Annotated in this window: 57 protein-coding genes (2 of these 57 running past the window's edge); 24 read left to right on the top strand and 33 right to left on the bottom strand. The window is 72.8% G+C overall.

Going from position 1 to position 54,101, the window contains the following annotated elements:
• Positions 1-66, bottom strand: partial view of a Tim44/TimA family putative adaptor protein gene (locus tag AC0IWM_RS14730; RefSeq protein ID WP_471756146.1) — the 5' portion only. 666 nt of this gene lie to the left of the window's left edge; the window shows 66 of its 732 coding nt (coding positions 1-66); the start codon lies at positions 64-66; its stop codon lies off the left edge, out of view.
• Positions 67-567: 501 nt separating this feature from the next.
• Between AC0IWM_RS14730 and secB the strand changes: the two genes are divergently transcribed.
• The 4 genes from secB (at position 568) to hisS (ending at position 4,721) form a co-directional block, all read left to right on the top strand.
• On the top strand, positions 568-1,077 hold the full coding sequence (secB, locus tag AC0IWM_RS14725; RefSeq protein WP_056472304.1) for a protein-export chaperone SecB: 510 nt from the start codon (positions 568-570) through the stop codon (positions 1,075-1,077).
• A gap of 192 nt (positions 1,078-1,269) precedes the next feature.
• Positions 1,270-2,559, top strand: coding sequence for an MFS transporter (locus tag AC0IWM_RS14720; protein ID WP_471756144.1), 1,290 nt, complete (start codon positions 1,270-1,272; stop codon positions 2,557-2,559).
• A 79-nt stretch (positions 2,560-2,638) separates the two neighbouring features.
• Complete coding sequence (locus tag AC0IWM_RS14715) at positions 2,639-3,130, top strand: DUF3429 domain-containing protein (protein WP_471756142.1); 492 nt, start codon at positions 2,639-2,641, stop codon at positions 3,128-3,130.
• An 82-nt stretch (positions 3,131-3,212) separates the two neighbouring features.
• Positions 3,213-4,721, top strand: coding sequence for a histidine--tRNA ligase (gene hisS / locus AC0IWM_RS14710; RefSeq protein ID WP_471756140.1), 1,509 nt, complete (start codon positions 3,213-3,215; stop codon positions 4,719-4,721).
• Positions 4,722-4,774: 53 nt separating this feature from the next.
• Here the strand turns inward: hisS and AC0IWM_RS14705 are convergent, their stop codons facing one another.
• Entirely contained in the window at positions 4,775-5,197 is a 423-nt protein-coding gene (locus AC0IWM_RS14705; RefSeq protein ID WP_056472317.1) for an organic hydroperoxide resistance protein, read from the bottom strand.
• A gap of 189 nt (positions 5,198-5,386) precedes the next feature.
• Between AC0IWM_RS14705 and AC0IWM_RS14700 the strand changes: the two genes are divergently transcribed.
• Entirely contained in the window at positions 5,387-5,950 is a 564-nt protein-coding gene (locus tag AC0IWM_RS14700; RefSeq protein WP_471756138.1) for a MarR family winged helix-turn-helix transcriptional regulator, read from the top strand.
• A 91-nt stretch (positions 5,951-6,041) separates the two neighbouring features.
• Here the strand turns inward: AC0IWM_RS14700 and AC0IWM_RS14695 are convergent, their stop codons facing one another.
• The gene (locus tag AC0IWM_RS14695) at positions 6,042-6,404 is read right to left on the bottom strand and encodes a c-type cytochrome (protein ID WP_471756136.1); all 363 of its coding nucleotides are present in this window, start codon (positions 6,402-6,404) and stop codon (positions 6,042-6,044) included.
• Between the two features lie 307 nt (positions 6,405-6,711).
• On the opposite strand from AC0IWM_RS14695, the gene AC0IWM_RS14690 reads away from it, so the two are divergent.
• Positions 6,712-8,145, top strand: a complete 1,434-nt coding sequence (locus AC0IWM_RS14690; protein WP_471756134.1) for an FAD-linked oxidase C-terminal domain-containing protein — start codon at positions 6,712-6,714, stop codon at positions 8,143-8,145.
• A gap of 49 nt (positions 8,146-8,194) precedes the next feature.
• Here the strand turns inward: AC0IWM_RS14690 and AC0IWM_RS14685 are convergent, their stop codons facing one another.
• From AC0IWM_RS14685 to AC0IWM_RS14670, 4 genes are all read right to left on the bottom strand, one after another.
• Positions 8,195-9,040: a 23S rRNA (adenine(2030)-N(6))-methyltransferase RlmJ gene (locus tag AC0IWM_RS14685; protein ID WP_471756132.1), complete on the bottom strand. Its 846-nt coding sequence runs from the start codon at positions 9,038-9,040 to the stop codon at positions 8,195-8,197.
• Between the two features lie 64 nt (positions 9,041-9,104).
• Positions 9,105-9,785 carry a ribonuclease T2 family protein gene (locus AC0IWM_RS14680; RefSeq protein ID WP_471756130.1) on the bottom strand — a complete coding sequence of 227 codons (681 nt, stop codon included), beginning with the start codon at positions 9,783-9,785 and terminating at the stop codon, positions 9,105-9,107.
• Positions 9,782-10,249 carry a hypothetical protein gene (locus tag AC0IWM_RS14675; RefSeq protein ID WP_056472339.1) on the bottom strand — a complete coding sequence of 156 codons (468 nt, stop codon included), beginning with the start codon at positions 10,247-10,249 and terminating at the stop codon, positions 9,782-9,784. The genes AC0IWM_RS14680 and AC0IWM_RS14675 overlap by 4 nt, the downstream gene beginning before the upstream one ends.
• 151 nt (positions 10,250-10,400) lie before the next feature.
• On the bottom strand, positions 10,401-11,405 hold the full coding sequence (locus AC0IWM_RS14670) for an extensin-like domain-containing protein (RefSeq protein ID WP_471756128.1): 1,005 nt from the start codon (positions 11,403-11,405) through the stop codon (positions 10,401-10,403).
• Positions 11,406-11,514: 109 nt separating this feature from the next.
• On the opposite strand from AC0IWM_RS14670, the gene AC0IWM_RS14665 reads away from it, so the two are divergent.
• Together AC0IWM_RS14665 and AC0IWM_RS14660 are read left to right on the top strand one after the other, a co-directional pair.
• Positions 11,515-12,747: an amidase gene (locus AC0IWM_RS14665; protein ID WP_471756126.1), complete on the top strand. Its 1,233-nt coding sequence runs from the start codon at positions 11,515-11,517 to the stop codon at positions 12,745-12,747.
• A gap of 78 nt (positions 12,748-12,825) precedes the next feature.
• On the top strand, positions 12,826-13,593 hold the full coding sequence (locus AC0IWM_RS14660) for a methyltransferase domain-containing protein (RefSeq protein WP_471756124.1): 768 nt from the start codon (positions 12,826-12,828) through the stop codon (positions 13,591-13,593).
• 23 nt (positions 13,594-13,616) lie between these two features.
• Here AC0IWM_RS14660 and metW read toward each other — a convergent pair whose 3' ends face one another.
• Both metW and metX read right to left on the bottom strand, forming a co-directional pair.
• The gene (gene metW, locus AC0IWM_RS14655) at positions 13,617-14,303 is read right to left on the bottom strand and encodes a methionine biosynthesis protein MetW (RefSeq protein ID WP_471756122.1); all 687 of its coding nucleotides are present in this window, start codon (positions 14,301-14,303) and stop codon (positions 13,617-13,619) included.
• Between the two features lie 11 nt (positions 14,304-14,314).
• Positions 14,315-15,520 (bottom strand): homoserine O-acetyltransferase MetX, encoded by a 1,206-nt coding sequence (gene metX, locus AC0IWM_RS14650; protein WP_471756174.1) that lies wholly within the window; start codon positions 15,518-15,520, stop codon positions 14,315-14,317.
• Between the two features lie 317 nt (positions 15,521-15,837).
• Between metX and AC0IWM_RS14645 the strand changes: the two genes are divergently transcribed.
• From AC0IWM_RS14645 to AC0IWM_RS14635, 3 genes are all read left to right on the top strand, one after another.
• Positions 15,838-16,701, top strand: coding sequence for a chorismate mutase (locus AC0IWM_RS14645; RefSeq protein ID WP_471756120.1), 864 nt, complete (start codon positions 15,838-15,840; stop codon positions 16,699-16,701).
• A gap of 128 nt (positions 16,702-16,829) precedes the next feature.
• Positions 16,830-17,954, top strand: coding sequence for a pyridoxal phosphate-dependent aminotransferase (locus AC0IWM_RS14640; protein WP_471756118.1), 1,125 nt, complete (start codon positions 16,830-16,832; stop codon positions 17,952-17,954).
• A 1-nt stretch (position 17,955) separates the two neighbouring features.
• Positions 17,956-18,903: a prephenate/arogenate dehydrogenase family protein gene (locus tag AC0IWM_RS14635; protein WP_471756172.1), complete on the top strand. Its 948-nt coding sequence runs from the start codon at positions 17,956-17,958 to the stop codon at positions 18,901-18,903.
• A gap of 14 nt (positions 18,904-18,917) precedes the next feature.
• Here AC0IWM_RS14635 and AC0IWM_RS14630 read toward each other — a convergent pair whose 3' ends face one another.
• The 10 genes from AC0IWM_RS14630 to hemH form a co-directional block, all read right to left on the bottom strand.
• Positions 18,918-20,000, bottom strand: coding sequence for a DUF2125 domain-containing protein (locus AC0IWM_RS14630; RefSeq protein WP_471756116.1), 1,083 nt, complete (start codon positions 19,998-20,000; stop codon positions 18,918-18,920).
• A 160-nt stretch (positions 20,001-20,160) separates the two neighbouring features.
• Positions 20,161-20,532: a hypothetical protein gene (locus tag AC0IWM_RS14625; protein ID WP_471756114.1), complete on the bottom strand. Its 372-nt coding sequence runs from the start codon at positions 20,530-20,532 to the stop codon at positions 20,161-20,163.
• Between the two features lie 199 nt (positions 20,533-20,731).
• Positions 20,732-21,529 carry a lysophospholipid acyltransferase family protein gene (locus AC0IWM_RS14620; protein WP_471756112.1) on the bottom strand — a complete coding sequence of 266 codons (798 nt, stop codon included), beginning with the start codon at positions 21,527-21,529 and terminating at the stop codon, positions 20,732-20,734.
• Between the two features lie 100 nt (positions 21,530-21,629).
• Complete coding sequence (ggt, locus tag AC0IWM_RS14615; RefSeq protein WP_471756110.1) at positions 21,630-23,387, bottom strand: gamma-glutamyltransferase; 1,758 nt, start codon at positions 23,385-23,387, stop codon at positions 21,630-21,632.
• Between the two features lies 1 nt (position 23,388).
• Positions 23,389-23,901 (bottom strand): hypothetical protein, encoded by a 513-nt coding sequence (locus tag AC0IWM_RS14610; RefSeq protein WP_471756108.1) that lies wholly within the window; start codon positions 23,899-23,901, stop codon positions 23,389-23,391.
• A 3-nt stretch (positions 23,902-23,904) separates the two neighbouring features.
• Positions 23,905-25,206 (bottom strand): dual-specificity RNA methyltransferase RlmN, encoded by a 1,302-nt coding sequence (rlmN, locus tag AC0IWM_RS14605; RefSeq protein ID WP_471756106.1) that lies wholly within the window; start codon positions 25,204-25,206, stop codon positions 23,905-23,907.
• A gap of 172 nt (positions 25,207-25,378) precedes the next feature.
• Positions 25,379-25,825 carry a hypothetical protein gene (locus AC0IWM_RS14600; protein WP_471756104.1) on the bottom strand — a complete coding sequence of 149 codons (447 nt, stop codon included), beginning with the start codon at positions 25,823-25,825 and terminating at the stop codon, positions 25,379-25,381.
• An 86-nt stretch (positions 25,826-25,911) separates the two neighbouring features.
• On the bottom strand, positions 25,912-26,892 hold the full coding sequence (hisG, locus tag AC0IWM_RS14595; protein WP_471756102.1) for an ATP phosphoribosyltransferase: 981 nt from the start codon (positions 26,890-26,892) through the stop codon (positions 25,912-25,914).
• Positions 26,885-28,090 (bottom strand): ATP phosphoribosyltransferase regulatory subunit, encoded by a 1,206-nt coding sequence (locus AC0IWM_RS14590; protein ID WP_471756100.1) that lies wholly within the window; start codon positions 28,088-28,090, stop codon positions 26,885-26,887. The genes hisG and AC0IWM_RS14590 overlap by 8 nt, the downstream gene beginning before the upstream one ends.
• Positions 28,091-28,179: 89 nt before the next feature.
• Positions 28,180-29,268, bottom strand: a complete 1,089-nt coding sequence (gene hemH, locus AC0IWM_RS14585; protein ID WP_471756098.1) for a ferrochelatase — start codon at positions 29,266-29,268, stop codon at positions 28,180-28,182.
• Positions 29,269-29,393: 125 nt separating this feature from the next.
• Here hemH and AC0IWM_RS14580 point away from each other — a divergent pair, with 125 nt between their 5' ends.
• The 3 genes from AC0IWM_RS14580 to AC0IWM_RS14570 all read left to right on the top strand — a co-directional run bounded on the left by AC0IWM_RS14580 (position 29,394) and on the right by AC0IWM_RS14570 (position 32,745).
• A complete protein-coding gene (locus AC0IWM_RS14580; protein ID WP_471756096.1) occupies positions 29,394-30,347 on the top strand; it encodes a class I SAM-dependent methyltransferase in 954 nt (317 codons plus the stop codon).
• Between the two features lie 140 nt (positions 30,348-30,487).
• A complete protein-coding gene (locus AC0IWM_RS14575; RefSeq protein WP_471756094.1) occupies positions 30,488-32,041 on the top strand; it encodes a bifunctional metallophosphatase/5'-nucleotidase in 1,554 nt (517 codons plus the stop codon).
• Entirely contained in the window at positions 32,041-32,745 is a 705-nt protein-coding gene (locus tag AC0IWM_RS14570; RefSeq protein WP_471756092.1) for a uracil-DNA glycosylase, read from the top strand. Before AC0IWM_RS14575 ends, AC0IWM_RS14570 begins: the two co-directional genes overlap by 1 nt.
• Before the next feature lie 30 nt (positions 32,746-32,775).
• Here AC0IWM_RS14570 and AC0IWM_RS14565 read toward each other — a convergent pair whose 3' ends face one another.
• From AC0IWM_RS14565 to AC0IWM_RS14555, 3 genes are read right to left on the bottom strand one after another with little or no spacing between them, the layout of a single operon-like run.
• The gene (locus AC0IWM_RS14565) at positions 32,776-33,126 is read right to left on the bottom strand and encodes a lysozyme inhibitor LprI family protein (RefSeq protein ID WP_471756090.1); all 351 of its coding nucleotides are present in this window, start codon (positions 33,124-33,126) and stop codon (positions 32,776-32,778) included.
• A gap of 30 nt (positions 33,127-33,156) precedes the next feature.
• Positions 33,157-33,774 (bottom strand): Maf family protein, encoded by a 618-nt coding sequence (locus AC0IWM_RS14560; RefSeq protein WP_471756088.1) that lies wholly within the window; start codon positions 33,772-33,774, stop codon positions 33,157-33,159.
• A gap of 17 nt (positions 33,775-33,791) precedes the next feature.
• On the bottom strand, positions 33,792-34,622 hold the full coding sequence (locus tag AC0IWM_RS14555; protein ID WP_056472779.1) for a pyruvate, water dikinase regulatory protein: 831 nt from the start codon (positions 34,620-34,622) through the stop codon (positions 33,792-33,794).
• A 566-nt stretch (positions 34,623-35,188) separates the two neighbouring features.
• On the opposite strand from AC0IWM_RS14555, the gene AC0IWM_RS14550 reads away from it, so the two are divergent.
• From AC0IWM_RS14550 to AC0IWM_RS14515, 8 genes are all read left to right on the top strand, one after another.
• Positions 35,189-36,334: a uroporphyrinogen decarboxylase gene (locus AC0IWM_RS14550; protein WP_471756086.1), complete on the top strand. Its 1,146-nt coding sequence runs from the start codon at positions 35,189-35,191 to the stop codon at positions 36,332-36,334.
• Positions 36,335-36,341: 7 nt separating this feature from the next.
• Complete coding sequence (hemJ, locus tag AC0IWM_RS14545) at positions 36,342-36,788, top strand: protoporphyrinogen oxidase HemJ (RefSeq protein ID WP_471756084.1); 447 nt, start codon at positions 36,342-36,344, stop codon at positions 36,786-36,788.
• Between the two features lie 126 nt (positions 36,789-36,914).
• Entirely contained in the window at positions 36,915-37,901 is a 987-nt protein-coding gene (locus tag AC0IWM_RS14540; protein WP_471756082.1) for a cation diffusion facilitator family transporter, read from the top strand.
• The gene (locus AC0IWM_RS14535) at positions 37,898-38,737 is read left to right on the top strand and encodes a shikimate dehydrogenase (RefSeq protein ID WP_471756080.1); all 840 of its coding nucleotides are present in this window, start codon (positions 37,898-37,900) and stop codon (positions 38,735-38,737) included. Before AC0IWM_RS14540 ends, AC0IWM_RS14535 begins: the two co-directional genes overlap by 4 nt.
• Entirely contained in the window at positions 38,734-39,348 is a 615-nt protein-coding gene (gene coaE / locus AC0IWM_RS14530) for a dephospho-CoA kinase (protein WP_471756078.1), read from the top strand. The genes AC0IWM_RS14535 and coaE overlap by 4 nt, the downstream gene beginning before the upstream one ends.
• Before the next feature lie 58 nt (positions 39,349-39,406).
• Positions 39,407-40,129, top strand: coding sequence for a DNA polymerase III subunit epsilon (gene dnaQ, locus AC0IWM_RS14525; RefSeq protein ID WP_471756170.1), 723 nt, complete (start codon positions 39,407-39,409; stop codon positions 40,127-40,129).
• A 132-nt stretch (positions 40,130-40,261) separates the two neighbouring features.
• Positions 40,262-40,687 carry a hypothetical protein gene (locus AC0IWM_RS14520; RefSeq protein WP_056472427.1) on the top strand — a complete coding sequence of 142 codons (426 nt, stop codon included), beginning with the start codon at positions 40,262-40,264 and terminating at the stop codon, positions 40,685-40,687.
• Positions 40,688-40,755: 68 nt separating this feature from the next.
• Positions 40,756-42,228, top strand: coding sequence for an extracellular catalytic domain type 1 short-chain-length polyhydroxyalkanoate depolymerase (locus AC0IWM_RS14515; RefSeq protein ID WP_471756076.1), 1,473 nt, complete (start codon positions 40,756-40,758; stop codon positions 42,226-42,228).
• A 12-nt stretch (positions 42,229-42,240) separates the two neighbouring features.
• On the opposite strand, the gene panC is transcribed toward AC0IWM_RS14515, so the two are convergent.
• From panC to AC0IWM_RS14460, 11 genes are all read right to left on the bottom strand, one after another.
• Positions 42,241-43,098 (bottom strand): pantoate--beta-alanine ligase, encoded by an 858-nt coding sequence (gene panC / locus AC0IWM_RS14510; protein WP_471756074.1) that lies wholly within the window; start codon positions 43,096-43,098, stop codon positions 42,241-42,243.
• A gap of 87 nt (positions 43,099-43,185) precedes the next feature.
• On the bottom strand, positions 43,186-43,587 hold the full coding sequence (locus AC0IWM_RS14505) for a hypothetical protein (protein WP_471756072.1): 402 nt from the start codon (positions 43,585-43,587) through the stop codon (positions 43,186-43,188).
• A 50-nt stretch (positions 43,588-43,637) separates the two neighbouring features.
• A complete protein-coding gene (bla, locus tag AC0IWM_RS14500) occupies positions 43,638-44,552 on the bottom strand; it encodes a class A beta-lactamase (protein WP_471756070.1) in 915 nt (304 codons plus the stop codon).
• A gap of 25 nt (positions 44,553-44,577) precedes the next feature.
• Positions 44,578-45,885 carry a hypothetical protein gene (locus tag AC0IWM_RS14495; protein WP_471756168.1) on the bottom strand — a complete coding sequence of 436 codons (1,308 nt, stop codon included), beginning with the start codon at positions 45,883-45,885 and terminating at the stop codon, positions 44,578-44,580.
• Positions 45,886-45,890: 5 nt separating this feature from the next.
• Positions 45,891-46,799, bottom strand: a complete 909-nt coding sequence (locus AC0IWM_RS14490; RefSeq protein ID WP_471756068.1) for a tetratricopeptide repeat protein — start codon at positions 46,797-46,799, stop codon at positions 45,891-45,893.
• Positions 46,799-47,728, bottom strand: a complete 930-nt coding sequence (locus AC0IWM_RS14485; protein WP_471756066.1) for a vWA domain-containing protein — start codon at positions 47,726-47,728, stop codon at positions 46,799-46,801. Before AC0IWM_RS14485 ends, AC0IWM_RS14490 begins: the two co-directional genes overlap by 1 nt.
• Positions 47,725-48,762: a VWA domain-containing protein gene (locus AC0IWM_RS14480; protein WP_471756064.1), complete on the bottom strand. Its 1,038-nt coding sequence runs from the start codon at positions 48,760-48,762 to the stop codon at positions 47,725-47,727. The genes AC0IWM_RS14485 and AC0IWM_RS14480 overlap by 4 nt, the downstream gene beginning before the upstream one ends.
• Positions 48,763-48,765: 3 nt before the next feature.
• Positions 48,766-49,224, bottom strand: coding sequence for a DUF4381 family protein (locus tag AC0IWM_RS14475; RefSeq protein WP_471756062.1), 459 nt, complete (start codon positions 49,222-49,224; stop codon positions 48,766-48,768).
• Between the two features lie 57 nt (positions 49,225-49,281).
• The gene (locus tag AC0IWM_RS14470) at positions 49,282-50,139 is read right to left on the bottom strand and encodes a DUF58 domain-containing protein (protein ID WP_471756166.1); all 858 of its coding nucleotides are present in this window, start codon (positions 50,137-50,139) and stop codon (positions 49,282-49,284) included.
• 95 nt (positions 50,140-50,234) lie between these two features.
• Positions 50,235-51,245: an AAA family ATPase gene (locus AC0IWM_RS14465; protein WP_471756060.1), complete on the bottom strand. Its 1,011-nt coding sequence runs from the start codon at positions 51,243-51,245 to the stop codon at positions 50,235-50,237.
• Positions 51,246-51,520: 275 nt separating this feature from the next.
• Complete coding sequence (locus AC0IWM_RS14460) at positions 51,521-51,748, bottom strand: hypothetical protein (protein ID WP_471756058.1); 228 nt, start codon at positions 51,746-51,748, stop codon at positions 51,521-51,523.
• 142 nt (positions 51,749-51,890) lie between these two features.
• Between AC0IWM_RS14460 and AC0IWM_RS14455 the strand changes: the two genes are divergently transcribed.
• Positions 51,891-52,805: an alpha/beta fold hydrolase gene (locus AC0IWM_RS14455; RefSeq protein ID WP_471756056.1), complete on the top strand. Its 915-nt coding sequence runs from the start codon at positions 51,891-51,893 to the stop codon at positions 52,803-52,805.
• Between the two features lie 364 nt (positions 52,806-53,169).
• Positions 53,170-54,101 carry the 5' portion of a methyl-accepting chemotaxis protein gene (locus AC0IWM_RS14450; protein ID WP_471756054.1) on the top strand. 760 nt of this gene lie beyond the right edge of the window, so the window shows 932 of its 1,692 coding nt (coding positions 1-932); the start codon lies at positions 53,170-53,172; its stop codon lies off the right edge, out of view.

The following is a 54,101-nucleotide window of genomic DNA, read 5'->3' as shown; positions in this document are numbered from 1 at the left end:
ACGCCAGATGACGAACACCGCCAGCGCGAGGAAGATCAGGGTCGTCAAGTCGAAGGAGTCCTGCATCACTGATCCGATCGTGGCCTTGGCACGAATACGTTACTTCACGGGGCTCTGGAAACCCGGCCCGGGTCCTCGGCTGACAAGCGTGGCCGAGACACGCCCGGCCCGGACAAGCCCCGCCGAGCCGGTCCCGGCCGAAATGGTCCCGACCATGTCGCGCAGTTGCCGGCCCCTGCGCAAGGCGCGGGCCGGCTCCTCACGCGCGGAGTCTCGATCGGGGTCGAACCTCCGGGGTCGTGCGGAGATATGGATATCGCGGACGCCGATTCCAGGCGAGGGCGTGCGCCTGCGCCGCCTTGACCCGCCTCGCCTTGTCCCGTGCGGACGAGCGTGATAGCGCGCTATCGCGCTGACCGAGCGGTGACGGCGTGTCGGTGTGCGGGCCGGTCCGCCCGGCTCCGAGCGACCGGAACCGGCGCCTGTCATGGGCTCGCCCTCAGGATCCGAGCGCAGAAGACCCAGGCCTCACCGCGCCCCGACGACCCAGGAAGAGGACAGAACGCCATGGCCGATACTCCGGCACCGAACGGCAACGGTGGCGCCACGGCGCAGACCGACGACGCCACGCCGACGATCAACTCGCTCGCGCAGTACACCAAGGATCTCTCCTTCGAGAATCCGAATGCGCCGCGCTCGCTGCAGCCGCAGGAGAGCGGGCCGCAGATCAACATCCAGGTGAACGTCAACGCCAAGCAGATCGCCGAGTTCGATTTCGAGGTCGACCTGACCCTGGAAGGCGATGCCAAGATCGCCAACGAGGTGCTGTTCGCCTTCGAGCTGACCTATGCGGGCATCTTCCGCATGCGCAACATCCCGCAGGACCAGCTCCATCCGGCCGTGATGATCGAGTGCCCGCGCCTGCTCTTCCCCTTCGCGCGCCAGATCGTCGCCGAGGCCGTCCGCAACGGCGGCTTCCCGCCCCTCTACATCGACCCGATCGACTTCGTCGGCCTCTACCGCCAGAAGGCCATGGAGGCCCAGGCCCAGGGCGAGACCGGCCCGCTCGCCTCGTAAGGGCGCCCCGTCCCTCCAGGCCCGCCCCGCCGGCGCGCGCCCGCGCCCGGGGCGGGACCGAAGGCCGGGGAGACCCCGGGCCGGAGGATCGAAGGCCGGAGGATCGAAGGCCGGACTTGGCCGTTACTCGGAGCCCTTCCGGTCGCGGCCCGCGCGCCGCCGGTCGCCGGATCGCTCCAGCCCCTGGATCGCATGCTCGCTACGCATCACCTCGCCCTGATCAACGTCTTCACGGGCGACATCCAGGGCGGGCTCGGCCCGTTCCTCGGCACCTGGCTCGCCGAGGCCGCATCCTGGAGTCCCGCGCGGGTGGGCTTCGTCACCACCCTGGTGGGCATCGGCTCCCTCCTCCTCAGCGGCCCCTTCGGCGCTCTGGTCGACCGCCTCGGCCGGCCCCGGCTGCTGATCGCCCTGGCCTGCGGGGCGATCCTGTGCGGAACCCTGCTGCTGCTGCCGGCCCGGGGCGTGATCCCGGTCTTCGCCGCGCAGATGATGGCCGCCGCGGGCGGCACGCTGCTGCTGCCCGCGGTCACCGCGCTCACCCTCGGCATCGTCGGCAAGGACCGCTTTCCCCGGCAGCAGGGCCGCAACCAGGCCTTCAACCATCTCGGCATCCTGCTCGCGGCCGGCGGCATCGGCCTCGGCACCGGCTGGTTCGGCCCGGCCATCGCATTCTGGGTGCTCGGCGGCATGGCGGTCCTGGCCATCGTCGCCACCGTCACCACGCCGGGGCACTGCTACAGCGAGCGCCGGGCCGTGGGCTGGCAGGAGGATTCCGACGACGAGCCGGAGCGCGCCGGCCTGCGCAGCATCGTCGGCGACCGCCGGCTCCTCGTGCTGGCCGTGGCCCTGGCCCTGTTCAACCTCGGCAACGGCGGCATGCTCTCGCTGCTGGGCCAGAAGCTGGTGGCCACCGCCGTCGACGCGACGAGCTGGACCGCGCGCTACGTCATGGTGGCGCAGCTGGTGATGATCCCGGTGGCGCTGTTCGCCGGCTCGCTGGCCGACCGGCGCGGCCGGCGCCAGCTCCTCATCGCCGCCTGCGCGGTGCTGCCGGTGCGCGCCGCGCTCTCGGCCTTCATCGACGATCCCCTCTGGCTGATCTCGGCCGAGATTCTCGACGGCGTCGCCTCCGGCATCATCGGCGTCGCGGTGCCGGTGGTGGTGACCGACCTGACCTGGGGCTCCGGCCGCACCCAGACGGCTTTGGGCTCCCTCAACGCCATCCAGGGCATCGGCGGCGCGCTCTCGGCCTGGTACGGCGGCCTTGCCCAGGCGATGCTCGGCTGGACCGGCGCCTTCCTGGCGCTGGGTGCCCCCGCGCTCCTCGCCCTCGGCCTCGTCCTCTGGCTCGACACCACCAGCGAGGGCCGCGGCGGGCGCAAGCGCAAGGCCGCCCCGGAGCCGTCCCGGGGGAGCGCGACCGGACCCGGCCGGGAGGCCGGCCGGTCCCGGCGCGAGACGCGGGCGGAAACGGCCTGAGGGCCGATCGACGCTCCGCGGAACAGCGGGCGGCCGCCCCGGTTTGGCGAGAGAGCCTCACCGACCGGAGCCCCCGACGATGGACGAACGACCCGACGGACGGACCCTGCGGGTCACCGAACCGCGCGCCGTGCCCTGGCTCAGCATCGTGTTCGGCTACGGCCCCATGCTGCCCTTCGCGGTCGGTGCGCTCGTCGCCTGGGGCTGGCGCGGCGCCCCCCTCGGGCAGGCCGCGGCCGCGCTGACCGTCCTGTGGGGCTGCGCCATCCTGCTGTTCCTCTCCGGCGTGCGCCGGGGCGTCAGCTTCCGCACCGAGGGCGGGGCGACCATCGTCCAGATCACCACCATGATCGGGCTCTTCAGCCTCGGCTTCGCCGCCCTGGTGCTGGCGACCCTCGACCGGGCCGTGCCGGCCCTGGCCCTGCTCCTCCTCGGCTTCAGCGCGATCGCCGTCCTCGATCCGATCGCGGCCCGGCGGGGGGAGGCGCCGCTGTTCTTCGCGCGCCTGCGTCCGGTGCAGATCCCGATCGCCATCCTGAGCCTCGCGGGTCTCCTCACCTTGGCGCTCTGACGCCCGGCGCGCTTGCCGCCCCAGGCCACCCGCGATAGAGCCCCCGGGACCCAGAACAGCCCCGACGGACGCGAAGATCACCATGGCCAAGGCCGATTCAACGAAGGCCGACACCCTGAAGCCGCGCCTGCCGCGCGGTTTCGTCGACCGGCGCGCGGACGAGATCGCCGCCCAGCACCGCATGCTGGAGACGATCCGGCAGAGCTTCGAGCTCTACGGCTTCGAGGCGCTGGAGACTCCCTTCGTCGAATACACCGAGGCGCTGGGCAAATTCCTGCCCGATCTCGACCGGCCGAACGAGGGCGTGTTCTCGTTCCAAGACGACGACGAATCCTGGCTCTCGCTGCGCTACGACCTGACCGCGCCGCTCGCCCGGCACGTGGCCGAGCACTTCGACGCGATCCCCAAGCCCTACCGGAGCTTCCGCGCGGGCTACGTCTTCCGCAACGAGAAGCCGGGGCCGGGCCGCTTCCGCCAGTTCATGCAGTTCGACGCCGACATCGTCGGGGCCGGCTCGGTGGCGGCCGATGCCGAGATCTGCATGCTGATGGCCGAGACCCTGGAGAAGCTCGGGCTGACCGGGCAGTACGTGGTGAAGGTCAACAACCGGAAGGTCCTCGACGGCCTGATGGAGTCGATCGGGCTCAGCGGTCCCGACAAGGCCGGCCAGCGCCTGACCGTGCTGCGCGCCATCGACAAGCTCGACCGCCTCGGCGATGCGGGCGTGCGCGAGCTGCTCGGCGCCGGCCGCAGGGACGAGAGCGGCGACTTCACCAAGGGGGCCGGCCTGGCGGAGGAGGCGATCGGGCGCGTCCTGGCCTTCACCGGCTGGACCGGGAGCGGATCGGCCCCGGCCGACAACGCCACCACCCTGGCCAATTTCGAGACGTCGCTCGCGGGCAGCGCCATCGGCCTGGAGGGCGTGCGCGAACTCGCCGAGATGGCCGCCCTGTTCGCGGCGGCCGGCTACGACGCGCGCATCCGCATCGATCCCTCGGTGGTGCGCGGGCTCGAATACTACACCGGCCCGGTCTACGAGGCGGAGCTGACCTTCCCGGTCACCAACGAGGAGGGCCAGACCGTGCGCTTCGGCTCGGTGTCGGGGGGCGGGCGCTACGACGGCCTCGTCGGGCGCTTCCGCAGCGAGCCGGTGCCCGCGACCGGCTTCTCGATCGGCGTCTCGCGCCTGTTCTCGGCCCTGCAGCTCGTGAAGAGCCCGCTGCTGGAGGGCATCGCCAAGCCCGGGCCCGTGGTGGTGCTGGTGCTCGACCGGGACAACATCGCCGATTACCAGCGGCTGGTCTCGAGCCTGCGCGAGGCCGGCATCCGGGCCGAGCTCTATCTCGGCGGTTCGGGGATGAAGGCGCAAATGAAGTATGCCGACCGGCGCGGATCCCCCTGCGCCATCATCCAGGGCTCGAACGAGCGCGAGGCCGGCGAGGTCCAGATCAAGGACCTGATCGAGGGCGCCAAGGCGGCCGCCGCCATCACCAGCAACGCCGCGTGGAAAGCCGCGCGCCCGGCCCAGTTCTCGGTGCCGGTGGCCGAGATGGTCGAGCGGGTGCGCGAGGTCCTGGGACGCCACTTCTGACGTCCCAGGCGCGACTCAGGGCCGTGGAGGCAGGCTCCACGGCCGGCGCGGGATCAGGCGACCGAGATGTCGACCTGGATGTTGCCGCGGGTGGCGTGCGAGTAGGGGCACACCACGTCGGCGCGCTTCACGAGATCCTCGGCCACCGCCCGGTCGAGGCCCGGCAGGGTCGCCTTGAGGGCGACCACGAGGCCGAAGCCGGTGCCGTCGTCGCGGGGGCCGATGCCGACGCTCGACTCGATCTTCGAGTCCTCCGACACCTGGATCTTGTCCTTGCCGGCGACGAACTTGATCGCACCGAGGAAGCAGGCGGCGTAGCCGGCCGCGAAGAGCTGCTCCGGATTGGTGCCGGCGCCACCGCCGCCGCCGAGTTCCTTCGGAGTCGACAGCTTGACGTCCACCTTCGAATCGTCGGTCGCGGCGGAGCCCTCGCGGCCACCGGTGGCATGAGCATGAGCGGTGTAGAGTGCCTTCATGTCGATCTCTCCTGCTGGTCGAACGAACGGATCGGGCGCCATGGCCCGGCCCAGGACCGGATCATATCGATTGCGCGCAATCTAGTTCTTTACTCGCACAGAACTTGATTGTGCGCAATATGAAATCTGCATAAGATCGCGGCCGAAGCCCGCTGTCGGGCGTACGCGCATCGTGAAGGATAGCTCGATATGTCGGGACGGCGGACCCGCACGCCCCAGGAGCCGGTGGCTGCGTCGAACTCCTCCGACGCCCTGAGCCTGGACAGCCAGCTCTGCTTTGCCGTCTACGCCGCGGCGCACGCCTTCGGACGGACGTACCGCGCGCTCCTCGCCGCCCACGACCTGACCTACCCGCAATACCTCGTGCTCCTGGTCCTGTGGGAAGAGGAGGGGCTGGCGGTCAAGGAGATCGGCCAGCGCCTGTTCCTGGATTCCGGGACCCTGACGCCCCTGCTCAAGCGCCTCGAGGCGGCCGGCCATGTCAGGCGTGCCCGGGACCGGGCCGACGAGCGCCAGGTCAGCATCTTCCTGACCGAGAAGAGCCGGGCGCTGAAGGGCCAGATGGAATGCGTGCCCGACGAGGTCGGCGGCCTCACCGGCCTGGATCTCGACGGACGCCGGGCGCTCCTGGACATCCTGATGAACCTGCGCGGCGCGCTGCACGCGGGGACGGGCGAGGCCGGTCCGGAATCGCCCGACGCGGGGCGAACCACGAAAAAAGCCGTCCCCGCGCGGGCGGGAACGGCCTCCTGACCGAGTTGGTGTCGGCCCATCGGGGGACGGGCCGACCTTGGGTCCCGATGGAACGCGGGACCTGACGAGACTCAGGACTTGGTGACGAGACTCAGGACTTGGTCTTGAGGTAGGCGATGATGTCGTCGACCTTCTTGGGATCCTTGACGCCCGGGAACACCATCTTGGTGCCCGGGATCTTCTTCTTGGGGTCCGTCAGCCACTCGTGCAGGTTGGCCTCGTCCCAGGTGATGCCGGAGCTCTTCATGGCCGCCGAGAAGGCGTAGCCGTCGGCCCCTTCGCCGGCCTTCGCGCCGACGACACCCTTCAGGGTCGGGCCGACGCCGTTCTTCTCGAAGTTGTGACAGGCCTTGCAGGGCGCGAACGCCTTCTCGCCGGCGGCGGCATCGCCCTCGGCATGGGCGGACAGGGGCAGCAGCAGGGCCAGGGCGGCGCCGAACAGGACGTGACGCATCGTGTGTTTCCTCCTTGGAAGCGGTTTAGACCGCTAGCTTATGGCAGAGCTTACCCGTTTAGAACAGATTGAGACAGGAACGTGCGAGGCGCGCCGGGATGCGCTGCGGCCAAAGGAAGCTTCGGCGGACCCGATCGGTTCCGCCGCCAAGAACTCGCCGCCACGAACCGGATGCACCGCGCCGCGGTTTGTCCTAGGGTTCCCATCAAGGCGTCGCCCCGTTCGCCAGTCTCTCCCCGCCCATCACGCATAGGCGGTCGCGGCTGAGCGGATGCTGAAGGCGTCGCGCCGCCCGGAGGACACGCCCATGTCGATCGCCTTTCCCGTGCCCGATGCCGCCATCGTCGCCCGCCGCGACGCCATCATCGCGGGGCTCGCCCCCCTGGTCGCGCCGGAGGCCCTGGTGATCACCGAGGACGAGCGCCGCGCCTTCGAGACGGACGGGCTCACCGCCTATCGCAAGATGCCCCTCGCCGTGGTGCTGCCCTCCACCACCGCCGAGGTCTCGGCCGTGATGGCCTATTGCCACGCCAACGGCGTGCGCGTGGTGCCGCGGGGCGCCGGCACCTCGCTGGCGGGCGGCGCGATCGCGCAGGAGGACGCGGTGATTCTCGGAGTCGCCAAGATGAACCGCATCCTGCAGGTCGATTACGAGAACCGCACCGCGCGGGTCGAGGCCGGCATCACCAACCTCGCCATCTCGGGCGCGGTCAGCCACGAGGGCTTCTTCTACGCGCCCGACCCGTCGAGCCAGCTCGCCTGCACCATCGCGGGCAACATCGCGATGAATTCCGGCGGCGCGCATTGCCTCAAATACGGGGTGACCACCAACAATCTCCTGGGCGTCACCTTGGTGCTGAACGACGGCACCGTGGTGGAGATCGGGGGCGAGCACCTCGACGCGCCCGGCTACGACCTCCTCGGCCTCGTCTGCGGCTCCGAGGGACAGCTCGGCATCGTCACCGAGGCCACCGTGCGCATCCTGCGGGCGGCGGAGGGCGCGCGCCCGGCGCTCGTGGGCTTCGGCTCGGTGGAGGATGCGGGCGCCTGCACGGCGGCGATCATCGGCGCCGGCATCATCCCGGTGGCGATCGAGTACATGGACCGCGAGGCGATCCTGATCACCGAGGACTTCGCCCAGGCCGGCTACCCGCGCGACGCCGAGGCCATGCTGATCATCGAGGTCGAAGGGTCGGACGCCGAGTGCACGGCGATGCTGGCCCGCATCGAGGCCATCGCCAGCGACTTCAACCCGACGAGCATCCGGGTCTCGAAATCGGAAGGTGAGAGCGCCGCGATCTGGAAGGGCCGCAAGTCCGCCTTCGGCGCCACCGGCCGGATCTCGGACTACATCTGCATGGACGGCACCATCCCTACCGGCCAGCTCCCCGGGGTGCTGGAGCGCATCGGCGCGATCTGCGCCGAGAAGGGCCTGCGCGTCGCCAACGTGTTCCATGCCGGCGACGGCAACCTGCACCCGCTGATCCTGTTCGACATCAACAAGCCCGGCGAGATGGAGAAGGCCGAGGCGGCCGGCGACGAGATCCTCAAGCTCTGCGTCGAGGTCGGAGGCTGCCTCACGGGCGAGCACGGCGTCGGCATCGAGAAGCGCGAACTCATGCGCTTCCAGTACGCCCAGGCCGATCTCGAGCAGCAGATGCGCGTGAAGAACGTCTTCGACCCGAACTGGCTGATGAACCCCGCCAAGGTGTTCCCCCTGGAGGGGCGCCTGGTCGCCTGAGCCCTCGGGCTTTCGGATCTCGGGATTCCAGACCTCGGGATTCCGGGCCTCAGGCCTCGGCGCCGAAGGCCTCGCAGCGGAACGCGCCGTAATCGGTGCGGGCCAGGCGCTCGGCCAGCGCCGGCAGGAACAGCATCGCCTCCTCGCCGAGGCGCCAGGGCGGGTTGATGACCACGAGGCCGGTGCCGTTGAGGCGCGTCGGGTCGGGCTCGGAGACCATCAGGTCGAGGCGCAGGGCCGGGCGGGCGAGGTCCCGGTCGAGCTGGGCCACCATGTGGTCGACCTTGGCGACGTCCTTGATCGGGTACCAGCCGAGATAGATTCCCGTCGGCCACTTGCGCACCGCCCTGGCCAAGGCCGCCCCGAGGCGGTCGATCTCACCGAGCTCCTCGTAGGGCGGGTCGATCAGCACCAGGCCGCGGCGCTCCGGCGGCGGGATCATCGCGTTGAGCGCCGTCCAGCCGTCGAGATGCATCACCTTCGAGAGGGAATCCTGGTTGAAGCGCGCCCGCAGGGTCTCGGCATCGGCCGGGTGCAGCTCCACGAACACGCCCTGGTCGCTGGGGCGCAGGAACTCGCGGATGATCGCGGGCGAGCCCGGATAGGTCTCGGCCCCGTGCCGGTCCTGCACCGCCGCCACCGCCGCCCGGAAGGGGGCGAGCAGGGCCTCGACCGCTTCGGGAAACGGCGTCGCGAGACGGCCCCAGCCCTCGTGCCACTCGCCGGTGCGCCCGGCCTCGTCGGCGGTGAGGTCGTAGAATCCGAGGCCCGCATGCGTGTCGATCGCCCGGAACCCCGTGGGCTTCAGGCAGAGATGGGCCAGCACGCGGCTGAGCACGAGGTGCTTCAGGACATCGGCGAAATTGCCGGCGTGGAAGGCGTGGCGGTAATTCATGACGTCCGGGCCTGTCTCACCGCGGACCCCGGCGATCGGGCCCGGGGTCGGAGCGCGGCATCATCTACCGCGCGGCGTCGATGGCAACTTCGCCGGCGCGGCAATTCTGGCGCGCCATTTCGGGGCAGGGGGTGAAGCCGCGCAGGTCCTTGGCGAAGCAGATCCGTACCTCCTGGAGCTGGCCGCCCCGGCAGGTCACCGACATCATGTCGGGGCGCAGGCCCCGGTTGGCCGCCACGAACTGCCGGGCCACCTCGATCGGGGCCATCCGGGTGTCGCGCTCCAGTCCCTTGAAGGCATCCGGGATGGTCACCGCCGCGCGGGCGTCCCGGGCCGCCTGGAAGTACGAGACCGGGTCGAGGCCCGAGCAGGTGCCGTGGCTGCGCCACTCGTGCCGGGCCAGTCCCTCGCTCGGATAGACCTGGCCCGCCACCTCGATCGCCTGCCGGGTCGGCGCGCGCACGACGGAGGAGCAGTTCGAAGGGTAGCCGCGGCTGTATTGCGGCCAGAGCCCGTGCACGACGAAGCCGAGGCCGCGCCCCGGCCGACACTGGCCCTCCGCCTCGCGCCGCGCCCCTGGGCCGTCGCAGTAGGTCGGCGACCAGGACAGGGCCAGGACGTAGAAGTCGAACGATCCCGGCGTGCCGCCGCGCTCGAAGCCCTGAGCCAGGGCGCCCGGCGCCGTCAGCGCGAGGGCGAGACCCGCACCGGCGAGGCGCCGAGCGCGCCGGGAGGCGCGGCTCACGGACGGGCTTCGCGGCAGGCCGAGGAATAGGCGTAGGCGAGGTTGCGGTCGAGGCCGTGGACGCAGAACTCGATGCCCCAATCGGCCCCGATGATCCCGAGCCCGTCGCGCACCGAGTAGTCCACCTTGCGGCGGATGCCGTCCGAGGTGGTGGCCACGGCGCTGCAGAAGCGGCGCGGCACGTAGTCGAGGCCCCAGGGGCGCCAGGCCGTACGCTCGATATGCTCGTAGCGCAGGATGGTGAGGGAGGAGTTCCAGAACTTCGCCTCCTTCTCGGCGAAGTGCGTCGAGAGCCGCTCCAGCACCTCGGGGGCTTGGCAGCCCGGGATGTTGGCGTCGTAGTTGAACTCGCGCTCCTCGGCGGGCGTGATCTCCTCGCGGCCGGAGCGGGCGAGCGCCGGCTGGAGGGCGCCCGCCAGGACGAGGCCGAGGGCGAAGGCGGTGGAGAGAGGATTCGGGCGCATGCCGGCGTCTTTGTTCCGCTGGAGTCCGTGAAGCGTGCCGGAACGATGGCGCCTCGGACCGCCCTGTCAAGCATGGGACCGGGGGCGGCGTCGCTTTCCGGGCTCCCTGGGGTGCGCCGGGCACACCCAGGATGCGGGATTCGGCGCGGCCTCAGTAGATCGGTTCGTCGAGACCGGGCGCGGTGAGCGAGAGCGGTTCGGCGGCGAAGTCCTCCGGGGGCAGGGCGGCCGCGACCCGAGGCGCCGGTGATCGGGCGACGGGTGCGCGCGGGGCGGCGGCATAGGCCACCGGCGGCGCGGACCGGCCAACGGGAGCCGGTCCGTGCGCGAGCTGCGCGGCGGGCGGCCGGGCGGGCTGGCGCGCCGACATCGGGGTGACGCCGTAGGGATCGTCCTCCTCGACGTCGATCGGGGCCTGCGGCGGGGCGGGCGGACGCGGGCGGGCCGTGGCGCGCGGAACGCCGTCGGCACCGAGCTGCGGCGTGAACTTGATCAGCGGCTGGCAGATGCGGCGCAGGCCGCGCGGGTCGTGGCGGGCGAGGTCGACGTGGATGTGGTCGTAATGGAACACGTTCGAGCCCGGCGCCAGCACGGTGGAGAACCGGGCGCAGGCCCCGAGGAAGACTTCGCGCAGGAAGCCCTGCTCGGCCTCGGTGCCGCGCCAGCCGCCCTTCACGGTGATGACGTAGCCGTCGGCGAGCTTGAACGACATGATGTCGAGGGCGTTGCCGAAGGAATGCTCGGAGAGCTTGGCGCCGGCCTGGTTGTTGCGGCCCCGGCAGGCATAGGTGCCGGCGTTGATCTCGGCCACGGGCTGGCCGAAATACAGGTTCGCGGCCGGCTGGATCGTGTCGGCGAGCCAGGCCTCGGCCTCGGTCAGCGCCGGGCAGGCCAGGGTCACCCGCTGCTTCAGGGCGACGGTGCCCTTGCCGAGGCGGGTGACGCGGTAGGGCTGCAGCATGCCGCAGACGCCCGGTCCGCTGATCTCCTTGACGGGGGTCACGAACTCCGTCGTCTCGACGAGACGCTTGGCGTTGCAGGCCTGTTCGGTCTGGTCACGCCAGGGCTCGCGCTGCTCAAACTTGTTGAGTGCACAGCCGGTGAGGCCCGCGCCGAACAGCGTCAGGGCCGAGAACGCGAATACGCTACGCCACATGATGCGGACGATGCGCCGGGTTCCGTAAACGTTGCGTCAACGATGCGGTGCGGGCGACGTCCCTGTGGACGGGTGTTGACAGGAGGCGGCCGAGGCCGGACCAAGCCCCATGCTCTCCCTCGTCGATCTCCGCACCCGCATCGCCGCCGGCACCCTCGACCCCGCCGGCGCCATCCGCCTCGCCGAGGCCGCCATCGCCGCCCGCGACCCCGGCATCGGGGCGATCGTCAGCCGAAATCCCGCTCCGGTCGTCGCCGGCTCGGGGCCGCTGGCGGGCATCGCGGTCGGGGTCAAGGACATCATCGACACCGCCGACCTGCCGACCCAGATGGGGTCGCCGATCTATGCCGGCTGGCAGCCGAGGGCGGATGCCGCCATCGTGGCACGCCTGCGGGCGCTCGGCGCCGTGCCCCTGGTCAAGACCACGACCTCGCCCTTCGCCAGCCACGACCCGACCGCGACCGTGAACCCGCGCGATCCCGGCCATACCCCCGGCGGCTCCTCGGCGGGCTCGGCCGCGGCCGTCGCCGCCGGCATGGTGCCCCTGGCGCTCGGCACCCAGACCGGCGGCTCGGTGATCCGCCCGGCGGCTTTCTGCGGCGTGGCGGCGATCAAGCCGTCCTTCCGCCTGCTGCCGACGGTCGGCGTCAAGACCTTCTCCTGGGCCCTCGACACCGTCGGCCTGTTCGGGGCCGGCATCCGCGACATCGCCCAGGGCCTGAGCCTGATCGCCGACCGGCCCGCCCTCGATCTCGACGCGCCGCCCCAGGCGCCGCGCCTCGGCCTCTGCCTCCAGGATTTCGCGGACGCCCCCGATGCGGACGCCCTCGCCGCCCTGCACCGGGCCGCCCGAGCGGCCGAGGCCGCCGGCGCCCGGATCGTCGATCTCGTCCTGCCGGCGCCGCTGCCGGAGGCCTGGGTCCAGCACCCCGTCATCCAGGATTACGAGGCGCGCCAGGCGCTGGCCTGGGAATACGCTCATCACCGGTCGCGGCTCAGCCCGGAGCTCGGCGAGCAGCTCGACGCCGCCCAGGGCCTCGTCGCCGCCCAGTACGATGCGGCGCGCCGCGCCGCCCATCGGGCCCGGCGCGTGTTGAAGGACCTGTTCGGGGATTTCGACGCGATCCTGACCCTGTCGGCCCCAGGCCGGGCACCGGCCGGCCTCGGCACCACGGGCGATGCGCGCTTCAACCGCCTCTGGACGCTGATGGGCGTGCCCTGCGTCACCGTCCCGGTTCCCGGCGACGGCCTGCCGCTGGGCGTGCAGGTCGTCGCCCGCTTCGGCGACGACGGCCGGGCCCTCGCCGTCGCGCGGATGATCGAGCAGTCCCTGGCGGCCTAGCACCCGGGTTCCTTGAGCCGACGCCATCCGGGGGCTATCGCCCCCGGGTCCCTGCCCGTGCCACCGACGGTCTCCCCGATGCATTCCTGGAAGCAGGCCGTGGCCCGGGCCTTCGACGGGGCCGAGGGCTATGACGGCGCGGCCGCGATCCAGGCCGAGGTCGCGGGGCGGCTCGCGCGACGCCTCGGCAGCGAGGCCCTGGCGCCGGCGCCGCGCATCCTCGAGATCGGCTGCGGCACCGGCCTTCTGACCGCAGAATTGCGCCGGTGCCTGCCGGACGGCCGCCTCGTCGCCTCCGACATCGCTCCCGCCATGGTCCGGCGCTGCCGCGCCCGCTTCGCGCGCGCGCCGGACCTCGCCGTCGTCGTCATGGATGCCGAGCGGCCCGCCCTCGCGCCCGGCTTCGACCTCATCGCGTCGAGCCTCGCGGCGCAATGGTTCGAGGACCTGCCCGGAACACTCGCGCGCCTCGCCGCATTGCTGGCGCCCGGCGGCCTGCTGGCGGTGGCGACCCTGGGCGCGGGCACCTTCGCCGAGTGGCGGGCGGCGCATGCGGCGCTCGGCCTCGAAGCGGCGACGCCCCTCTACCCGACCCGGCACGCCCTCGCCGCACTGCCGTTTCCCGGCTGCACGCTCGCGGTCTCGGTCGACCCCCTGGTCGAGGCCCATGCCGATGGCCGCGCCTTCCTCGGCGCCCTGCGGAGGATCGGCGCCGGGACGCCGGGCGCGCCGGGAACACTCTCGCCCGGCGCGATGCGGCGGGTGCTGCGGGGCTTCGAGGCGACGGGCGCGCGGGTCACCTACGAGGTCGTGACCCTGTTCATCCGACGCGACCGACAGGGTTAAGGGTTTTCACGTGCAACAGCGTCTCAGGCCACCGGCCTGGGAGCGCCGCCCGTGCCTCGGCGCAGCAGGAACACGCCCTGCGCGCCCATCAGGTTCCAGACCCACCAGGGCATCGCGAACCGCATCGGCCGGCCCCTGGCGTCGAGGGCGGTGGCCTTCTCGATCTCCGCGTTCACCGTCCGGCACAGGCCGACGAAGTCGCGGATCGTGCAATGGTGGATGTTCTGGGTCTCGTACCATTCCTCGGGCATCAGGGCCGTGACCGGCATGCGCCCGCGCAGGGCGAGTTCCGAGCGCACCCGCCAATGGCCGAAATTCGGGAACGAGATGATGACCTGCCGGCCGATGCGCAGGAGGTGCTCCAGCACGATGCGCGGGTTGCGCGTCGCTTGGATGGTCTGGGACAGGACGACCACGTCGAAGGCATCGTCGGGATAATTCGCCAGATCGGTGTCGGCGTCGCCCTGGATCACCGGCAGGCCGCGGGCGAGGCACGCGTTCACGCCCTCCCGCGACAGCTCGATGCCGCGTCCGTCGACGCCGCGCCGGTCCCGCAGCAGGGCGAGCAGGGCGCCGTCGCCGCAGCCGATGTCGAGGACCCGCGCATTGGCCGGCACGAGGTCGAGGACCACGAGGTGATCGACGCGGGTGTTGCCGGCCTCGCCCCGCGGCAGGGTCTCCGCCGTCTCCCAGGGCCGGTGGGCGGACATCTGCGATCCCGTCACAGGCCGCGGGCCCGGGCGGCGGCGTCGATGTAGCCGCGCGCGGCGGCGAACATCGCCGGCTCGTCGAGGAGGAAGGCGTCGTGGCCCTTGTCGCTCTCGACCTCCACGAAGGCGACCGGGGCCGAGGCCGCGTTCAGGGCATGGACGATGGCGCGGGACTCCGAGGTCGGGAACAGCCAGTCGGAGGTGAACGACATCACGCAGAATCGGGTCCTGGTGCCCTTGAAGGCGTTCGCCAGAATCCCGCCCTGGTCGGCGGCGAGGTCGAAGTAATCCATCGCCCGGGTGAGGTAGAGATAGGCGTTGGCGTCGAAGCGCTCGACGAAGCTGAGGCCCTGGTGGCGCAGGTAGCTCTCGATCTGGAAGTCGGCGTTGAACGAGAAGGTCGGCGCCGAACCGCCCTGGAAGCGGCGCCCGAACTTCCGGTGTAGGGCCGGCTCCGACAGGTAGGTGATGTGCGCGCCCATGCGGGCGACGCCGAGGCCCTTGGCCGGCCGGGTGCCGGCCTCGAGGTAGCGCCCCTCCGCCCAGGCCGGATCCGCCATGATCGCCTGCCGGCCGACCTCGTGGAAGGCGATGTTCTGCGCCGAGTGGCGCGGACCGGTGGCGATCGGCATCGCGGCGAAGACCCGCTCGGGGTAGCTCGCCGCCCATTGCAGCACCTGCATGCCGCCCATGGAGCCGCCGATGCAGAGGAAGAGGTCGCGGATGCCGAGCCGGTCGAGCAGCATGGCCTGGGCCCGGACCATGTCGCGGATGGTCACCAGGGGGAAGTCGAGCCCGTAGGCGCGGCCCGTGGCCGGGTCGATCGAGGCCGGGCCGGTGGAGCCCATGCACGAGCCGACGACGTTCGAGCAGACGACGAAGTAGCGGTCGGTGTCGACGGGCTTGCCCGGTCCCACCAGGGTCTCCCACCAGCCGCGCTTGCCCGTCACCGGATGGGTGTGGGCGAAGTGCTGGTCGCCGGTGAGCGCGTGGCAGATCAGGACGGCGTTGGAGCGGTCCGCGTTGAGGGTGCCCGCCGTCTGGTAGGCGATCTGGAACGGCGCGAGCTGCACGCCGGCATCCATCGCCAGGGGCTCGTCCAGGCCGAACTGCGCCACGAGACCCTTCGGCTCGCGGGCCTGGGACAGCTCGGCGCCCGGCGCGTCGGCGCGCGCCGATTCGTCTTCGGGCGTGCCTGGCTTGAGGGCGGTATCCAGCGACATGGTCATGAAACGGGTTGGAGGAGACGGCGCATCGGTCGGGGCGGGACGGAAGGGACGGCTCGCCGCGCCGTCCGGAGATCGGACCATGCGTCGTGAGGCGTTGAGGTAGTGTGCGCTCCCTCACGCGTCAACGAAAGGGCGCCGGAGTCACGCGCGGCGCCGGGTTTCAGAACCGCGCGGTCGATCCGCTTCGGGGCAAACGGCTCTGGCCCTCCGGCGCGCGCGATCGTAGACCGGGCGGCGGCGCCCGGGAGGCGAGACCCCGGCGCCGGCTCTCCCGACCGTTCCCACCGCAGCCTCGCGAGCCCCCGATGCGCTTCACGACGAGACCCGCGCCGCCCCTCGACAACCTCGGCGACCTGCGCGCCGAGATCGACCGGATCGACGCCGAGATGCACGCGCTGCTGATCCAGCGCGGGTCGATCATCGACCGGCTGATCGCGGTCAAGCGCACCTCGGCCAGCGGCTCGGCCTTCCGGCCCGGACGCGAGGCCTCGATGATGCGGCGCGTCGCCGAGCGCCATCGCGGGCTGCTGCCCCTCGACACCGTGGAGGGCATCTGGCGGGTCATCATCGCCACCTTCACCTACGTGCAGGCGCCGTTCTCGGTGCATGCCGACATCTCGGGCGGAGATGCGCCGATGCGCGATTCCGCCCGCTTCCACTTCGGCTTCACGGTGCCCTACCGGCCCCACCCCACCTGCCTCGCGGTGATCGCGGCGGTGGCCGCCTCCCGCGGCGACCTCGGCATCTTCCGCCTCGATCCCGACGGCTCGGGCGCCTCCACCGACGCGGCACCCTGGTGGGAAGGGCTCGTCGGCGAGGGACGCCCCAAGGTCATCGCGCGCCTGCCCTTCATCGAGCGGCCCACCCATCCGGCCGGCACCCCGGTCCTCGTGGTCTCGAACCCGCTGGACGACCCGGCCGCGGCCCAGCGCGACTGGGTCCTGCACGCCACCCGCGTGGCCGCCTGGGAGCCGGAGGCCATGCGCGCCCTGCAGGACCTCTACGGCGAGGTCGTCGCCCGCGCGGCCGGACCGGACGGGCACGGCCTGCTCCTCGCCGTCCCCGGTGGCGTCAGCGCCCGCCAGCTGCACGAGGCGCTGACCCGCGCCGGCGCCGCGCCTCGGACCCTCGACGAGATCGGCAGCCACGCCGCCCGCTTCCGGGTCTGAGGCGAGGGAAGCCGAAGTCAGGGAAGCTCGGCCGAGGGGGTCCCAAGCAAGGGGCCCGCTCGCAATGCCGGGCCAGCTTTGTTAGACGGGCGCTTCGCCGATCCAGCGGCGGCCGCCAGGTCTTCCCCATGTCCACTGCCACCCTCGCTCCCTCACGCCCGGTGCCCCGCCCCGGCGTCCTCGCCATCGAGGCCTACGTGCCCGGCAAGAGCGGCGCGCCCGGCCATGCCAAGGTGCACAAGCTCTCCTCGAACGAGACGCCGCTGGGCCCGAGCCCGAAGGCGGTGGCGGCGATGCGGGCGGAAGCGGCCAAGCTCGAGCTCTACCCGGAGGGGACCTCGCGGGTGCTGCGCGAGGCGATCGCCACCCGCTACGGCCTCGACCCGGACCGGATCGTCTGCGGCGCCGGCTCGGACGAGCTCCTGTCCTTCCTGGCCTATGCGTATCTCGGCGCCGGCGACGAGGGGATCTTCACCGAGCACGGCTTCCTGGTCTACCGGATCGCGATCCTGGCCGCCGGCGGCACCCCCGTGGTGGTGCCCGAGCGCGACCTGCGCGCCGATGTCGACGCGCTGCTGGCCGCCGTCACGCCCCGCACGAAGATCGTCTACCTCGCCAACCCCAACAACCCAACCGGCACCTACCTGCCCTTCGACGAGGTCCGGCGCCTGCAGGCGGGCCTGCCCCCCCACGTCCTCCTCGTCCTCGACGGAGCCTATGCCGAGTACGTGCGGGCGAACGACTACAGCGCCGGCCTCGACCTCGTGCTGGAGGCCGGCAACGTGGTGATGACCCGGACCTTCTCGAAGATCCACGGGCTCGCCGCCCTCCGGATCGGCTGGATGGTCGGCCCCGCCGAGGTGGTCGACGCGATCAACCGCATCCGCGGCCCCTTCAACCTGTCGGGAGCGGGCATCGCCGCGGGCGCGGCCGCCATCGCGGACGACACCCACGTGGCCGCGGCGGTCGCCCACAACGACCACTGGCTCGCCGCGATGACGCGGGCGGTGCAGGGGCTCAGCCTCACCGTGACGCCGAGCGTCGCGAACTTCATCCTCGTGCACTTCCCCGACGCGCCGGGACGGACGGCCGCCGAGGCCGATGCGTTCCTCTCGGCTCGGGGGGTCATCACCCGGCGGGTCTCGTCCTACGGCCTGCCCCAGGCCCTGCGGGTCACCATCGGCGGCGAGGCGGCGAACACCGCCTTCCTCCAGGCCCTGACCGCCTTCGTGCAGGGCGAGACCCGTGCCTGAGATCGACCCGCATCTCCGCGACACCGTCGCCCTCGACACCCTCGCCATCGTCGGCCTCGGGCTGATCGGCTCGTCGATCGCCCGCGGTGCCCGGCAGTTCGGCCTCGCCCGCCGCATCGTCGCCATCGACCGCGACGCCGCGGTGCTGGAGCGGGTGCGGGCGCTCGGCCTCGCCGACGCGGCCACGGACGATCTCGCCGCCGGCGTGGCCGGGGCCGACCTCGTCATCCTGTGCGTGCCGGTCGGCGCCGTGGGTGCGGTGGCGGAAATCATGGGTCCGGCCCTGAAGCCGGGGGCCATCGTGTCCGATGTCGGCTCGGTCAAGGCCTCGGTGGTCGCCGCCGTCGTGCCGCACCTGCCCGCCGGCGTGCATTTCGTGCCGGCGCATCCCGTGGCCGGCACCGAGTATTCCGGGCCGGATGCCGGGTTCTCGACCCTGTTCTCCGGGCGCTGGTGCATCCTCACCCCCGCCGAGGACACCGACCCGGCGGCGACCGCCCGGGTCCAGGCCTTCTGGGAGGGCCTGCGCGCCATCGTGGAGACGATGACGCCGGAGCATCACGACCTCGTCCTGGCGATCACCAGCCACGTGCCGCACCTCATCGCCTACAACATCGTCGGCACCGCCGCCGACCTGGAGGCGGTGACCCAGTCCGAGGTGATCAAGTTCTCCGCCGGCGGCTTTCGCGATTTCACCCGCATCGCCGCCTCCGACCCGACCATGTGGCGGGACGTGTTCCTGACCAACAAGGACGCGGTGCTGGAGATGCTGGGGCGCTTCAACGAGGACCTCGCGGCGCTCGCCCGGGCGATCCGTTGGGGCGACGGCGAGGCCCTGCACGACCTCTTCACGCGCACCCGCACCATCCGCCGCGGCATCGTCGCCATGGGCCAGGAGACTGCGGAGGCCGATTTCGGCCGCGGCCGCCCGAGCGACCCGGCGGCCTGACGCCGCGCCGCTGCTCAGTAGAGCGGCGGCAGCTGTACGTTGGGGATCGGGAACGGCCCGAGCATCAGGCGGCCCTCGGCAAGGCGCAGGGGCGGCAGGGGCTTGAGGGCATCGTCGGCCGGGGCCGCGACGCCGGCCTCGGTCTGGGCCTGGCTGCGGCGGCCGAGGAGCTGGCCGACGAGGCTGCCGATCAGCGCCCCCTTCTCCGCGCCGAAGCGCTGGCCCATGACCTGACCGACCAGGGCCTCGACGCCGGCCGCCCGCAGGTCGAGCTGGCCCTGGAGCCGGTGCGCCGCATCGAGGTCGAGGCGGCCCTTGGCCTGGATCCGGCGCTCGCCCTTGGCCAGGGACAGGAGCGCGATGTCGAGCCCGCCGCCGGCCTGGCGCCAATCCTCGAGTTCCCTGGCCACGGTGCCGGTGCCGAGGACGGTGGCGCGACTCACGGTGGCGTCGAGGGCGAGGTCGGCCGGGTCGGCGTTGCCCAGCGCCGCATCGACCAGGGGCAGGCGGATCCGGTTCACCCGGAGGCTGGTGTCGATGGCCCCCTCCGACGCGAAGCGGCCGGGGGTCGGGCGGGCATGAAGCTCGAGGTGCTGGGTATCGAAGTCGATGGGCTCGGGACCGGCGCCGTGCACGACGCCCTTGGCGCCATTGGCCACCACGGAGGCCCGTACGAAGCCGTCGGAGGCGCCGTGAAAGCTGCCCTCCAGGGAGGTCCAGGTCGCATCCGCCGTCAGGTCGCCCTGCTCGACGTGGAACGGTCCGCCGACCTCGAGGATGCCCTGGCGCGGCTGGTAGACCTGGGTCACCGCCGTCACGGGCCCGAGGGTGAAGCGGCTGTCGGAGCGGCTGAAGGCGAGGGAGGCGCAGCGCAGCTCGATCCGGAACGGGTAACCGGTGATGCTGCGGTCGGCGCAGGTCCAGGTCCGGCCCGCGGCCGCCTCCTGGGCGAGCCAGCCATCCATCTCGGAAGCGGCCCGGTGGCGGATGTAGAACCAGCCGAGCGACCAGGCGATCACGAGGATGGCGAGGAGGATGTAGGGGAGGAACAGCCCCTTGCGCGAGGGGGAACGGGTCGGGGTCGGGCTCTGCGCCATCGCGTCTTCTGTATCCTGCGCTCGCGTCACGGACCTGCGGCCGTCGTCGGGGCGGCCCGGATGCAAGGCTTGGCAGGGTCTCGGCGGCGAAAGCATGGCGGGAGCCGCCCTCACGCCGCAAAACGCAGGCGTCGCGGCCCGTGCGGGCGCGATGCCGCGATCAGTTCGCGGCGTCGGCGTTCTGCTCGCTGCCGAGATCGGCCACGATGGCCTCGCGCTCGGCCTCGTCCTCGGCGAGCCGGTGGACATGCATCTCGGTCGCGCCCTTGTGCCGCGCACGGGCGATCCAGTTGCGGTGCAGGCGCTCGCGCGGGCTCTGCCCGGCGGAGGCCACCGAGACCAGCTCGCCGACGCCCGCCGCATCGCGACGCACGGCCATGACCACGGCCTCGCCCATGTCGTCGAGCTCGGGCTCGGCCAGCTCATGGATGCCGACGACGTAGCGGCGGCCGGACCGGCCGCGCCAGGCGCTGAGCACCAGGGCGGGGGTCCCGCGCAGGCCGGCCGTCGTCCTCAGACGTTCCTCGCGCACTTCCTGTCTCCGTGCTCGATCGTCCTTCAGGTCGCGGAGTGCGGCCGACCAGGACAGGGCTCTCTTGTTCGCCATTTGTTCCACATTAATCTTAACGTTTCGTTGGCGTCAAGGACGACGCCCCGGCTTCCAATCAGATGGGGATGACGGGAGTTATCCACAAGTCATGCACAGGGTCGAACCGGGGCCGGCGGCCGCTTCAGGCGACGGGCGATCCGTTCCGCTCGGCCTTGGTCCGGGACGCCGGAGCGGCATCGGGGACGGCGTGCCCCGCCGCCGCGAGCTCGCTCCGGCCGGCGGCCAGCAGCGCGTCCGAGGCGGTCTCGATCCGCCCCTGGACCACCTCGAGGAAGCGGGTCCGGTCCAGGCCCGGCGGGATCGGCGCCAGGAACTCGATCACCGAGGTGCCGGGCCGGCGCACGAGGCTGCGGCGGGGCCAGTGCAGGCCCGTGTTGAGGGCGACCGGCAGGCAGGGCACGCCGAGGGCCGCGTACAGGTGGGTGATGCCGAGCTTGTAGGCGGGGGCCGCACCGGGCGGGCGGCGGGTGCCCTCGGGGAAGATGATGAGTTGGCGCCCGTCCCGGATGGCCTGGGCCGCGGCCTCGTTCATGGCGGCCATCGCCCGGGCGCCCTTGCTGCGGTCGATGGCGACCATGCCGGAGCGCGAGAGGAACCACCCGATCAGCGGGATCCAGAGCAGCTCGCGCTTGAGGATGTAGGCGAAGTCGGGAAAGGCCGTGACGAGGGCCAGGGTCTCCAGGGCCGACTGGTGCTTGGCCGCCACCAGGAGGGGGCCGGGCGGGATGTTCTCCACGCCCCGGAACTCCACCGTGATGCCGCCCACCACCCGCAGGAGCCACAGGGTCACGCGTCCCCAGGCCTGTGCCAGCCGGATCACGCCCCGCCGGGAGACGAGGGCCGGCAATCCGCCGATCGCGATCAGGGTGGTCGCGGCATAGAAAGCGAGATTGAACGCGAGCGAACGGACGAGGAGCATCGGGAACCTGGATGAGACAGCCCGGAACAGGGCGCGGCCCAGCTCCCGTGTAGCGTGCGATCTCGTCCCAGGCCATCCGGGCGCGGGATGATCCGGACCGTCAGTCGCCCGCGGCGAGGGTCCCGCGCTGGCGCGGATCGGCGGCGCCCGCCAGCAGCCCATCGCCGGCCTGCACGGAGTTGGCCGAGCCGGAGGTCGCCCCGACGCGGACCGTGTGGCCGCGGGCCCGCAGCAGGGCCAGGGTGTCGGGGGAGAGGCCTTCCTCGGCCATCAGCACGTCCGGCTGCCACTGGTGGTGGATGCGCGGCGCGGCCACGGCCTCGGCGAGGTTCATCCGGAAGTCGAGCACGTTGACGATGACCTGCAGCACCGTCGAGATGATGCGGCTGCCGCCAGGGCTGCCCGTCACCAGGACGAGCCGTCCGTCGCGAAAGACGAAGGCGGGGGTCATCGAGGAGAGCGGCCGGGCGCCGGGCGAGACCGCGTTGGCGACGCTGCCGACGAGGCCGTAGGCGTTGAGGGCGCCGGGCTTGGCCGAGAAATCGTCCATCTCGTTGTTCAGGAGCACGCCCGTGCCCTCCGCCACGAGGCCGAGCCCGTAGGAGAAGTTCAGGGTCGTGGTGTTCGAGACCGCGTTGCCGGCGCCGTCGACCACCGAGAAATGCGTGGTCTGGTCGGATTCGAAGGGGAGGGGATCGCCGGCCCTGACCTCGGCGGCGGGCCGGGCGCGGGCGGGATCGATGCCGGCCCGCACCGTGGCCGCGTAGGCCTTGGCGATCAGGCCCTCGATCGGCACCTGGGTGCGGGCGGGATCGCCGAGCCAGGTCGCGCGGTCGGCATAGGCCGGCTTCATCGCCTCGGCCAGGATGTGGAGGGCGTCGGCGCTCCCCGAGCCCATGCGGGCGAGGTCGAAGCCTTCCAGCACGTTCAGGATCTCGATGAGGTGGATGCCGCCGGAGCTCGGCGGCGGCATCGAGGCGATGGCGTAGCCCCGGTAGGTGCCGCGCACGGGCTCGCGGAGCACCGGGCGATAGGCGGCCAGGTCCTCGGCCGTCATCACCCCGCCCGCGGCGCGCACGGCAGCGGCGATGCGCTCGGCGATGGCGCCCGTGTGGAAGGCGTCGGGACCGGATTTGGCGATGGCCGCCAGCGTGTCGGCGAGATCCGCCTGGATCAGCCGTTCGCCGCGCTGCAGGGGCCTGTCGCCGGCAAAGAAGATCTTTCGCGAGGATGGCCAGCGGCCGAGCAGGCCGGCGGCCCGGGGCAGCGAATCGGCGAGGCCCGATTCCACGGGGATGCCCTGGCGGGCCAGCGCCTCGGCCGGGGCGATCAGGTCGGCCAGGGTGAAGCGGCCCGAGCCGTAGAGTCGATGCGCCTCGGCCAAGCCCCGCACGGTGCCGGGCACGCCCACCGCCTTGCCGGTCCGGGTCGAGGCGGCGCGGTCGGGCTCGCCCTTGGGGTCGAGGAACATGTCGGAGCGGGCGGCGGCCGGGGCGGTCTCGCGGTAATCGAGGGCGATCGTCTCGTCGCCCGCCGCCCGGTGGATCATCATGAAGCCGCCACCGCCGAGGTTGCCGGCCCGCGGCAGGGTCACGGCGAGGGCGAAGCCCACCGCCACGGCGGCGTCGATGGCGTTGCCGCCGGCCCGCAGGATCTCGACGCCGACCCGTGTGGCGCGCGCCTCCTGCGAGGCGACCATGCCCCGGGCGCCGAGCACCGGCAGCAGGCGGGCATCGTCGGACTGGATCGGCGGCGGCTCGGGCGAGCCCGGTGCGGGGCCGGCGGTCCCTTGCGCGAAACCCGGCCCGGTGGCGGCCAGGACCAGGGCGAGGGCGATGCGCGAGGGGGTCAGCCGCATGTCAGGCGCGTCCGTTGCCGCGGGGCGGGAGAGCGGGCGCTCCGTGACGACGCCCGGCGATCGACCAGTAGACCAGGCCCGAGGCCGCGCCGGTGAGGAACAGCACCGCGGTGATGCGCCCCTCCAGGGCCAGGGCCTCGGGACTCGCCCCGGTGCGCGACAGGCCGCGGGCGAGCCAGGGCACGGCGGCGGTGAGGAGGCCCGTCCCGGCACCGTACCAAGTGGCGGCGCGCCAGTTCAGGACGGCGCCGAGGACGGCCACCAGGACGGGCGGCACCACCAGGAGCACGAACAGCGCGCGGGCGAGGGCGGCGAGGGCGAACAGCAGGGTCTCGGGGCCGATCCCGGAGGCGAGGTCCGTCAGCCCGGCGAACAGCCCGACGAGGCCGAGGCGGGACAGGGTCTCGCTGGTGGCCGGGTCGAGCAGCGCGCCGAGGGCCAGGACGGCCGCCCCGCAGGGGATCGCCAGGACCAGCGCGAGGCTCGCGATGAACAGGTCGCCGAGGAGACGCACCCGTCAGTCTTCGTCGCCGTCGTCGGCGCCCGCATAGACGCCCTCGGCGCCGATGCCGTCCTCCAGCATCATCCGGGCGCGGGCGCGCAGCTTCTCGGTCTCGCTCTTGAGCTGGCCGCAGGCGGCCAGGATGTCCCGGCCGCGCGGCGTCCGGACCGGGGACGCGTAGCCGGCTTCGTAGACGATTTCCGAGAAGCGCTCGATGCGCTCCCAGTCCGAGCACTCGTAGACGCTGCCCGGCCAGGGATTGAACGGGATCAGGTTGATCTTGGCCGGAATTCCCTTGAGCAGGCGCACCAGCTCGCGCGCGTCGGCGTCGGTGTCGTTGATGCCCTTGAGCATCACGTACTCGAAGGTGATGCGCCGGGCGTTGTTCAGGCCCGGATAGGCCCGGCAGGCGGCCAGCAACTCGGCGAGCGGATACTTGCGGTTCAGGGGCACCAGCGTGTCGCGCAGGTCGTCGCGCACCGCGTGGAGCGAGATCGCCAGCATGGCATGGGCCTCGTCGCCGAGGCGCTGCATCTGCGGCACCACGCCGGAGGTCGAGACGGTGATGCGCCGGCGCGAGAGGCCGAGGCCCTCCTGGTCGGCCATGACCCCAACGGCGTCGACGACGTTGTCGAGGTTGTAGAGGGGCTCGCCCATGCCCATGAAGACGATGTTGGTGACCTTGCGCCGGGTCTCGTCCTCGCCGGGGGCGGTCGGGTTCTGGCCGGCCCAGTCGTTGAGGTGGTCGCGGGCGACGACGAGCTGCGCCGTGATCTCGGCCGCCGTCAGGTTGCGCACGAGGCGCTGGGTGCCGGTGTGGCAGAACGAGCAGGTGAGGGTGCAGCCGACCTGGCTCGAGACGCAGAGGGTGCCGCGCCCGCGCCCCGGGATGTAGACGCACTCGATCTCGGCGCCGCGGTTGTGGTCGTGCTTGCCCGTGGGGGCCATGCGCATCAGCCACTTGCGGGTGCCGTCGCGGGACACCTGCTCGGTGATCACCTCGGGCCGGTCGAGGGTGTAGGCGTCGGCGAGCTGAGCCTTCAGGCCCTTGCCGACATTGGTCATCTCGTCGAAGGCCTTGGCGCCGCGCACGTTGAGCCAGTGCCAGATCTGGCCGGAGCGCATGCGCTGCTCGCGCTCGGAGACGCCGATGGCGCCGAGCCGGGCCTTCAGCTGCTCGCGGGTGAGCCCCACCAGGGACGCGCGCCCGGGGGGCAGCGCCTGGTTTCCGGCCTGCGGCTCGAACTCCGGCAGCTTCTCGATTGCGGGAACGGCGCTCGCGTCGCGCCGGGCGGTGTCGAACGACGCCGTCGCCATGATCTGGATGAACCTTCGGACTTGGAATGGGTCCGATATAGGGGATTCGGGTCCAAAACGCGAATGCGGGACGGGACTGCGCCGGACTCATGCGATCCGGCGCCGCCGCTTCGGGCTTCCGCCCGGATCGCCCGACGGGCCGGACGGCGGGGACCGCCCGGCCGGCGCTCGCCTATTGCGCCGGTTTGGCCTCGCTCGGCGGCGCGCCGGCAGCGGGATTCTCGGCAGCGGGATTCTCGGCGGGCGGCGCGGGCAGGAGGACGTTCTTGCTGATGCTGCCCTCCGGACCGTATTCCCCGGCCACCGCGATGCAGGCCTTCTCGCGGTTGAGCTGCATTTGGTTCGACATCAGGGCGAACATGGTCTGCACCCGTCCGCCGAACGGCCCGCGCGGACTGACGTCGGCGGCGCGCACGTTCTGCTTCTCGAGGAGGGCGTCGAACTCGTCCGTGCCGATGCGGTAGCCGCAGACATTGGCGGCGGCGAAGATGTAGGCGGCGAATTCGAGCGCCCGCGGCGAGGGCGCGTTGCGGATCTGGGCCTGCGCGGCCGGCGGCAGCGCGAGACAGGTGGCGAGGCAAGCAGCGAGGCCTGCGGCCAGGGGGGGACGAGCGGACATGCGTGGGGTTTCCTCAGGCGCGGAGGCTTCACGCTCCGCTTGCGCGCTGAGATAGGCCCCGGGCGTCCGGCGTCAAACGCCCGGCCTCAACCGAGCCGGCTCAGCAGCCGGTCCATCAGCGGATTGTCCGGCGTGAAGGCGTAGTCGACCTTGCGCACGCTCACGGCGCCCGCCCCGGCCTTTACCAGGGCGTCGGCCAGATCGAACACCGCGTCGACCGGGCAGTGCAGCACCATCTCGCCGCGGCCCTCGGGCGCGCCGTAGGGCAGGGCGGCATCGTGCAGGGCGGCGATGCCGGCCAGGTCGATGTCGCCGTCGTCCGGCATGGCGGCACGGACCTCGCGGGTGGTGCGCGCACGCTCCTCCGCCTGGATGCGGCCGAGGACGGCGCGCAGCGCCCGGCGCTGGGGCTCGCCCCAGGGCGCGTTCAGGGAGGCGACGAGGTTCGCCTCCGAGCGCAGGATGATCCCGTCCTCCAGGATCTTCAGGGCGTTGGCGGCGAGCGTCGCCCCCGTGGTGGTGATGTCGACGATGATCTCGGCCGAGCCCGCGGCCGGCGCGCCCTCGGTGGCGCCCAGGCTCTCGACGATGCGGTAATCCGCGACCCCGTGCTCGGCGAAGAACCGGCGGGTGAGATTGACGTACTTCGTGGCGATGCGCAGGCGCTTGCCGTGGCGGACCCGCATCTCGGCGGCGACCTCGTCGAGGTCGCTCATGGCGCGGACGTCGATCCAGGCCTGGGGCACGGCCACGACCACGGTGGCCTGGCCGAAACCGAGCGGTGTCAGGAGCTCGACCTGGCCGCGGGCGTCGGGCAGCGATTCGCGGATCAGGTCCTCGCCGGTGATGCCGAGATGGGCCGTGCCGCTGGCGAGCTGCGCCGCGATCTCGGAGGCCGAGAGGTAGCGCACCTCGACGCCGGGCACGCCGACGAGTTTTCCGCGATAGTCGCGGGCGCCGGTGTTCTGGGCGAGCTTGAGGCCGGCCCGGGCGAAGAAGGCGGCGGCGTTCTCCTGCAGCCGGCCCTTGGACGGAACGGCGAGGACGAGGGAATCCGGTTCAGCCAACGGTCGCGTCCTTCTCGCTGGGAGCGTTCGCGGCGACCCGCGAGAGCCAGACGGCGCAGCCGACGGCGGGCACGGGCACGGGGCTTCCGAGATGCTGGAGCAGGCCGTCGTAGCGGCCGCCGCCCACCAGGGGCAGCTTCGGCGCACCCGGCGCCGTGCCCTCGAAGATGAACCCGGTGTAGTAGTCGAGGTTGCGCGCGAAGCCGCCGGAGAAGCGGAAGCGCTCCACGGCGAGGCCCCGGGCGGCCATGAAGCCGGTGCGCTCCTCGAACAGGTCGAGGGCCGCGTCGAGGGGCGGGTGGTCGAGGCCGGCCTCCTGCACCAGGGCCCGCACCGCGGCGGCGGCGCTGTCGGGGTCGCCCTCGATGGCGCGGTAGCGGTCGACGATGGCGCGGTTCTCGGGGTTGAGGCCTGAGCCGCCGCTCGCCTGCGCGGCGGCCTTGGCGAGGAAGCGCTCGGCGATCTCGCCGGCGCTGCGGCCGCCGACCCGCGAGATGCCGGCGATCGACAACACGTCCTCCACGAAGGCGCGCACGCCACCGGGATCCTGGCCCTGGATCGCCGCGAGGAGCCCCGCATGCGGGTCCTCGGTGCGCAGGCCGTTGGTGACCGCGTCGAGGGAGCGGCCGGCGGCCAGCGCCCGCAGGGTGCGGCGCTTGGCGGTGGGGGGCACGCCGAGGGCGTCGAGCAGGGCGTCGACGAGGCCCATGTCGCCGAGGCGGACGGCCACGTCGCTGCGCCCGAGCAGGGCGAGGCCCTCCAGGGCGAGGCCGATCACCTCGGCATCGGCGGCCGGCGTGTCGGTGCGCCCGACCGACTCGATGCCGGCCTGGAGGAACTCGTCCGGCTCGTCGCCGGCCAGCCGGAAGACCGGCCCGAGATAGCTGTAATCGGCGCCCTGCGGGGCGGACGGCGGGGGCGGCGAGGGCGCCGAGAATTTCGGGGCGTGCGCGAGGTGGTGGCGGCAGACCGGAATCGTGAATTCCGGCCGCAGGCAGAGCTCGCTGCCCGAGGCGTCCTGGGTCACGAAGATGCGCCGGCGGATGTCCTCGCCGGACAGTTCGAGGAACGGCTCCACCGGCTGCAGCACCGGCGGCGTCACCGCGCCGTAGCCGGCCTCCTGGAAATGCGCGAGCAGGCGCAGGTGGTCCTGCGATCGTTCCCCCGCGGTGCCCCCGCCTGCCTCCGGTCTCGTCATCGTCTCGCCTGCCGCCTCGTCGCGGGCTCTAGTAGCAACCGGGCCTGCGCTTGGCGATGGCTTTCGGCGACGGCCTCCGGCCGGGGCGCCTAGACCCAGCCCTGCAATTCGCGCCGCACCACGGTCTCGATCACCGTCATGCCGAGGTCGCTGTCGTTCAGGCAGGGAATGTAGGCGAACTGCTCGCCGCCATTGTCCTCGAAGTAGTGGCGGTTCTCGCCGTCGAGCTCCTCGAGGGTCTCGAGGCAGTCGGCGGTGAAGCCGGGCGCCACGATCGCCATGCGCTTGACGCCGCTCTTGGCGAGGTTCTGCACGGTCTCGTCGGTGTAGGGACGCAGCCATTCCTCGTTGCCGAAGCGCGACTGGAAGGTGGTGCGCATCCGCTCGGTCGAGAAGCCCAGCGCCTCGCGGATCAGGCGCCCGGTCTTCACGCACTGGCAATGGTAGGGGTCGCCCTTCAGGAGGTAGCTCTTGGGCACCCCGTGGAACGAGGTCAGGATCACCTCGGGCTCGAAGTCGAGCTTGGCCAGGCCCTCGCGGATCGAGGTCGCCATCGCCTCGATGTAGACCGGGTCGTCGTGATAGGGCGGCGAGACGCGCACGGTCGGCTGCCAGCGCATCTGCATCAGGGCCTTGAAGGCCTGGTCGCAGGCGGTGGCTGAGGTCGCGGCGGCGTATTGGGGATAGAGCGGCACCAGCAGGATGCGGTCGCAGCCCTGGTCGAGCAGGGCCTGGATCCGCACGGAGACCTCCGGCTTGCCGTAGCGCATGGCCCAATCGACCACGACCGAATCACCCATGGCCGCCTGCAGGCGCTCGGCCTGCCCGCGGGTGATGGTCTTCAGGGGGCCCTCGTCGCGCTCGTTGTTCCAGACGGAGGCGTAGTCGCGGCCCTTCGGCCCCGGGCGCTTGGTCAGGATGACGAGGTTGAGGAGCGGCCACCAGATCAGGCGCGGGACCTCGATCACCCGGCGGTCCGAGAGGAACTCCTTGAGGTAGCGGCGCATCGGCCAGTAGCTCGTGCCCTCCGGCGTCCCGAGATTCATCAGGAGGACGCCGACCCGGCCCCAGCGCACCGGCGGATGCTCGGACGGCAGGGGCGCGCCCTGCGGCACGCCCGCCTGGGTCGGGAGCGACAGGCCGTCCTGCGGGAGCGGCGGTGCGACGCGTTCGTTCATCGGGTTTCCGTATCGCTCTGGAGGTGAGCGCTTGAGAGCGGCGGGTCCACAAAGGTTGTGTCGTGGGGGATATCTATCTAGAGCACGGAGCCTTCCAGCGATCACACGATGGATGAAGGCGCGACATGCCGTCTCCCCGGTACTTCCTCAACCACTTCATGCCCTTCACGGGCTATCCCTATACGGGGGGGCCGACCGCCTGCAATCTCTGCGGCTCGGCGGAATCCGTGGTGGTGGCCGAGAGCGACCGCCGGCTGAAGACCCTGCGCTCCATCGCCTGCCGCCAGTGCGGCCTGATCCGAACCGATCCGATGCCGACACCGGCCGAGCTCGCGGAATACTACGCCACCGCCTACCGGGCCGACTACCAGCTCGCCTTCGCGGGCGGTCCGCCGCGGGTCCACCTCAAGCGCTCGGCCCGCGAGGCCGCCTTTCGCACCGGCCTCCTGGCGCCCAAGCTGAAGCCCGGCGCCCGGGTGCTCGATTTCGGCTCCGGCTCGGGCGAGTTCCTGGCCGAGGTCCGCGCGAAGGGCTGCGAAGCGATCGGCATCGAGCCGGGGCGGGACTACGCGACCTACGCCCGCACCCATCACGGCGTCGAGGTGCTGGACGATGCCGGCGACGAGCGCTTTCCCGAGGCGCATTTCGACGTCATCACCACCCGGCACGTGCTGGAGCACCTGCGCGATCCGGCCGACGTGATGGAGCGCCTGTCGCGCTGGCTGAAGCCGGACGGCGTGCTCTTCGCCGCCGTGCCCGATATGGCCACCACCGGCAAGCCCGCGCACGAGCGCTTCCACTTCGCCCATGTCCACGGCTTCGTGCGCGAGACCTTCGACCTCACCGCCCGCCGGGCCGGCCTCGTGCCGCATCCGGACTATCCGCGCGAGAACACGGCGGTGGTCTACGCCAAGACCGATGCCCCGCCCGTGACCCTGGCCAATCCCGGGCTCGCCGAGCGCCTGGCCGTGGAGCTGAAGCCGATGCCGCCCGCCGTCTTCCTGGCCTCCGGCGCCTGGCTCTGGCCGATGGTCCGCCGCAACGCCAAGGCGGTGCGCGATACCTTCGTGTCGCGCTGAGGCGGCCGCGGAACCCTGACACGGGGGGCGGACCCTCGCGCGGCGGCGGCCGGCCGTCGTAGGCCCTTCGCGAACGGCGTCCTAGAACACGGGATCGGGCGGCGGCATCCGGCCGCCCGCCCGACGCCTGAGACGCCGCCGTGACGAATCCTCCCACAACGAATCCCGCTGGACCGATCCCGAACCGGCGCCAGACCCTCGCCCTCGGGGCGGGTCTCGCCGTCTCTCTGGGCAGCCCGGCCGAGGCCGCGCCCGCGGCGGCGCCCGACCCGACCTTCACGCTCCTCCTCGTCAACGACCTCTACCAGATGGCCGAGGTCGACGGCCGGGGCGGCTTCGCGCGCCTCACCGCCATCGTGAAGGCCGAGCGCGCCCGGGGCGTGCCGATGCTCTACGCCCATGCGGGCGACACCCTCTCGCCGTCGCTGCTGTCGGGCTTCGACCGCGGCGCCCACATCGTCGAGCTCCTCAACCGCGCGCCGCCCGACGTGTTCGTGCCGGGCAACCACGAGTTCGATTTCGGCCCGGCGACCTTCGCCCAGCGCATGGGCGAGGCGAGCTTCCCGGTCCTGGCGGCCAACCTGCGCGACGGGGCGGGCCGGCCCCTGGCGGGCCTGCGCGACCGGATGGTCGTGACCCTCGGGGGCATCCGGGTCGGCGTGGTGGGAATCGCCCTGGCGAGCACGCCGGAGAAATCGCAGGCGGGCGACCTGCGCTTTTCCCCCGAGATCGAGACCCTGGCCCGCGAGGTCCAGGTCCTGCGGGAGGAGGGCGTCGACCTCGTGGTGGGCGTCTGCCACACGGCCCGGCCCACGGACGACGCCATCGTGGCCGCCCGCCTCGTCGACATCCTGCTCTCGGGCCACGACCACGATCTCGTGGTGCGCTACGACGGCCAGACCGTGATGGCGGAATCGAGCTTCGACGCCCATTACGTCACCGCCATCGACGTCACCGCGACGGTGACCGGGACGGGGCGGGACCGCCGGGTGGCGTGGCGCCCGAGCTTCCGCATCCACGATTCCGCCCAGGTCACCCCGGACCCCGAGACCCTGGCGGTGGTGCAGCGCCTGCAGGGCGAGCTGTCGCGGGAGCTCGACGTGCCGGTGGGCGTGACCCGCGCGCCCCTCGACAGCCGCATCGCCACGGTGCGGGTCCGCGAGGCGAGCTTCGGCAGCCTCGTGGCGGACGCCATGCGGGCCGCCACCGGGGCGCAGGTCGCGATCACCAACGGCGGCGGCATCCGGGGCAACCGGCTCTATCCGGCCGGCACGACCCTGACCCGGCGCGACATTCTCACCGAGCTGCCCTTCGGCAACACGATCGTGCTGGTGTCGCTGACGGGCGCGCGCCTCCGCGCCCTCCTCGAAGGGGCGCTCGCCGACTGGGGGCGCCCGGCGGGGCGCTTCCCCCAGGTCTCGGGCCTCGTGGTCACCCTCGATCCCGCCGCGCCGGTGGGCAAGCGGATTCTGGCGCTGAGCGCGGACGGCGTGCCCGTCGAATCCGATGCGACCTATACGGTGGCGTCGAACAACTTCCTGTACGACGGGGGCAACGGCTACGGCGACCTCGCCCGCGGCCGGACCCTGATCGGCCGGACCGACGGCCAGCTCGTGGCCAACGCGGTGATGGCCTATATCCGTGCCAACGCCCCGCTCCCCGCCCCCGCGGAGGGCCGCATCCTGGTCCGCTGATGCCCGAGACGCCCGTCGCCGACGCCCTCGCCCGCTTCCGGAGATCCGGCTCGTCCTGGCTCGCCCTGCCGTTCTTCGAAGACGGCGCCGCCGAGGCGGTGGCCGCCCGGGTCGATGCCCGCATCGCGGCCGGCGCCACGGTGCTGCCGGCCCCGGAGAACATCTTCAACGCCCTCGCGCTCACGCCCCTCGCGCGGGTGAAGGTCGTCATCCTCGGTCAGGACCCCTATCCGACGCCGGGCGACGCCAACGGCCTCGCCTTCTCGTATGTGGGTCCGCGCCGGCTCCCGGCCTCGCTCAAGGTGATCCTGGCCGAGCTCGCCGAACCGGGCGCGCCGCCGGCGAGACCCCGGACGGGCGATCTCACGCCCTGGGCCGGGCAGGGCGTGCTCCTCCTCAACGCCGCCCTCACGGTGGAGGCCGGCAAGGCCGGGGCGCACCTGCGTTACGGCTGGTCAGCCCTGGCCGACCAGGCGGTGGCGGCGGTCTCGGCCCGTCCGCAGCCGGCGGTGTTCCTGCTCTGGGGCGCACAGGCGCGCGCCCGCGCTGCCCTGGTGGATGCCGGCCGCCACGGCATCGTGGAATGCGGCCATCCCTCGCCGCTCAACCGGGTGCGGGACTTTCCCGGCTCGCGCCCCTTCGACGCGGCCGATGCCTGGCTGTCCGCCCACGGCGTCGCCCCGATCGACTGGCAGCTCGGCTGAGACCGGGAACGTCCGGACCGGGCCCCGGCCTCAGAGCGGACCCTGCTTGGCGAATTCCGAGAACACCGCCCGCAGGACCTTCAGCCGGTCCTCGTAGGATTGCCTCAGGCAGGCGACGTCGGCGGCGCAGGCGCGGCGCTCGGTGAGCCAGGTCTCCTGGTCCTCGCGCAGTTTCGCGTTGCCGCCCATCGGCAGCATCGCCCGCAGGATTTCGAAACGGGTCGCCATCTCCACGTCGAGGTCGTTCAGGGGCAGGTGGGCGCAGATCGCCTTCTCGTCGGCGGTCTCCGCCTTCGCGCAGGAGAAGCTCGCCGCCTGCGCCGAGCCGGCCGCGAGGACGGGGAGCAGGACACCGAACAGCGGGCGGAGAAACGTCACCATGGATCAGGCCTCGCGAGGGCGGGAGGAACGTCAGATGCTGAGCCAGCCCCGCGCCCGCAGACGGGCCAGGAGCGGCAGCAGCGGCAGGCCGAGGATGGTGGAATGGTCGCCTGCGACCGCCGCGAACAGGTGGATGCCGAGGCCCTCGAGCTGGTAGCCGCCGACACTGGAGCACACCCGCTCGGGTCCGGCGAGATCGACATAGGCGGCGATCGCCGCGGCATCGAGGGGCCGCATGGTCAGCTGCGCGGTCTCGACGAAGGTCTCGACCACGGCGCCGTCGACGGCCAGGGCCACCGCCGCGCGCAGCGCGTGGGTCCGGCCCGCGAGGGCGCCGATCTGGGCGCGGGCGGCGGCGAGGTCCGCCGGCTTGTAGAACAGGGTGCCGTCGCATTCGAGGACCTGATCCGCCCCGACCACCACGCGCTCGGGCCGGCGGGCCGCCACGGCCGAAGCCTTGGCCTCGGCCAGCCGGCGCGCCAGGGCCTCGGGCGGGAGACCGGCGCAGTCCGCCTCCACCGCCCGCTCGTCGACGCCCGGGCTCTCGGTGTCGACGGCGAGGCCCGCGCTCGCGAGAAGCGCGCGCCGGGTGGCGCTGGTGGAGGCGAGGAGCAGGGGCCGGCTTCCGCGCCAGGGCGAGGCGGGCATCGGGCGGCTCGGGACGCTCACGAGGCGATGAATTTCAGGCGGTGCTCGCGGTGCAGGTCGAGGATGGCGGCGGCCGTCTCCTCGATCGAGCGCCGGGTCACGTCGATGGTCGGCCAGCGGTGCTTGGCGCAGAGCCGCCGGCAGGCGGCGATCTCGTCGGCCACGGCGCTGCGGTCGACGTAGAGGGAGGAATCGTCGGCCTTCAGGCTGAGGAGCCGGTTCTGGCGGATCTGGACGATGCGCTCCGGGCTGGCGAGGAGCCCGACCAGCAGCGGCTTGCGCGCCGTCTCCAGGCTCTCGGGCAGGGGCATGCCGGGCACCAGGGGGAAGTTCGCGGTCTTCAGGCCGCGATTGGCGAGGTAGATCGCCGTCGGGGTCTTCGAGGTGCGGCTGACGCCGATCAGGATCACGTCGGCCTCGTCCACGTCGAGGGGCAGGTTGCCGTCGTCGTGCAGGAGCGTGAAGTTCATCGCGTCGATGCGCTTGAAGTACTCGGCGTTGAGCATGTGCTGCGCGCCGGGCCGGGCCGTCGAATCCGCCCCGAGATAGGATTGCAGCAGGGCGTGCACCGGCTGCAGCACCGAGAGGCAGGGCGAGCCGGTCTCGCGGCAGGCCGCCTCCAGCCGCTCGGTGAGATCGTGGCCGACCAGGGTGTAGAGCACGAGGCCCGGCGCGGCCTCGATCTCGGAGATCACTCGCTCGAGCTGCGGGCCGGAGCGCACCAGGGGATAGACATGCTCGATCGCCGAGACGCCCTCGTACTGGGCGGCGGCCGCGCGGCCCACGTTGATGAGCGTCTCGCCGGTGGAATCGGAGACGAGGTGCAGGTGAAAATAGCTACGGCTCATCGAAGGGCAGTCTCCTCCGGCCCGGCGGAGAGGATCCATGACGGCGCGCCGCAGGGTCTTGTCCACCGGGCTCGGTCAGGGGAGTCGATAAGGGTGGATAAGCCGGCTTGCCCGAACGGTCCAGCGGCTCACCGAGCCGGCTTGTCGACTCCGGCGTCAACACGCGATCACACCGGCGCGATCCCCGCGCGGTTTTGGGAGAATCCGGGACCGAGCCCCGCTCGCCAGCCGCCGGGCAGGGGCAAGGCACTGTAGGCCATCACCTATCCGGGACATTGGACCCAATCCGTTAAAGCCTGATTAACGCCGCGGCCGCGGGGACGCCCTGTGGACGGTTTCTCGCTCCCGTCATCCGCCCCTCTAAAAGAAAAAACAGAGTCCTAGAATCTCTCTTTCCTTTTAGAGAGCCGGTGTGGGGACGAGTGCGGAAGCCCCCATCCGGGACCCGGGCGAGAGCAGGAGGTTTCGAGCAAAAGGGATTTCGGAGGGAAGGGTTTTCGAGAGGAGGACATCCGACGCTTCGGTGCTACATACCGGCCCTCAGGGAACGGGACGTCGGAGATCGGATGAGCCAGGCAGTTGCAGGGGACCGCGTTCCAGGGGATCGGGCGGTCCTGCGGGTTCTCGCGGGCGAGGCCCTGCCCCGTCCCCCCGCCTGGATGATGCGCCAAGCCGGGCGCTACCTGCCGGAATATCGCGAGGTCCGGGCCCGGGCTGGCTCCTTCCTCGACCTCTGCTACAATCCCGACTTCGCCACCGAGGTGACGCTGCAGCCGATCCGGCGCTTCGGTTTCGAGGCCTCGATCCTGTTCTCCGACATCCTGGTGATCCCGGATGCGCTGGGCCAGAACGTCCGCTTCGTGGAGGGCGAGGGGCCGCGCCTCGACGCCATGGCCGGCCGGGCCGAGTTCGAGCGCCTGCGCGAGGCCGGCGATCCGGCGATCTTCGCGCATCTCGAACCCGTCTTCGAGACGGTGCGGCGCCTGCGCGCCGAGCTCCCCCACGAGACCACGCTGCTGGGCTTCTGCGGCGCGCCCTGGACGGTGGCGAGCTACATGATCGGCGGTCGCGGCACGCCGGACCTCGCCCCCGCCCGCGCGCTGGCCCGGCACGACACCGCCCTGGTGGAGGCGCTGATCGACCGCCTCGTCACGGTGCAGACCGAGTACCTCGTGCGCCAGCTCGAGGCCGGGGCCGACGCGGTGCAGATCTTCGAGTCCCATGCCGGCGCGCTGCCCGATGCGCGCGGCGCCGGCGAGACCAGCGAGGCGGCCGTCAACGAGGTCGCCGAGAGCGCGCTGCCCGAATCTGCGGAGCGCGACGCCCTGACCCGCTGGTCGCTCCAGCCCATCGCCCGCATGATCGCCGGGGTCCGCGCCCGGGTGCCGGGGGCCAGGATCATCGTGTTCGCCCGCGGTTCCGGCCTCGACGGCCATGCCCGCGTGGTGCCCGAGACCGCCGCCGATGCGGTCGGCGTCGACTGGTCGGTCGACCTCAAGGCCCTGCGCGACCGGGTGCCCGCCACGACGGTGACCCAGGGCAACGTCCATCCCGAGACGCTGATCGAGGGCGGGGCGGCCCTCGACGCGGCGGTGGACGGGGTGCGCGCCGCCACCGAAGGCCTGCCGCACATCTTCAACCTCGGCCACGGCATCACCCCGCAGACGCCGATCGCCCATGTCGAGCGCATGCTCGCCAGGCTGCGGGGCTGAGGCGGCGGTGGACAGCCTCTATCCCTGGCTGAAGGCCGGGCACCTCGTCGCGCTGATCTCCTGGATGGCTGCGATGCTCTACCTGCCGCGCCTGTTCGTCTATCACGCCTCCCTGGTGCCGGGACCGCACGCGGCGGCTCAGTCCGAGACCTTCAAGGTCATGGAGCGGCGCCTGCTCAAGGCGATCATGACCCCGGCGATGATCGCCACCTGGATCTTCGGGCTGATCCTCGCCTGGATGAGCGGCTACTACGCCGCCGGCTGGCTCCAGGCGAAGGTCGTCCTGGTGCTCGCCATGAGCGGCATCCACGGCTGGCTCGCCCGGATGGTCAAGGACTTCGCCGCCGACCGGAACACCCGGGGCCACAAGTTCTACCGCATCCTCAACGAGGTGCCGACGCTGCTGATGATCCTGATCGTGATCCTGGCCGCGGTGAAGCCGAGTTTCGGGTGAGGGCCGTCGCCCCGTATCCCGGGATCACAGGACGACGGGATGCGGTGAACCCGGGAAGAGGGGCCGGCCGGGCGCGGGTGAGCCGACGAGCCGGCACGGCCCGAGGCGGGACTGAAGGCAGGACCGATGGCTGAGCACACGCACGATCATCACGACCACGCGGATCACGGGCCTGCACCCGCCCATGCCGGCCACGGGGGTGGGCATTCGCATGGCGGCCATTCCCATGCGCCGGCCACTTTCGGGCGGGCCTTCGCCATCGGCATCGGCCTGAACATCGTCTTCGTGATCATCGAGGCGGTCTACGGTTTCGCCAGCGAATCCATGGCCCTGGTGGCGGATGCCGGCCACAACCTCTCGGACGTGCTCGGGCTCGTCGTCGCCTGGATCGCCTCGGTGCTGGTCAAGCGCGCGCCCACCGCCCGCTTCACCTACGGCCTGCGCGGCTCCTCGATCCTGGCTGCCCTGTTCAACGCGGTGTTCCTGCTGGTGGCCACCGGCGCCATCGCCTGGGAGGCGGTCGCCCGCCTGATCGCTCCCGAGCCGCAGCCGGTGGCGGGCCTGACCGTGATGGTGGTGGCCGGCATCGGCATTCTCATCAACGGCGCCACCGCCTGGCTCTTCATGTCCGGCAAGGGCAGCGACATCAACATCCGCGGCGCCTACCTGCACATGGTGGCGGATGCCGCCGTCTCGGCCGGCGTGGTGGTGACCGGTCTCATCATCGTGCTGACGGGGGCGGCCTGGATCGACCCCCTGGTCAGCCTCGTCATCGCCGGCCTCATCATCTGGGCGACCTGGGGCCTCCTGCGCGACAGCGTGGTGATGTCCCTCTCGGCGGTGCCCCCCGGCATCGACCCGGCGGCGGTGGGGGCCTACCTGCGCGACCGCGCCGGCGTCTCGGACCTGCACGACCTCCACATCTGGCCGATGAGCACCACCGAGATCGCCCTGACGGCCCATCTCGTGATGGCGGAGGGACACCCGGGCAACGGCTTTCTCATCGCCACCGCCGCCGAGCTGAGAACGCGCTTCGGCATCGGCCACGCCACCCTGCAGATTGAGGAGGCGGGCGGCCCCGCCTGCGCGCTCGCCGGAGACTGCACCGCATGATCCGCGCCTTCGTCGTCGGCCATCCCATCGCGCATTCGCGCTCGCCCCTGATCCACGGCCACTGGCTCGACGAGCACGGCATCAACGGCAGCTACGAGCGGATCGACGTGGCGCCGGAGGCCTTTCCGGGTTTCCTGGCGTCCCTGCGCGAGAAGGGATTCGCGGGCGGCAACGTCACCATCCCGCACAAGGAGGCGGCGTTCGAACGCGTCGAATCCCGGACGCCGCGCGCGGAGAAGATCGGGGCGGTCAACACGCTGTTCTTCGACGGGTCCGAGCGCCTCTGGGGCGACAACACCGACGCCCCGGGCTTCATCGCCCATCTCGATCAGAGCCTCGGCCTCGGCTGGACCGAGCGCGGCGCCGGCACCGCCCTGGTGCTTGGAGCCGGCGGAGCCGCCCGCGCCATCGTCGTCGGCCTGCTGGAGCGCGGCCTCTCCCGGATCTGGGTCGCCAACCGGACGCTGGCCCGGGCCGAGGCCCTCGCGGCGCTCGATCCCGCCCGGGTCGAGGCCGTGGCCTGGCACGACCTGCCCGACGCCATGGCGCGGACGGGGCTCCTCGTGAACACCACCTCCCTCGGCATGGTCGGCCACCCGCCCCTCGATCTCGACCTCCTGCCTCTGCCCAAGGACGCGGCGGTGGCCGACATCGTCTACGCGCCCCTGGAGACGCCCCTTCTCGCCGCGGCTCGAGCGCGGGGACTGCCCGCCGTCGACGGCCTCGGCATGCTGCTGCACCAGGCGGTGCCGGGCTTCGCGCGCTGGTTCCGGACGACGCCGAGCGTGACGCCGGCCCTGCGCGCCCGCATCGTCGCCGACCTGGCACCCGCGTGAGCCGGCCCGTCATCCTCGGGCTCACCGGTTCGATCGGCATGGGCAAGTCGGCCACGGCGGCGATGTTCGCGCGCCACGGGGTGCCCGTCCACGACGCGGACGCAGCCGTGCATGCCCTCTACGGTGCCGGCGGTGCGGCGGCGGCTGCCATCGGCGCGGCTTTCCCCGGAACCCTGGACCCGGACGGCGCCGTCGACCGGACGCGCCTGCGGGAGGCGGTGATCGGCGCGCCCGAGCGCCTCGCGGCCCTCGAGGCCCTGGTCCACCCCCTGGCCCAGGCCGCGGCCGGCGACTTCCTCGCGCGCCACGCGGACGCGCCCCTGGTGCTCCTCGACATCCCGCTCCTGTTCGAGACCGGGGCCGACACCCGCTGCGACGCGGTGCTGGTCGTCACAACACCCCTGGACGTGCAGCGCGCCCGGGTGCTCGCCCGGCCCGGCATGGATGCGGCGACCTTCGAGGCGATCCGCGCCAAGCAGCTGCCCGATGCCGAGAAGCGGGCCCGGGCCGACTTCGTCCTCGACACCAGCCTCGGCTTCGACCACGCCGAGGCCGAGGTGGCGGCGATCATCCGGCACCTCGCCGCGGGACCGGTGCCGGCTGCGCCTTGACGCGGCCTGAGGAGGGCGCATGGTCCAGTGGCCGAACGCCACCCTCCAGGATCCTTCGATGCTGCGCGAGATCGTCCTCGACACCGAGACCACCGGCACGGACGCCAAGAACGGCGACCGCCTGATCGAGATCGGCTGCGTCGAGCTGATCAACCACGTCCAGACCGGCAAAATCTTCCACAAACTCGTGAATCCGACCCGGCCGGTCTCACAGGGCGCCTTCGCCGTGCACGGTATCTCGGACGCCATGCTGGCCGACAAGCCGCTCTTCGCCGACATCGTCGACGAATTCCGCGACTTCTGCGGCGACTCGCCCCTGGTGATCCACAACGCGCCCTTCGACGTCGGCTTCCTCAACATGGAATATGCCCGCCTCGGCGCGGCTGCCCCTCCGCCCATCGACCTCGCCGACGTCGTCGACACCCTGCAGCTCGCCCGCCGCAAGCACACGGGGGCGGCCAACAACCTCGACGCCCTGTGCTCGCGCTACGGCATCGACACCACGCGGCGGACCAAGCACGGTGCGCTCCTCGACGCGCAGATCCTGGCCGAGGTCTATGTCGAGCTCCTCGGCGGCAAGCAGACCAGTCTCGGGCTCGCCATGACGGAGGTCGAGGAGGTGGTGGTGATCGGGGATGGCGGCGAGGCCGTGCCGGTCGGCCCGCGCCAGCTGCGCCACCGGCTCAGCGAGACCGAGCGCGCCCGGCACGCGGCCTTCATCGCCACCCTCGGCGGCGGGGCGGTCTGGGGCGACTACCTCGGCGGCGAGGAGACGGCCTAGGAGCCGCCGAACCTGCCCGCACCGGTGCGGATCCCCGCGGTCCCGCGATGCTGCAATGCATCGTGCCGCCATGTTGCATCGCAGCAAAGACCTCCCATATACCATCCTGGTGGATGGTAGCGGGAAGGTACGATGCTCGATCTCGAGGACAAGCCCAGGGCGCCGATCCGGGTCGGTGACACCGAGAAGATCACGATCAATCTCGGTTACGTCGACCTCGGCCACATCGACCTTCTCGTGTCCGAGAGCGTCTACGCCAACCGGAGCGACTTCATCCGCACGGCCGTGCGCAACCAGATCGCCCGCCACGGCGACGTCACACGGCAATCGGTCGCCCGCAAGGGCGTCGAACTCGGCCTGCGCCGCTACGAGCGGGCCGAACTCGAGGCGGCCCGCGCCAGCGGCATCCGCCTCGACATCCGCGTCCTCGGGCTCGCCAGCATCGCGCCCGACGTCAGCCCGGAACTGGCCCGCGACGCCATCGCGTCGATCGAGGTCATGGGAAGCCTGCAGGCGACCCCGGGCGTGAAGGCGGCCCTCGCCGACCGCTTTCTCTAGACTGCGTCCCAACCCGCGTTCCCGACCTCGCATGGTTCGACGCCTCGTCGAGCCGGAAAGCGAAACCCATGACCGATTCTTCGAAGACCGACCCTTCGAACCGGATGCAGAACCGCCTCGCCGATATGATGGAGGCGACGCGCCTCACTGCGGCCGGACGCCTGCAGGACGCGACGGACCTGCTGCAGCGCGGCTTCGCCGGCGCATCGCCCGCGTCCCGGCCCCAGGCGGGGCACACCGCTCCGGCCGCCGAACCCCACACCATCGACCTGGTGGCCGAGCGCATCGAGACCGGTCCCGCCGCCCAGCGCACCACCCCCGACCGGTCCGGGGCCTCGATCAAGGCCACCGCGAATCCTTCCTCCAAGCCTGCTTTCTCCAAGCCTGCTTTCTCCAAGCCTGCTTTGTCCAAGCCGGGTCCGGCCGCCGGCGACGAGGCCGGTCTCGCCGCGATCCTGCCGGAGAAGCTGCGCAAGGTCGTCGAGACGGTGACGCGGGGGATCGCTCCGGTTCTCGGCGGCCTCGGGAAGGCCGGCCACGGCATCCCGAACCCAGGCGCCTCGGGTCCCGCAGGCTCCGGACTTCCGGGCGGAGGCCTCGTCGGCAATCTCGGCACCCTCGTCTCGGGGCTGGCCGGCGGCCTCGGCTCGTCGGGCACCGACCAGGCCCGCGCGCCCCTTACCGAGGGCGGCAGCTTCACCGAGCACAGCTTCGCCAATGCGGCCGGCGCGCGGGACTACAAGCTCTTCGTTCCCAGCGACGTCCGTCCCGACCTGCCCCTGGTGGTGATGCTGCACGGCTGCACCCAATCGCCGGACGACTTCGCTGCCGGCACCGGCATGAACGCCCTCGCCGAGGCCGAGGGCTTCCTCGTCGCCTATCCGGCCCAGAGCGGGCGTGCCAACGGCCAGCGCTGCTGGAACTGGTTTCAGCCCGTCGACCAGGGCCGGGATTCCGGCGAGGCCGGGATCATCGCCGGGCTCACCCGCGCGATCATCGCCGAGCACCGGGTCGATCCGGCGCGCGTCTACATCGCTGGCCTGTCGGCGGGGGGCGCCGCGGCGGTGAACATCGCCCGGGCCTATCCCGACCTCTACGCGGCGGTGGGGATCCATTCCGGCCTCGCGGCGGGCTGTGCCCGCGACGTCTCGACCGCGCTGACGGTGATGCGCCTGGGCCCCGTGGCCGCCGCCGATTGCGCGGCGTCCGCGGTGCGGGTGCCCACCATCGTGTTCCACGGCGAGAGCGACGGCACCGTCAACCCGCGCAACGGCGAGCAGGCGCTGGCCCAGGCCGGCATCGACGGGCTGACGCCCGAGGCGGCCGAGGCGGTGAGCCCGGGCGGCCTGCCCTACACCCGCACCCGCTACGCCGACGCGGACGGCCGGGTCGCGGTGGAGGGCTGGATCGTGCGCGGCCTCGGCCATGCCTGGTCCGGCGGCAGCCCGGCCGGCAGCTACACCGATCCGCGCGGACCGGATGCCACGCGGGCGATGCTCGACTTCTTCCGGGCCAATCCCCTGGCGGCGGGCCGGGCCTGAGCGTCCGGCGGGTCAGCCCACCGCCACGTTGTCGATAAGGCGCGTGCGGCCGAGATAGGCCGCCGCCAGCACCCGGGCCGGTCGGGTCGCGCGCTCGACCGGCGCCAGCGTCCCGGCATCGCGGACCTCGAGATACTGCACCGGCTCGAATCCCGCCGCCGCCAGCGCGGCCCGGCCCCGTTCGATCAGGGGACCGGCCCCCGCGCCGGCCACGAGGCCCGCGGCGATCTCGGCCAGGACGGCATGGAGGCGCGGCGCGCGGGACCGCTCCTCGGGCGCGAGGTAGCGGTTGCGCGAGGACAGGGCGAGGCCGTCCGCCTCCCGCAGGGTCGGGACGCCCAGGATCTCCACGGGTAGGTCGAGGTCGCGCACGGCGCGGCGGATCACCAGGAGCTGCTGGTAGTCCTTCTCGCCGAAGAGGGCGCAGTCCGGCTGGACCTGGTTGAGGAGCTTGGTCACCACCGTGGCGACGCCGGAGAAGTGGCCGGGCCGGTAGGCGCCGCACAGACCCTCCGTGAGGCCGCCGACCTCGATCCGGGTCGAGAAATGCTCGGGGTACATGCCGGAGACTTCCGGCAGGTAGGCCGCATCGACGCCCGCCTCCGCCAGCCGGGCGAGGTCCGCCGCGGTGTCGCGGGGATAGCGCGAGTAGTCCTCGTTCGGACCGAACTGGGTCGGATTGACGAAGATGCTCGCCACGACGCGCCGGCCGAGGCTGCGCGCCCGCGCCATCAGGGCGACGTGGCCGGCATGGAGCGCCCCCATCGTCGGCACCAGCACCACCCGCTCGCCGGCAAGCCGCCAGGCGGCGACCTCCGCGCGCAGGGGAGCGACGGCCGTGAACCGGAGCAGGGGGATGGGATCGGACATCGGCAGCTCGTCCTCGGCAGAACTTCGGCGGGGAATCGCGCCTCGGGCGCGAGACCTAATCGCACCGCCGCGGGGATGCCAGACGCCTCAGGGACAATAGGGCCGCAGCGGCCGGCCGTAGGGATCGTCCACCCCGAGAGGCGGGGTGAAGCCGTAATAGCTCGGCTTGCCGAGGCCGTAGGCCGAGCCGACGTAGCTCGGGTCGCCGGGGGCGTCGGTGGGGATGGGAACCCGGCGGGGAATGCAGCCGGCCAGCCGCCGGCGCGGCACCGGTGCGCGGTGGACCACCCCGCCATCCTCCTCCGCCCGCGGGAAGTAACGCGGCAGGCCCTCGGGCTCCGCCGCGTAGCCCTCGGCCGCGCGGCCGGGGGTCGGGAAGGCGAGACCGCCGAAATCCGCCGCACCGGCGGGGACCGTCACCAGCCCGGCCAGGAGCACGAGCGCCGGCACCGGGCCGCCCCGTCTGATCGCCACACCGCCACGCCGCATCGGGTCCACTCCTCGCCGGACGAGGGTGGCAGGCAGGCGTGAACCGAGCGTTAACCATAAGTCTCCGCGATGACCCGGCCGATCGCCGCATGGGCGGCGTCGCGGGCCTCGCTCGGGGCGTCCGATCCCGTCAGGTAGACCGCCGCCACCAGGGGCGCCCGGGCCGGCGGGCGCAGGAGCGCCACCACGTTGGCGGTGCCGTTGGACCCGGTGCCGGTCTTGTCGCCGACGCCCCACGCCGCCGGAAGCCCGGCCCGAAGGCGCTTCGTCCCGGTACGGGAGGCCGTCATCCAGCCCTCGAGGCGGGCGCGGCCGTCCTCCGTCAGCGTCGGTCCGAGGAGGACCTTCGCGACGGTCGCCGCCATCGTGGCGGGCCGGGTGGTGTCGCGGGGATCGCTGGGCACGGCCGAATTCAGGTCGGGCTCGGTCCGGTCGAGGCGGGTCGCCGGGTCGCCGAGGTCCCGGCACCAGGCGGTCAGCGCCGCGGGCCCGCCGAGCGCGCCGAGCAGGAGGTTGGCGGCGGTGTTGTCGCTCCAGACCATGGCGGCCGCGCATAGGGCCTCCACGGACATCGCCCCGGCCTCCGGGCCGCCCGCCCTCAGCGCGCCCCCGGTGACGGGAGCGTAGGCGTCGAGGTCGGCCGCACCGTAGGCGAGTCGCCGGTCGAGCCGTTCGCGGCCGGCCTCGACCCGAGCCAGGATCGCGGCGGCGAGGAGCAGCTTGAAGGTGCTGCACAGCGGAAAGGCTGCCTCGGCGTCGTGCAGAAGGGCGGGTCCGCCGCCCGCGTCGAGGACGGCGATCCCGGCCCGGCCGCCGAGTTCTCCGGCGATCCGCGTGAGCGCCGCCTCGGCCTCGGCGAACCGGCCGGCGGTTCCGCGATCCGGCCGGGCCTGCGCCGCCCCCGGCCGCGGCAGCGCGGGTAGGAGGGTCCCCGCCCCGAGGAGGGTCCGTCGCGTCAGGCGCATGGGATTCCGAACGGTCGTGGCGAGGTCACGGTGCGCTCCGCGCCCGTCCGTCGAGGGGGGCGAGGCGGGCGGGCGCCGCCGCGGCCGGGGCGGTCGCGACGACGGGACGTCCCAGGGCGCGGGCGAGGTCCGGCAGGTCGGGCGCCGTCGCGGGGCCGGGCCCGTAGAGGCTGGCATCGAGAGCCTCGAGGCCCGCGGCGATCTCCGGCTCGGCCCGCCAGGCGCGGGCGAGGTCCGGCTGCTCCAGGAGCACGGGATCGAGATGGGCGCGGAAGGCCCGTGCGTCCCGGGCCGCGGCGGCGCGGCCCAGCGCCCGGCGCGTCCGGGCGTCGAGGCGCCGGCGTCCAGGGCGGCGCCCGGTGCCGAAGCCGAGCAGGGCGAGGCCGAGGCCGAAGGCGCCGAGGGCTGCCGTCGCCACCAGGAGGGGGGAGGCCGGCAGGACGGGTTTCGCCTCGTCGTCCCGGTCGGGCAGGCCGCCGCCGATCTGGCGGGCCGGGATCTCGGCCTCGCGCAGGGTGCGCGAGACGGTGTCGAACCACGGGATGACGATCGCGTCGAGGGGAATGATCTCCTCGATCGCGGGGCGCACGTCCCACTGGTAGGTCACGCGGGCCACGGGTCCGGCGGGGGTGATCAGGGTCTCGCGGGTCACCGGCCCGGCGAAGGTGAGGATGCCGCGGGTGCGCATCACCGGGCGGGGCGGCAGCCCCTCGGCGACCATGCCCTGCGCCTCCAGGGTGACGATGCGCCGGGTGGTCTCGCCTAGCTTCACCGTCTCGGGATCGGGGCTCCAGGAATCGGTGATCGTGACGTCCTTGGCCGGCAGCCACCACGGCTCCTTGGCGTCGGGACCGCCGACGGGTTTCGTCCAGGTGGCGACGGGCAGCGTCACCGGGGCCGAGGGCACGTCGACGACGACCCGCTTGCCGCCGTCGTTGACGGTGAGGCGGTGCAGGAACGGATCGATGGTGAAGTCGCCCGGATGGTGCGGGAAGATCGCCACGACCCGGTCGAAGGCGATCGCCACCTGCCCGTCGGGCAGCCGGGTCTTCGACCAGGCGTCGCGGCCGAGCTGCGTCCAGCTGAAATTGGCCAGCGACGGCTGGATCACCTCCTCGAGCAGGATCGGCTGCCGGTAGACCCCGTGGATGCGCAGCAGCACCATCTCGCGGGAGAACGGATCGGCGTTGCCGTTGCGCTCCGGGGTCACCGTGAGGGTGAGGTCGCCGGGGCCGATCTCGGCCCGGGCGGGGAGGGGCGCGAGGCAGGTGAGGACCAGGGCGAGACACGCCGTCAAACCCCTCTCCCGCGAGGGGGAGCGGGGGGGCTGCATCACACTCACCATGGGTTGCTCCCGCCGGGCACCGCCGTGCCGGCCTCGATGCGGGCCGCCTGCTCCGCCTTCAGGCGCAGCTTGAGATACCGTCCGGGATCGTCCGGCAGGGTCTGCAGCCAGAGGCGGTCGGGGCGGATCTCGTGGGCCTCGAAGCTCTTCGTCACCCGGCGCACCTCGCGCTCGGGGGCCGCCGCGACCATGGCCGAGCCCGCCCCCGTGCGGCCGCGCCCGGCCGCGTCGCTGGCCGAGCCGCGGGCCTCGCCCTTGCCGGAATCCACCGAGACCTGCTCGGCCTTGCCGCGCCGGGCGACCTTGCTGTTGCCCGGCGTCGAGGAGGTGGTGCCGCCCTCCTTGTTGCCGGCCAGGCCCTCGCCGCTGGAGGTGGCCTGGGTGTCGTCGTTGGGATCCTGGTTCGAGGTCTTGTTGTAGCGCGCGCCCACGGTGGCGGTGGCGTTGGCGACACCCCCGCCCTTGCCGGGATCGCCGGCGCCCTCGTCGACGAGGCGGGCGATCAGCGAGCGGTTGGCCTGCGCGTCGGCATCGCGCGGGTTGTACTGGAGCGCGGCGTCGTAGGCGTCCAGCGCCCCCTGCAGGTCGCCGGACTTCGCCAGCGCATTGCCGAGGTTGTAGCTGTTGCGCCGGCCGCCGGTGCGGAACAGGGCGGCGGCTTCCGTGTAGCGCCCGGCCTGATAGAGGGCCGGGCCGCGCCAGGCCGGATCGTCGAACACCCCGGCCGCGGCCCCGGGCAGGCCGGCCCCCATCAGGGCGCGGCCGAGGCTGGTGCGCGGCTGCGCCGTGGCGGTGAGGCCGAGGATGCCGGCCCCGGCGAGCCCGAGGGCGGCGAGGCGCGCCCAGCGGGTCCAGCCGCGGGGAAGGGCGGGCAGGCGGGCGGACAACGAACCGGTCGCCATCAGGCGCTCCTGCGGAACAGGACGAGGGCCGGCAGCAGGGCCAGCAGGACGAGCCAGCGCCCGAGATCGGCGAAGGCCAGCACGGTGTAGCCCCCGGCGGCGAGGTGCTGGGCGGTGCTGGCGCCCACCGCGTCGAGCACCGCGGCCGGGCTGTCCAGGAGGGCGAAGCGGCCCGCGCCGGCATCGGCCAGGCGCTCGAGGGCGCCCCGGTCGGGCTTGGGCGAGCCCGCCGGCAGGCCGGGGCCGGCGGGCACGAACAGCCCGTGCAGGTGCCAGCCCTTGGCCCGGATCGCGGTGGCCTCGCGCAGGGCCGCGTCGCCGATGCCGTCGCCGTCGGTGACGAGGACCACGTCGCCCGCGATCACGCCGGCCTCCTCCAGGGTGCGGCGGGCGAGCGCGAGGCCGCGCTCGGGATGGGTGCCCCGGTCCGGCACGGTGTCGCCGTCGAGGGCGAAGAGGGTCGAGGACAGGGCGTCCCGGTCGGTGGTGGGCGGGGCGGCGAGATAGGCGTCGCCGGCATAGACCACCACCGCGACGCTGCGGGTGCCGGCGGCCTCGGCCGTGCCCTGCGCGACCTGGCGCACGTCCTTGAGGTGCCCGCCCTCCGCGATGGAGCGCGACAGGTCGACCACCACCACGGTGGCGTCGAGGTTGCGGAAGGTGGCGGCGTCCGGGCGCTCCACCGCCGGGCCGGTGAGGGCCAGGGCGACGAGCCCGGCCGCGATCGCCGCGGCGAGGTTCGCCTGCCGGCGTCCGCCGAGCACCGCCCCGCGCCGGGCCAGCAGCGCCATCAGGCCGGGATCGACGGCCCGGGTCCAGTCGCCGAGGGGTGCCGAGCGCCAGGCGGCGCGCAGCGCCAGGGCGGCCACGAGGGGGATCGCCACCAGCCACCAGGGCCGCAGGACGGCGAGGGTGTCGAGGAGGCTCATGCGGTCCGCCGCGACGCGAGGAGGCCGGCCGCGGCCAGGAAGGCGAGGGCGGCGGGCCAGGGCCAGAGGTCCTTGCGCAGGGGCACCGGCGGCGCCTTGGCGCGCCCGCCCTCGATCGCGTCGATGGCCTCCGCCATGGCGACGAGGTCGTCGGTGGTCTTCACGCGGAACATCCGGCCGCCGGTGAGATCCGCGATCTCCCGCAGGGTCTCGGTGTCGACGACGTCCTGCTCGCCGTCGGCGTTGGAGAGGTCGCGGGGGCCCAGCGCGATGGTGTGGACGCGGACACCGAGCTCCTTGGCGAGGCCGGCCACGTCCCGGGGCGTGGTCTGGCCGGCATTGTTGGCGCCGTCGGTCATCAGGATCACCACCTTGGCGGTGCCGGCCGGCGCGCCCTCGGCCTCCGGCCCCGCCGGGGTCAGGCGCTTGAGGGCGAGGCCGAGGCCGTCGCCGATGCCGGTGGAGCGGCCGACGAGGCCGATGGTCGCCTCGTCGAGGGCGCGGGCGACGGTGGCGGTGTCGAAGCTCGGGCTCGCGGCGACGTAGGATTCGTTGGCGAAGATGACGAGGCCGATGCGGTCCCCGGCCCGGCGGCGGATGAAGTCGGTGCCGACGCGCTTGACCGCGGCGAGCCGGGTCACGGTCTGGCCGTCGAGGGCGAAGTCGCGCCGCTCCATCGAGCCCGAGAGGTCCATCACCAGCATGATCTCCCGGCCCGAGGCCGGCAGGGCGGTGGCCGGCAGGACGAGGCGCGGCCCCGCCAGGGCGACCACCAGGGCCGCCCACAGGGTCCAGACCAGGAGGATGCGCCCGCGCCCGCGCGCCGCCACGCTGTCGCCCCGGGCGGCCTCGGCCACCAGGGAGGGGGGCACCCGCAGGGCGCCGCTCGCCCCGACCCGCTCGGGCGGCATCAGCCGGGCCGCCAGGAGCGGCAGGGGCAGGAGCAGCAGGGCATAGGGGCTCGCGAGGTCGAAGGCCGAGGCGAGGGCGGAGAGCCAGTGCGGCAGGAATCCGGTCGGGAGGGCCGTCAGCATGGCTCAGGCCCCGATCCGGGCGAACAGCCGCGCCAGCTCGGCATCCACCGCGGCCGGCTCGGGCGCGCCGCGCTGGTAGAGCCCCTCGGCGAAGATCCGGCCCGCGCCGGCGCTGAAGAAGGTCGTGGCGAAGAGGCGATCGAGGGCGCCGGCCCAGGCGGACCCCTGCGCGTCCGCCGCCGCGTCGCCCTGGAGGGTGCGGGCGAGGCGGCGCAGCAGCTGCGCCTGCGCCACCCGGCGGTGCTCCGGCGGCAGGGCGTTGGCGGCGGCGAGGTCGGCCAGGGCCGCCCGCCGGACCGAGCCGCGCCGGCGCGCCCGCAACAGGCGCAGCAGGCCGAGGACGAGGGCCGCCGTGAAGCCCAGCGCGATGGCGAGCATCACCGCGCCCTGCGCCCCGCCCGTCTCGGCGGGCAGGTGCAGGCCGCGTAGCTGCTCGAGCCCCGCCGGGGCCTCGGGCGTCACCGTGCCGCTCCCTGTCGACTTGGTTCCCGAGAGCCTGGTATCCGGGAGCCTGGCGCCCTACAGCATCGCATCGAGGCGCTCCATCAGCGGCGCGTAGGCCTCCGGACCGGCCTCGACGTCGAGGCGCAGGCCCGCGATGCCGCGCTGGGCATAGGCGACGAGGCGGGCATCGGTGCCCGGCGAAGCCCGCCCGGCCCGGCTCGCCTGCACGGTGCCGCGCCGGCCGTCCGGCGTGGCGAAGGGGTAGAAGCCCGGCGGCCGGGCGCGCTCGAAGGCGTCGCTCACGAGGACGAGGCGGATCGACAGGCGCTCGGCCATGATCGTCAGGAGCGGGTCGAAATCCGTCCCCGCCGCGTCGAGGGCGCTGCCGATGACGAGGTGGCCGCCGGAGGGCAGCAGGCTCTGGGCGAGGGTCAGGGCCGGCGCGAGGGGCGGGTCCTCGGCGGCGCCGTCGGCCAGGGCGCGGGCATGGGCCAGCGCCAGGGCGCCGGTGAGCGCGGTCATCGCCCGCTCGCCGCCGGCGGGCCGCACCACCACGGGCTCGCCGGCGCCGATCGCGACGAGGCCGATGCGGCCGCCGTCGCCGACGATGCGCCAGCCGAGCAGGACCAGGGCCTCCGCCGCCGCCACCGAGCGCAGGGCGCGGCGGGTGCCGAACAGCATCGAGGGCCGCATGTCGGCCAGCAGCACCACGGCGCGGTCGCGCTCGTCGTGGTGGGTGCGCACGTGCAGGATGCCGGTGCGGGCGGTGGCGTTGCGGTCGATGTGCCGGCGGTCGTCGCCCTCGGACCAGAGGCGCACGTCGTCCGGCTCGGAGCCGCGCCCGCGCCGGCGGGTCACGATCCCGCCGGGCAGGCCCGCCAGCGTCCGGGTGGCCGGGCCGGAGCCGCGCCGGGCGAGGTGGCGCAGGCCCATCAGCGCCTCGCCGGAGAGGTGGATGCCCGGCGCCATCAGCGGGTCGGTGTCCGGCGGGAGGGCGGGGGCCGGGCGCGGCGCGGTCATGGTCGCGCTCAGAGCGCCCGCACCCGCTGGACCAGGCCGCGGATGATGCCCCGGGCCGTCTGGCCCTCGGCCGCGGCGCGCCAGGTCAGGCCGATGCGGTGGGCCAGCGCGTCCGCGGCGAGCTCCGCCACGTCCTCGGGGATGACGTGGTCGCGGCCGCGCAGGTAGGCCCGCGCCTTGCCGGCCACCATCAGCGCCAGGGTGCCGCGCGGGGAGGCCGGGTGCTCGATGGCGGCCCGCAGGTCCGGGGCCGCCGCGTCGGTGCGGGTCCCGGCGACCAGGCGCACGAGGTAGTCCTTGAGGGCGGGCGAGACGTAGACGCTGAGGGCGGCCTCGCGGGCGGCGCGGATCTCCCCGACGGAGAGCCGCACCGGCATCGCCTCGGCGTGGTGGTTCAATTCGCCCTCCACGAGATCGAGGATGCGGCGCTCGGCGGCCTCGTCGGGCATCTCCACCAGGACGTGGAGGAGGAAGCGGTCGAGCTGCGCCTCGGGCAGCGGGAAGGTGCCCGCGTGCTCGATCGGGTTCTGGGTCGCCACCACCATGAACGGGTCGGGCAGGGCATGGGTGTGGCCCGAGACCGTGATCTGCCCTTCCGCCATGGCCTCGAGCAGCGCCGACTGCACCTTCGGCGGCGCGCGGTTCACCTCGTCGACGAGGACGAGGGAGTGGAACAGGGGACCGGGCAGGAACTCGAAGTCGCCGGCATCCTGGCGCCAGACCGTGGTGCCGGTGAGGTCGGCCGGCATCAGGTCGGGGGTGCACTGGATGCGGGCGAAGCTGCCGTCGAGCCCGTCCGACAGGCGCTTGACCGCGCGGGTCTTGGCGAGGCCGGGGGCGCCCTCGATGAGGAGGTGGCCCCCGGTGAGGAGGCCGATGAGGAGGCGCTCGACCATGGCGTCGGCGCCGATGAGCCCGTGCAGAAGGCCGTCCCGGAGCGCCAGGATGCGCCCGCGCAGGGCGGCGTCCACGGAAGCCGCGCCGGTGGCCGGCCGTTCGGCGAGGGCCGCGCCGCTCATGCGGACGGGCTCGCGTCGGCCGGACGCAGCGCCCGGATCATGTGTGGGGCAGGAACGGTGGGCCGGTCCATGCGCGTCTCCTCGGTGATCTTCTTTGGGTGATCTTTTTTGGGTCGGATTCTTGCGCGATCCGCCGCCTTCGGGTGTGCCCGCTGCGCGGGCCGGGCGTCAATCCCGCCCCGGCATCCGCGAGGCCGCAGGGCGTGCGCCGGGCCTCCCGGTCCGAACACAACCTTGCGGGCGCGGCGTCAGCGGGCGACGTCGTCCGGTCCCGCTCAGAGCTTCTTCGACATCGGGGCCGCGCCCCGTCCTGCCATGCCCTCGCAGCAGCAGGCGGCCTTCCGGGTCCGGGACGGTTTCATGGCGCCGGCCCGCAGGTCCATCCTGGCCTTGCCGCACATCATGGCGCCGCCGCCTCCGCAGCACCCGGCGGCCTCTGCGGGAGCGAGGCCGGCCAGGGCGAGGGCGGCGGCCAGGGCGAGGGCGGTGAGACATGTCGGCATCGGGAAACGTCCTGCTGTGGCGGGAAGATGTGGCAGATCTAGTCGGAAAACCGTCCGCTTCCAGCCGAAACGCCGTGGTCCGCGAGCGCGAACCGGCGCCCGGCCCCGCGCGTTCCCCCGGCCCCTGCCGGAGGCGCCGCCCGTGACCACCGATCTCTTCCCCCGCTTCGCCGCTCCCTGGATCGACATCCCGGCCGGGCGCTTCTTCGCCCGCATCGGCGGGCCGGAGGACGGGACTCCGGTGCTGCTCCTCCACGGCTTCCCGCAGAGCCATGCCTGCTGGCACCGGATCGCGCCGGCGCTGGCCGAACGCCACCGCGTGATCTGCCTCGACCTCAAGGGCTACGGCTGGTCGGCCGCGCCCGAGGGCGACCCGCGCCACGAGGCCTATGCCAAGCGCACGCTCGCGGCCGAGGTGGTGGCGGTGATGGAATCCCTCGGCCACGTGCACTTCGCCCTCGTCGGGCACGACCGGGGCGCCCGCATCGGCTACCGCCTCGCCCTGGACGAGCCGGGGCGGATCGCCCGGCTGGCCCTCCTCGACATCCTGCCGACCCTGGTCCAGTGGGAGCGGATCGAGGCCAACCCGCGCAAGCCTTCGCCGCGCAAGCCTTCGCACTGGCACTTCCTGGCCGAGGCCGCGCCGGGGCCCGAGCAGGCCATCGGCCGCGATGCGGATTCCTATTTCGAGGGGCTCCTGCGCGATTGGAGCGGGGACACGTCCCTCAAGGCCTTCGCCCCCGCCGCGCTCCATCTCTACCGGCAGGCCTGGGGCGTGCCCGAGCGCATCCACGCCTTCTGCGAGGATTACCGGGCGGGGGCCACCCGCGACCGCGAGGCCGACCTCGCGGACCTCGCCGCCGGGCGCCGCCTCGCCTGCCCGACCCTGATCCTCACCGGCGACGGCTACCTCGACCGCAGCGTGGAGACGCCCCTCGCCGCCTGGCAGCGCACCTTCGCGCCGGGCGCCGTCGCCGCCGAGGTCACCTCCGGCCATTTCCTGGCCGAGGAGAACCCCGAAGCGACCCTGGCGGCCCTGCGAACCTTCCTGGGGTGACCTTACGGGGCTGAGGCAATACCCACCGGGTGATGGTGTTCGCCCGAGCTCGTTCCCACACGCACGATACTCGCGCCGGTTCGAAGCGTATCCCTCCGCTATCGGAAAGCGAGGCTCATGATTTCGGGGGGAGCCGCCCTGCATCGTGCCGCCAGGCCCGGCGGCGAGATCGTTCCACTTTCCTCGCGCCACGTCAGAAGATCTACGGAATACAACCGGGGACCCGCGAAACTGCCATCAGCGGCAGCAAATTTTGCCTGCGTTAATCATTGTTTCAGCGTCGTATCACAGGAATGTGAGCGGGACGCCGCGTTCACGAGAGACCGACCAGGGTCCCGCGCCGGCATCGTCCACGGGGACCTCCATGCGCGCATTCGACGATCTCAAGCTCCTGGGGAAGCTCGCGCTTCCGAGCCTGGTCCTCATCCTCGTGGCGGTGGGGCTGGTGGTCCTGGCCCGCGCGAGCCTCGCCACCCTCGCGCAGAACACGACCCAGATCGTCGATGTCCGCGCCACCCGGCTCTCCGTGGCCCAGCAGCTGGCCCTGGCCGTGGACGAGGCGGTGATCGCCGAGAAGAACACCATCATCGAGACCGACGACGCGCAGATGCGCCAGGACGTCGCCCATTACCAGGCCAGCCGCGAAGCCGCCCTGGCGGCGAACGACCGCCTGATCGCCCTCGCCGACACCGCGGAACGCCGGGGCATCCTGCAGGGCGTCCGCGGCGAGCTGGAGGCGTTCTTCGCCACCGCCGACCGCTCCATCGCCCTCGGCCTGCGCAACGAGAACGAAGCGGCCGCCCGGATCTCGAAGGGGGAGGTCCGCCCGGCCCGGCTCAGGATCGCCCAGAGCGTGGCGGCCCGCGTCGCCTCGAACCTGCGCGACCTCGAGGCCGCCAAGCGGGCCGCGACCGAGACCGCTCAGGACGCCACGCGCTCCCTGGTCGTCACCGCCATCCTCGGCCTCGGCTTCGCGGTCGGCCTGCTCGCGCTCATCACGATCTACGGCGTCACCCGTCCGCTCGCCGCCATGACGGCGGCGATGGGCCGCCTCGCGGCCGGCGACCTCGCCGTGGCGGTGTCGGGCACCGCGCGGCGCGACGAGGTCGGCCTCCTCGCCCGCTCGCTCCAGGTCTTCAAGGACAACGCCCTGGAGGCCCGCCGCCTCGCCGAGGCGCAGGCGGCCGAGGACGCCGCCAAGATGCGCCGGGCCCAGCGCCTCGACGTCCTGACCAGGGCCTTCGAGACCAACGTCTCGACCCTGACCCAGGGCCTGGCGGGGGCCGCCACCGAGAT

Source organism: Methylobacterium sp. AC433 (genome assembly GCF_979253015.1).
This window is presented reverse-complemented; position numbering and strand designations above follow the sequence as displayed.

What these genes read in the sequence shown, in the direction of transcription:
- secB (WP_056472304.1), top strand. Translation starts at nt 568, where the DNA reads ATGGCCGATACTCCGGCACCGAACGGCAACGGTGGCGCCACGGCGCAG.
- AC0IWM_RS14720 (WP_471756144.1), top strand. Translation starts at nt 1,270, where the DNA reads ATGCTCGCTACGCATCACCTCGCCCTGATCAACGTCTTCACGGGCGAC.
- AC0IWM_RS14715 (WP_471756142.1), top strand. Translation starts at nt 2,639, where the DNA reads ATGGACGAACGACCCGACGGACGGACCCTGCGGGTCACCGAACCGCGC.
- hisS (WP_471756140.1), top strand. Translation starts at nt 3,213, where the DNA reads ATGGCCAAGGCCGATTCAACGAAGGCCGACACCCTGAAGCCGCGCCTG.
- AC0IWM_RS14705 (WP_056472317.1), bottom strand. Translation starts at nt 5,197, where the DNA reads ATGAAGGCACTCTACACCGCTCATGCTCATGCCACCGGTGGCCGCGAG.
- AC0IWM_RS14700 (WP_471756138.1), top strand. Translation starts at nt 5,387, where the DNA reads ATGTCGGGACGGCGGACCCGCACGCCCCAGGAGCCGGTGGCTGCGTCG.
- AC0IWM_RS14695 (WP_471756136.1), bottom strand. Translation starts at nt 6,404, where the DNA reads ATGCGTCACGTCCTGTTCGGCGCCGCCCTGGCCCTGCTGCTGCCCCTG.
- AC0IWM_RS14690 (WP_471756134.1), top strand. Translation starts at nt 6,712, where the DNA reads ATGTCGATCGCCTTTCCCGTGCCCGATGCCGCCATCGTCGCCCGCCGC.
- AC0IWM_RS14685 (WP_471756132.1), bottom strand. Translation starts at nt 9,040, where the DNA reads ATGAATTACCGCCACGCCTTCCACGCCGGCAATTTCGCCGATGTCCTG.
- AC0IWM_RS14675 (WP_056472339.1), bottom strand. Translation starts at nt 10,249, where the DNA reads ATGCGCCCGAATCCTCTCTCCACCGCCTTCGCCCTCGGCCTCGTCCTG.
- AC0IWM_RS14670 (WP_471756128.1), bottom strand. Translation starts at nt 11,405, where the DNA reads ATGTGGCGTAGCGTATTCGCGTTCTCGGCCCTGACGCTGTTCGGCGCG.
- AC0IWM_RS14665 (WP_471756126.1), top strand. Translation starts at nt 11,515, where the DNA reads ATGCTCTCCCTCGTCGATCTCCGCACCCGCATCGCCGCCGGCACCCTC.
- AC0IWM_RS14660 (WP_471756124.1), top strand. Translation starts at nt 12,826, where the DNA reads ATGCATTCCTGGAAGCAGGCCGTGGCCCGGGCCTTCGACGGGGCCGAG.
- metW (WP_471756122.1), bottom strand. Translation starts at nt 14,303, where the DNA reads ATGTCCGCCCACCGGCCCTGGGAGACGGCGGAGACCCTGCCGCGGGGC.
- AC0IWM_RS14645 (WP_471756120.1), top strand. Translation starts at nt 15,838, where the DNA reads ATGCGCTTCACGACGAGACCCGCGCCGCCCCTCGACAACCTCGGCGAC.
- AC0IWM_RS14640 (WP_471756118.1), top strand. Translation starts at nt 16,830, where the DNA reads ATGTCCACTGCCACCCTCGCTCCCTCACGCCCGGTGCCCCGCCCCGGC.
- AC0IWM_RS14630 (WP_471756116.1), bottom strand. Translation starts at nt 20,000, where the DNA reads ATGGCGCAGAGCCCGACCCCGACCCGTTCCCCCTCGCGCAAGGGGCTG.
- AC0IWM_RS14620 (WP_471756112.1), bottom strand. Translation starts at nt 21,529, where the DNA reads ATGCTCCTCGTCCGTTCGCTCGCGTTCAATCTCGCTTTCTATGCCGCG.
- ggt (WP_471756110.1), bottom strand. Translation starts at nt 23,387, where the DNA reads ATGCGGCTGACCCCCTCGCGCATCGCCCTCGCCCTGGTCCTGGCCGCC.
- rlmN (WP_471756106.1), bottom strand. Translation starts at nt 25,206, where the DNA reads ATGGCGACGGCGTCGTTCGACACCGCCCGGCGCGACGCGAGCGCCGTT.
- AC0IWM_RS14600 (WP_471756104.1), bottom strand. Translation starts at nt 25,825, where the DNA reads ATGTCCGCTCGTCCCCCCCTGGCCGCAGGCCTCGCTGCTTGCCTCGCC.
- AC0IWM_RS14590 (WP_471756100.1), bottom strand. Translation starts at nt 28,090, where the DNA reads ATGACGAGACCGGAGGCAGGCGGGGGCACCGCGGGGGAACGATCGCAG.
- hemH (WP_471756098.1), bottom strand. Translation starts at nt 29,268, where the DNA reads ATGAACGAACGCGTCGCACCGCCGCTCCCGCAGGACGGCCTGTCGCTC.
- AC0IWM_RS14580 (WP_471756096.1), top strand. Translation starts at nt 29,394, where the DNA reads ATGCCGTCTCCCCGGTACTTCCTCAACCACTTCATGCCCTTCACGGGC.
- AC0IWM_RS14570 (WP_471756092.1), top strand. Translation starts at nt 32,041, where the DNA reads ATGCCCGAGACGCCCGTCGCCGACGCCCTCGCCCGCTTCCGGAGATCC.
- AC0IWM_RS14565 (WP_471756090.1), bottom strand. Translation starts at nt 33,126, where the DNA reads ATGGTGACGTTTCTCCGCCCGCTGTTCGGTGTCCTGCTCCCCGTCCTC.
- AC0IWM_RS14560 (WP_471756088.1), bottom strand. Translation starts at nt 33,774, where the DNA reads ATGCCCGCCTCGCCCTGGCGCGGAAGCCGGCCCCTGCTCCTCGCCTCC.
- AC0IWM_RS14555 (WP_056472779.1), bottom strand. Translation starts at nt 34,622, where the DNA reads ATGAGCCGTAGCTATTTTCACCTGCACCTCGTCTCCGATTCCACCGGC.
- AC0IWM_RS14550 (WP_471756086.1), top strand. Translation starts at nt 35,189, where the DNA reads ATGAGCCAGGCAGTTGCAGGGGACCGCGTTCCAGGGGATCGGGCGGTC.
- AC0IWM_RS14540 (WP_471756082.1), top strand. Translation starts at nt 36,915, where the DNA reads ATGGCTGAGCACACGCACGATCATCACGACCACGCGGATCACGGGCCT.
- AC0IWM_RS14535 (WP_471756080.1), top strand. Translation starts at nt 37,898, where the DNA reads ATGATCCGCGCCTTCGTCGTCGGCCATCCCATCGCGCATTCGCGCTCG.
- dnaQ (WP_471756170.1), top strand. Translation starts at nt 39,407, where the DNA reads ATGCTGCGCGAGATCGTCCTCGACACCGAGACCACCGGCACGGACGCC.
- AC0IWM_RS14520 (WP_056472427.1), top strand. Translation starts at nt 40,262, where the DNA reads ATGCTCGATCTCGAGGACAAGCCCAGGGCGCCGATCCGGGTCGGTGAC.
- AC0IWM_RS14515 (WP_471756076.1), top strand. Translation starts at nt 40,756, where the DNA reads ATGACCGATTCTTCGAAGACCGACCCTTCGAACCGGATGCAGAACCGC.
- panC (WP_471756074.1), bottom strand. Translation starts at nt 43,098, where the DNA reads ATGTCCGATCCCATCCCCCTGCTCCGGTTCACGGCCGTCGCTCCCCTG.
- AC0IWM_RS14505 (WP_471756072.1), bottom strand. Translation starts at nt 43,587, where the DNA reads ATGCGGCGTGGCGGTGTGGCGATCAGACGGGGCGGCCCGGTGCCGGCG.
- bla (WP_471756070.1), bottom strand. Translation starts at nt 44,552, where the DNA reads ATGCGCCTGACGCGACGGACCCTCCTCGGGGCGGGGACCCTCCTACCC.
- AC0IWM_RS14495 (WP_471756168.1), bottom strand. Translation starts at nt 45,885, where the DNA reads ATGCAGCCCCCCCGCTCCCCCTCGCGGGAGAGGGGTTTGACGGCGTGT.
- AC0IWM_RS14490 (WP_471756068.1), bottom strand. Translation starts at nt 46,799, where the DNA reads ATGGCGACCGGTTCGTTGTCCGCCCGCCTGCCCGCCCTTCCCCGCGGC.
- AC0IWM_RS14485 (WP_471756066.1), bottom strand. Translation starts at nt 47,728, where the DNA reads ATGAGCCTCCTCGACACCCTCGCCGTCCTGCGGCCCTGGTGGCTGGTG.
- AC0IWM_RS14480 (WP_471756064.1), bottom strand. Translation starts at nt 48,762, where the DNA reads ATGCTGACGGCCCTCCCGACCGGATTCCTGCCGCACTGGCTCTCCGCC.
- AC0IWM_RS14470 (WP_471756166.1), bottom strand. Translation starts at nt 50,139, where the DNA reads ATGGGCCTGCGCCACCTCGCCCGGCGCGGCTCCGGCCCGGCCACCCGG.
- AC0IWM_RS14465 (WP_471756060.1), bottom strand. Translation starts at nt 51,245, where the DNA reads ATGAGCGGCGCGGCCCTCGCCGAACGGCCGGCCACCGGCGCGGCTTCC.
- AC0IWM_RS14460 (WP_471756058.1), bottom strand. Translation starts at nt 51,748, where the DNA reads ATGCCGACATGTCTCACCGCCCTCGCCCTGGCCGCCGCCCTCGCCCTG.